Consider the following 47,494-nt stretch of genomic DNA (forward strand, 5'->3'; position numbering starts at 1 on the left):
TAACCCGCCCTTGTATTGTGTTTCTGTGAGGGTTGTTCATGATCAGACGGCCTGCACGGGGAGACTGGATGCCGTACCCGCCCTGGAGCGCTCGAACTCGACGCATAGAGGATGCACCGGCCTTCCTCTAAATCCTCTTGCGAGAAATCGGACACAGCGCGTAGGGCGGGTTAGCGAAGCGTAACCCGCCGACTTTGTGATGTCCCCCGGATGGCGGGTTACGTCTAGCGCCTAACCCGCCCTACCGCCTACCCACCTCGTGGTACACTTTACTAACAATATCCCACGAGAAATTGCCAACATGGGCCGAATCATCGTCGAGACCACCCTCGAAAATGCGCTTGATCCCAGCCATAAAATCCGTTGCGACGCCTTGGTCGATACCGGTGCGGCCTACCTCACGTTACCCCATGCCTGGCGTGATCGGCTCGGAACGCTCACCGAACTCGATACCGTCGAAGTCGAAACAGCCAACCAAAGTATTATCCAAGGACTGATCTGTGGGCCGGTACTCCTGCGAATGGCGCGTTTCCGTCCGGTTCTGACCGAGGTGCTGTTCATTGACATGCAACCCGCAGATGGCGCTTACGAACCGTTGATCGGTTACATTCCTTTGGAACAAGCGCAAGCAGCCGTTGATATGGTCGGTCATCGCCTGATCAAGGTCAGCCGGGTCGATTTGAAATCATTAGCGCGTAGATACTGTTATCGCGGTCAAGCACCATGAAGAGAGGGATTGAAGGGTTGTCCCGATTTGAGGACGCCGAAGACGACGTGAACGAGCTTGCGCATCCTGGCGCCGATGATGACCATGGGAGGCTTGCCGACAGCAGCGCGTAGGGCGGGTTAGCGAAGCGTAACCCGCCTTTCGAGACATCACCCGCCTTCACCATTCCCGCCCCGCCGACTTTGTGAATTTCCCCCGAAAGGCGGGTTACGGGCTGACGCCCTAACCCGCCCTACGTTTATACGTTTTGCCTTTTGATGGGGCGGCGAATGCGGCAAACTCTCTTTCATGCCTCACTACATCCGTGCCTATGTACCCGGTGGTTCGTATTTTTTCACGGTCGCCCTCTTGGAACGTCACCGCTGTCTGCTGACGGAACACGTTGACGCCTTGCGCGCCGCCTTTATTTCCGTGTGGCGTCAACGACCGTTCCACATCAACGCTATCGTTGTCCTCCCCGATCATCTGCATTGCCTGTGGACGTTGCCGCCGGACGATGCGGATTACTCCACGCGATGGCGGTTAATCAAAACGTCGTTTGCCCGAACTCTCGCGCCGGGGGAACGGTTATCGGATCGGCGGCAAAAAAAAGGTGAACGGGGGATTTGGCAACGGCGGTTCTGGGAACACACGATTCGCGATCAACGGGATTTCAACATTCACTGCGACTACATCCATTACAACCCGGTCAAACACGGGTACGTCGCCCGTGTGGCAGATTGGCCCCATTCGAGCTTTCAGCGCTTCGTGGAAAATGGAACGTATCCGCTGGATTGGGCGGGCGATCCCGAAACCATTGCAGCGACCGGCTTCGGGGAATAAGGTCGGGCAACGCTCCGCTTATGCCTGACCTAACCCTGAATTTGATGATGCGCTACCGCCGCTCGACCACGCCCGGCGCGACCTATTTCTTCACGGTCGTGACCTATCAGCCCCTTCCATCCGCTGAACCCTCATCTTGCCATCGGTACTCATGACACAACGGGAAAAATTACCAACGATGATCCGCCAAAATCCCAAGGCGGTGCGCTTCGATGATGCTTGTAAAGTCGCTGGTTGGCTGGGCTTCATTCACAATGGTGGACAAGGTTCCCATCGGGTGTTCAAACGTCTCGGTGAACCCATGCAATTGAATTTCCAAAACTGCAACGGTGTTATTCCGCCCTATCAGGCGCGTCAACTGATTGCGATGCTAGATAAATATGGAGAGTAATGCGATGCAACCTTATTTAGTGGAAATTTTCTGGAGTCCCGAAGACGAAGGTTATATCGCTACGGTTCCCGATTTACCCGGTTGTTGCGCTTGGGGCGCCACGGAATTTGAGGCATTACGAGAAACACAAGACGCTATTGCTGCCTGGATTGAAGCCTGCCGCAAATCAGGCGAACCGGTGCCGATCCCTGTTACGAAGACCCGGCAAGCGGCGTAGCGGGTAGCCCGCGTAGCCCGCCTTTTGAAAAATCATCCGCTGGTTCGCTGATCTCCCCCCAAGGCGGGTTACGGGCTACGTTTTTATCTCTCGATTGGGCGGCGAGTGAGATTCGCCCGAATCAGTATTTAGGAGCAAGACCGGCTTGTTTGCAAAGTTCGTTCGCCGTGATGCGATCAAACTGCCGGTGGCGCTTAATGGGAATCGCCTTCTGACCATCGGTGTAAATGGAGTGATTAGCCCCTTCGCGGAGTAGGCGGAATCCGTTGGATTCAAGGTATTTCACCAGATAACGCCGGCTCACTGACAAGATCGATCTCCACGGGAAGTTGCTCAATCAAAGCATTGTGAGAAGGGATTTCTTTGCCGAGATCACGATAGGCCAAGACCATCTCGTAGAGCGCATTACGCAGCATCGCCCGGCATTCATCGAGATCAGCGCCCTCGGTGACTACCTCCGGCCATTCGACGAGTTGACCCATATAACCCTCTTCAAGCCGGATGTATTTAGCAGTGTAGCTACAGAGCATGTCATTTACCTCGCACGATACCTAAGATTGTGAACATAGCCGCTCAGTGGCTGAAGCGCAACGTCAATTACCCCGCCCTAAAGCCCGTAGCCCGTAGGGCGGGTTAGCGAAGCGTAACCCGCCGATTCCGTGGAACTGGGTTACGGGCTGACGCCCTAACCCGTCCTACCCATTGTTTCCGTATTTAGAGGGTTCTTATGCGCATTCCTCATGCAGAACAGGCGACGGTTGATATTCGCAAGCTGCGCGACTACTGCATGAACCCCCTGCACCCCCAAAGCAAACACAAGCCGGGTAGCCGGGTAGGGTATGCATTGCGTACCTTTTCCTGATGCGGGGAATGCGGGTACGCGGTGCGTACCCTACGGCTGCTGCTACTTTTCCGGGGGCGTGAACGCTGGCGGGTACGCGGCGTGTATCTCCCCTTACCACCTACCAAACTTCTATTTTGTATTGATAATGTTAATACGCTTTGCTAAGCTTTTTGTATGGATATTGAATTCATGCGACACGGCATTCGTTTTGTTGCCAACTTTGACAAGGCGTGAAACAACCTGCGTAAGCATGACGTGTCCTTTGAGCAAGCGGCGGAAGCCTTCTTCGACCCGTTCCTGAAAATCATTGATGCTAGCCAGCGAGATGAGACTCGCGACGCAATGATCGGTCGCGACGACATCGGACGTCTTCTGTTCGTCGTGCATCTGCTGTTTGAAGACGACGGCATCCGCTTGATTTCCGCCCGCAGAGCGACCCGTGAGGAGCGTCGGTTCTATGAAAATGAATGATCTAAAACAACGGCTGCGCAAAGACCGTCCGATGATCACTGTCACCCTGCGTATGCCGGAAGACGTGATCGACGACCTCAAGCGCATTGCGCCCCTGCTGGGCTACTCTGGCTATCAGCCTCTGATCCGCGCTTATATCGGCCAAGGATTGCGTGCCGATCTGGCGCGTTTAGAAGACGCTCCTATCAACCGTCTGTTGGAAAGCTTGAAAGCACAAGGCGTATCCGAGGAAACACTGACCAGAGCCTTGACGAGCTTGTCGCCGGGTTAGCTAGGCTAGGGCGGATTAGCGCGTATCTACCCATTGTTTCCGTATTTAGAGGGTTCTTATGTGCATTCCTCATGCAGAACAGGCGACGGTTGATATTCGCAAGCTGCGCGACTACTGCATGAACCCCCTGCACCCCGAAGGCAAACACAAGGCGCGATTGTTCGTGGCCGCGCTCGGCATGACCGAAGCCGATGCCGAACCACTGCGCGACGCCCTGCTGCAAGTAGTCCAATCCCACGACGCGACACTCGGACGGCGCGATGCCTATGGACAACGTTATCAAATCGATTTTGCATTCGACTGGCATGGCCGGCAGGCCATCTTGCGCAGCGGATGGATCGTTGAACACGGATCGGTTATTCCCCGTCTAAACACCTGTTATCCTCGCTGAGAGAGGCCCAATGATGAGCGACGCCCTTCATCTGCTGGACGTAGTCGCGCTGACCGCCAGCCTTCCGGAATATGGCCTGCATCGCGGCCAAGTCGGCACCGTGGTTGACATCTTGGCCAATGGACAAGCCTTCGAGGTCGAATTCTGTGACCGTGAAGGACGTACTTACGAATCCGTTGGATTGCGCCCGGATCAACTGATGGTTCTGCACTTTGAGCCTGCATCGCCCCCCGCCAAACCGGCGATGGAACCGGCATAAGACGTAGCCGGGTAGGGTACGTATTGCGTACCTTTTCCTGATGCGAGGAATGTGGGTACGCGGTGCGTACCCTACGGGGAAATATGGCCGGGTAGGTGGGCACCGCCCACCTTCATCGCGCATTCGACGCCACCGAAATGACGGGCCTTGACCGCCCCATAGGGTGGTGTTGTCCGCTGGGGCTATAATCCGTTTCATGAAACTGCCCGATCTCGAACACGCCTTCGTCCGACCGGAAAAAATCACCCGATACTTATTGTCCGAAGAGCATCCGGTCGGACGGCACAAGGCCAAGTTCTTTTCGAGATTCGGGTTTTCCCTGCCATTATGGCGATACCTTGAAACCGCATTGTTGAACCACGCGATACAACACGATGTGGCCCAAGTGGAGACGACGCCGTTCGGAACTTCCTACATGATCGATGGACCATTGCTGGCGCCGGATGGACGCGCCCCTCAAGTGCGAACCGTGTGGTTCATGGAAACCGGACAAACCACGCCATACTTCGTGACGGCCTATCCTGTAAAGAGGGCGAGATGATCAACGAACTCGACTGCATTGTCTTAACGACGGATATTCCCGAATATGGGCTGGCGGCGGGCGACATTGGAGCCATCGTGATGGTTCACGAGGCCGGACTGGGCTTTGAAGTCGAATTTGTGGCCTTGGATGGAGAAACTCTGGCGGTAGCCAGCCTGTCATCCGCGCAGATCAGGCCCGTCGCACACCGCGAAATCGCCCACGCCCGTTCGGTTCCCGCATAGCCGGGTAGGGTACGCATGGCGTACCGTTTCCTGATGCGAGGATTGCGGGTACGCGGTGCGTACCCTACGCTGGAAATTATGAATGATGGTCGGGTACGCGGTGCGCACCCTACGGGGAAATATGGCGGATTACCGGCGGTGCTATCGCCACCGTTACCGGCGACGGGGCGTCTGGCAACGGCGATTTTGGGAACATGCGATTCGCGATCAACGGGATTTCGACGTTCATTGTGACTACATCCACTACAACCCCGGTAAAACAGACTGCCCGTTTTCACTCATTTATCCTTGCCCGCTGCTTACCGCTGGCGGAATCCCCTCTACCCCGTTGCGCAAAAACGCCTCGAACATCAGCACGGTCCAGGTCGGCGCACTGTAATCGCGCCGCCCGGATTCGTGGGCTTCGACCAAGTGCCGCAAATAGGTCGCATTGAACAGGCCGGTATCCGCCAGCCGCTGGCCCAACAGCGCTTCCCGCACCCGCTGTTTTAACGGCCCCCGGAACCAGCGGATCAGCGGCACGGCGAAACCCATCTTCGGGCGATACATGATTTCACCCGGCAGGTGCGGCTCCAGCGCCTTCTTGAGCAGATATTTGCTCTCCCCGCCGCCAATTTTCAGCGAGGACGGCAGCGTCGCCAGCCATTCCACCAGCGGATGATCCATCAGCGGTTCGCGCACTTCCAGCGAATGCGCCATGCTGGCGCGATCCACCTTGGTATTGATATCGCCGACCAGATAGGTTTTCAGATCAAGGTACTGGATCAGCGCCAGCGGATCATCGGTATCGGCGCGGGCGGCATGACGGCGGAAGAGTTCCAGCGCATCGTAGCCGCCCAGTTGCGCCTTAAAACCCTCGGAAAATAATTGACTCCGCATCTCACCGCGCAGAATGGAAACCGAATGGAAGTAGGCTTCCACCGCATCCCGCGCCAGCGCCTGAAAGGTAGTCTTGGCGCGGAACATGCGCGGCGCCCAATCGGCCTTGGGATAAAGCCGTCCGAGCATACCGAACAGGGGCCGACGAACTCCCATCGGCAGCAGGGATCGCAACTTTTCCTCCATCAGATGCAACTGGTAGCGGCGATAACCGCCAAAAGTCTCATCGCCACCATCCCCGGATAACGCCACCGTTACCTGCTTGCGCGCCAGTTGACACACCCGATAGGTCGGGATCGCCGAACTATCGGCATACGGCTCGTCATAGAGCCAGGCGAGGGTATCGATCAGATCGAAATCATCACTCTCGACCGTTTCGACAAAATGCCGGGTGTGGTAACGGTCGGCCACCTGCTGGGCAAATTGGGCTTCATTAAACGCCGGGTCGGCAAAAGCGATAGAACAGGTGTTCACCGGCTCGCTGGACAATCCGGCCATCATCGCCACCACCGCGCTCGAATCCACCCCGCCCGACAGGAACGCCCCCAGCGGCACTTCCGAAATCATTCGCAGCCGCACCGATTCGCGCAATCGGGCCAGCAGTTCCTCAGCGGCTTCCGGGATGGTCAAGCGCTGATCCAGGGTAAAGCGCAGCTCCCAGTATTGATGCGGTTCGGGCACCGGCTCACCGCGCCGAACGATCAAGGTATGAGCCGGCGGCAGCTTTTTCGCAGCGGTAAAAATGGTGCGCGGCTCCGCTACATAGCCCAGCGCAAAGTATTCTTCGACCGCACACGGATCGATGTTACGGGCCAACCCTGGATGCGCCAGCAGCGCTTTCAGTTCCGAACCGAAGATCAACTGTCCATCGGGCAACAGCGCATAGAACAGCGGTTTGACCCCCAAGCGGTCGCGGGCGAGGAACAAGGTTTCGCGGTTGCGATCCCACAGAGCGAAGGCGAACATGCCCCGAAAACGCTCGACGCAGGCCGCGCCCCACGCTTCCCAGGCATGGACGATCACTTCGGTATCGCTACGGGTGTGGAAGACGTGCCCCAGCGCTTCGAGTTCGGGTACGAGTTCCTGGAAGTTATAAATCTCGCCGTTGAAGACCACGACCACGGAGCCGTCTTCGTTGAACAAAGGCTGTTGGCCGGTGGAGAGATCAATGATCGACAACCGCCGGTGGCCGAGGCCGACGCCGGGTTCAAGGTGCAATCCGCCCTCGTCCGGTCCCCGGTGATGCTGGGACTCGTTCATACGATGCAGGAGATCGCGGTTAACCTCGCGCCGACTGCGGGTGTCGAAAATGCCGGTGATGCCACACATCGGGTAACCCCCTCACTCCTAAATTCCGAAATGCAGGGCGGGTTCGCAACCCGCCTCTACCGAGAACGCCCCTTGAGTACCGCATCGTAAACTGCCCGATAAGCGGTCACCATCGCCTCCAGACTAAACCGCACCTCAACCTCCCGCCGACCCGCTGCGCCATGTGCCTGCATCCGATCCGGATCATTCACGTAACTACGAATCGCCGCCGCCAGCGCTACTGGATCGTTGGCTGGAACCCACTGCCCGGTCTCACCCTCAGCCACCAGTTCCGCATTACCGCCCACCTCGGTTGCTACCACCGGCAACCCGCAGGCCATCGCTTCCAGAATGGTGTTGGAAATACCTTCAGCCCGCGACGGCAGCACAAATAGATCCAGGCTGCGCAACAACTCCGGCACCTCATCCCGCGAGCCGGCCAGCCAGACCTGATCCTGAACATGGGCTTCAGCCAGCAGGCGCTCGATCTCGGCACGCAGCGAACCGTCGCCCACGATCACCAGGCGCAGCCGGTCGCCGGCCTTGGGAACCGTCCGCATCAAGTGGATGAAAGCGCGCACCAGATTCGGCTGATCCTTCACGGTTTCCAGCCGCCCGACCGTACCGATGACCAGTGCGTCCGGCGGCGCAAAATCCGCAGGTAACGACGACCGGTCGTTGCCAGGATGAAAACGCTCCGCATCTACACCATTGCAAATCTGGGTGATTCGGGCATCCGCCACCCCGACCTGTACCCGCAGATAGGCCGCCAGCTCACCGGACAGGGCAATGTAATGACTGACCAACGGATCGCACAGCCGGCGTAACCATCGCCGCCGGGAGGGTTCAGCGCCCGCCCGCGCATCCCAGCCGTGTTCGCCATGCATCCGCGCCCGAACCCCGGCCAATAGTGCTGGCCCCTGCATCTCCAGCGTCGCCAAGCCACGGGTATGGACGATGGCAGGACGCAACCGGCGCAACAACGACCAGCAGCGCCCATACAACCCCCAGTCATGACCGGTGCGCTTATGCAGCGGGTAAACCTCGACTTCCGGTTGCTGGATGCGGCGGCGAAACTCTGGGTTGAAATCGGTCAGGCAGATTATGGCGTGGCGGTAGCGTTCCGGCGGCATCTGATTGATCAAGTTGACCAAGCCGTTTTCCAAACCGCCGTAGTCCAGCCGGTGAATGATGTGCGCCACCAAGGGCGGTGGACTGGTCGCCGCCATCACTTGCCACCACTCGGTTGCAGCAGGGTTGCCGCAATATCCGGCCACATCTGGGTCAGAAAGTCCCGCAGCAATGGCTCTACCTCATCGGGCTGTACCTCATAGTCAGCGGCCACCGCTATTATCGCCGAACCCCGCTGTGCGCCGCTCAGCCGATCCCACGCTTCCCATAGTTTGGCGACATACGGCGAAACCACCAGCCGTCCGCCTTCCCAATAGGCGCTCCACACCAGCCGCCGCCGTTGCCCATCGGTCAACAAGGTGGCTTGCAGCGGCCATTCATCTTTCCCTAACTGCGCCTTGAGCTGTCCCCCGCCGACGTAGCGCCAACGCTTGCCGTCGTACAGGCTGTTTTGGCTGCTGACCAGCTTGGCGTCCGGGCGCTGTTGCCGGTAATAGGCGATGTAGAGATGCACGATCCGGCCATCCCGCAGATAGTGGCTCCGCACTACCGCGTCGGCGCCACTAAACTTCGGCTCCCAGTCTCCGGTATCGGCTTCCGGCCCCTGCCACGGGGTAACCGCAGCCGGCGCTGGCAGCGTCACCGACACCACCCCCCTCTCGGCGCGATTAATCCAATCAGCCCACAGCGGGCCGACCGCTGCCGCTAGAACGACTACCACCGTCCAGAGGGCATAACGCTGGGCATATCCTCCCGTTGAAGGAACAGGTACGGGTGGTTGATTCAGCGGCAACAGCGCCAGGGTCGGCGCGTCGTCAACCGGTTCGCGCCAGAACGAACCGATCCAGAACATCAGCAGCACGACCAGACCGAAGAACAACCAGCCATAAATGAGATGGTCAATGCCAGTGGCGTATTTCATATCACTGAGATGAGCGATCATCACGATGCCATAGGCGCGAATGCCGTTGGCGACAACCGGCATCGCCACTGACAGGGCGATAAACGCCAGCCGCCGCCAGAGACTGCGATAGCTTAAATAGGCGTACAGAAATCCCAACGCCACTGACGCAATCAGATAGCGCAGCCCGCTACACGCCTCGGCGACCTCGAAACTGCCGCTGGGAACCACCAGGTGCAACCCTTCCCACCACACCGGAATCCCGGTCAGGCGCAGACCTGCGACCGTGAACCAGGCAGTGACCTGCTGCAAGGGCGGGATCAACGCTTCCCCAACCGGCACTGCAAACCACAGATAGGCCAGAGGAAATGCAATCGCCCAAGTCACCCCTCCACCCAATAGCGTGTAAACAACGGTTTGCATCATCCCCGCCAGCGCGAAATGCTGCACCACGCTCACTTCAGCGGCATCCGCCACCAACCAGCCTAAACTGAGCGACAACAGCAACGCCAACCCGACAGGTGCAACCTGCGGCTCCAGCGCCGCTAATTCCCGTCGCCGCGTCCCGATCATGTACAGGATGATCGGGATCACCAACATCCCGTGAGCGTAGGTCTCGAAGTTCCACCAGATCGTCGCTATGCCCACTACGGTTGGCCAATACAAGGCAATGATCGCGAGCAGCGCGATAATCAGCGCCGGTAATGCCACCCGCCACGCGGGCATCCTCCTCACCCCCGTCTCGGCAGAGAAAGGAGATTCCTGATCGGCGCTCAAGGGGCGTCTCCTTCCAGCAGCGGTAAAATCCGGCTTAGATTGTGATCCCAGTGGTAATGCCGCAGTACCCAATTCCGCCCCGCCCGCCCGCGTTGTTCCCGCTGCGCCGGATCGGCCAGCAACGCCAAAACGCGCTGCGTCAAGGTCGCCGGATCATTCGTCACGCTCTCCGGCAACTCCGGGCAGGGCACGATCCCTTCCATCGCTGCTGGGGTCGCTAATATCGGTTGCGCCATCGCCATGGCTTCCAGCACCTTATTCTGCACTCCACGGGCAATACGAAGGGGTGCTACCGCCAGATGGGCATGAGCGAGCCAGGGCCGCACATCGGGAACCGTTCCAGTCACCCGCACTCCGGGCAACGCCGCCAGGTGCTGCACCTCGGCGGTAGGACGCGCACCTACGATATAAAACCGGCTATCGGGAACGATGCGGAGGATTTCGGGAAATACACTGCGGGCAAACCAGCCCACCGCATCCACATTAGCCCAGTAATCCATCGCCCCGGTGAACACCAGCACCTGCTCATCGGCCGGATAGGGGTTCGGATAGTCGCGGTCCGGGTTGAAGTAATCCATGTCCACGCCATTGGCAATGGCAGTCACTCGCGCCGGCAAAACCTCTGGCGCTAATCGGCGAAACAAGGCCGCTTCCTGGTCCGTCACGAACACGCTGGCCGCGAACTCCATCGCCACCGTTCGCTCGTAAGCCAGCAGAACGCGGCCTTCACGGCGATACACCCAGCTCAGCGGCCACGGTTTGCCGTCGGCGTACTGCGCCCACTTGGCGGAATCCACATCCACGAAATCCATCACCCGCCGCACCCGTGGGTAGCGCGGCCCGCGCAGGTATTGCGCCATCGCTGAGGAAAACAGCAGCGCCCGCTCGATCTTCTGCTCGGCCACTACCCGATCCACCCACGATTGCAGGCCGGCATGGCGGTAATACGGCAAGGTCAACGGTTCACCGGTCGCCAGCCCGCGCAGACTGCACAGTTTGGCCCAGCGTGGATCGAGCGCTACGCAATGAACCTCGGCGCAAAACCGGCGCACCGCGTCCAGATGACGCCAATCGTCTGGATCATCGACGAATGCGCCCAGCCAAATCCGGTAATGCTGCGACAGGTAGCGCAGCAGATTAAAGGAACGAACCTTGTCGCCCTTGTTGGGTGGAAACGGGATGCGATGGACCAGAAACAGCAAATCCTGCATGGCGAGGCCCCTAGCCCAGGCTTCTGGACAGCAACGGGCCGATCCAGCGGCTGACCGGCAACGGCAACCGTTTCCACGCTTCGATGAACAGCCGGTATTTCGGGTTAAGCGGATTGATGTCGGGCAGTTCCGTTGCCGTTACCAACTGGAATTCGTAGTGCAACGGCTCCGGGGTGAAGCCCCAGTTCTTTTTGAAGCTGTAAGAGCCGGTGCCAATTTTGCTGCGGCCATAATCGAACACCCGCACTCCGCGTTCGCACGCTCGCCGCATCACTTCCCAGTACATGAAATCGTTGCCCTTGAGATCGCGAGCCAGCGCGGTGCCACCGCCGTAATAGGGCAACACCTGGTCGCGGAAATAGAAACTCATCACGCTGGCGACGGTTTGGCGGTGGTGGGTCACGGTCAGCACCTCGCAATCCGCCCCAAATACTGCCTTGAGGGTCTGGAAATAGCGGCGCGAAAACACCGGCGTACCCAAATTGCGCACACTCTCGGAATAGGCCACATACAGCCGGTCTACTCCTTCATCGATCTCACCTTGCAAACCCGCTTCAATGCCCTTGCGCACCATGGCCCGCTGCTTACGCGGGATGGCTTTGAGATTGACCTCCGGGTCGGGGTCGATGGCCTTGCGGAAGTTAACGTACAAGTCGCGCTTGGCCGGCCAGTCGGGATGACGCGGCTGGGAGTGCCGCAGTTCCAGCGCATCCACCCGCAGCGACCGCGCCAGATCTATCGCCGCCTGCTCCAGGATCACGCGGGCCGCCTCGTCGCCCACCGCTCCGCCCAATACGCAGAACGGGGTGGAAATTAGCGCATTGCCGAACAGGCGGCTGCGAATATGACCCAGCGGCAGCACCCCCTGAATCACGCCATCGGCTTCGGCATAGAGAAAATGGGCATTGTGCCCGAAGGCAAGACGCAGCACTTCCGCCCAGCCGGCACGATGGAAAAAGGTTGCTTCCGGGCAGGCTGTTACGAAGGCATCCCAGCGTGCCGTATCGGCTGCGTCCAGTCGGCGAATCTGCATCTGCAAAGCGGCACTCATGCCGCCCCGCCCTCGGTCAGAAACACTCGATCCATGCGATCCCAGCGGAAATCGCGCAGCAGCGCTTGCAGGCGCCGTTCCATTCGGCTCAGATTCAGATAATGTCGCAACCGGGTTTTGAAATTGATGCCGGGCTGGCGCGGTTGATCGGGGTCAATCTCCCAGGGATGGAAGTAGAAAATGCCGGATTGCTGGTCAGCCTGATTGACCCGCCGCAGCGCCCAGCGTGACAGCGCGTAAGGCCACAACCGGAAAAAGCCGCCACCGCCGCAGGGCAAGGTCTGCCCAAACACGATCACCGTGGTAATCGGCACCTCCCACAGCGTCGGCGCGTTGACCGGGCGAAAGGCGAAGCGCGGCGCTTCCGGCATTCCGTAGAGGTCGTGGCGGATCGGATAGATGCTGGAGCTGTAGCGATAACCGGCCTGTTCCAGTTCCGCCAGCGCCCACAAGTTACTGGCGCCGATGGAATAGCTGGCAGCCCGATACCCTTGCACTGCCACTCCACCCAAGTCCTCCAGCAACGCTTTGGTGCGAGTAACATCCTCCCGGAACTGCGCCGGGGTCTGTTGAGTGACGCGGATGTGAGCGTAGCCGTGGCTGGCCAGCTCATGGCCTTCGGCCACGATGCGCTGAATCAGCGCGGGATGCCGCTCTGCCACCCAGCCCAAGGTAAAAAAGGTGGCCTTAACCCCCTGCGCGGCGAATAGATCGAGAATGCGGTGGGTATTGCGTTCGACTCGCTGCGGCAACTGATCCCAGCGCTCGCGGGGAATGTACGACTCGAACGCCGAAACCTGGAAGTAATCCTCTACATCCACCGTCATAGCGTTGACCGGGCCGGCGACCATAGCATTGGCGGTCATGACGTTCATCCCGCCGATCCCAGTTCATTTACCAACACCGCCGTGATGCGTTCGGCGGCATGTCCATCCCAGCACTCTGGAATACGTCCGGCCTTGCCGCCGCCGGTCAACACCTCCCGCGCCGCCGCCAGAATGCGCTCAGGATCGATCCCGACTACGGTATTGGTACCCTCGGTCACTGTGATCGGGCGCTCGGTATTTTCGCGCAAGGTCAAACAGGGGACGCCCAACGCGGTGGTTTCTTCCTGAATGCCGCCGGAATCAGTCAACACCAGCCGCGCCCGTTGCATCAGCCCCAGCATTTCCAGATAACCCAAGGGGGGTAGACAACAGCAGCGAGGACTATCCAGCAGCGCGCTCAACCCCGCTTTTTCAATCATCCCACGAGTGCGCGGGTGTACCGGAAACACCAGCGGCACTTCAGTGCTGAGTTCGCTCAACGCGGTCAGCAGACCCGCCAAGGCCACGGGATCATCCACATTCGACGGCCGGTGCAAAGTCAGTACCCCATAACCGCAGGACTCATTGAGGAATTCCGCCGCATGGGGCACGGTGGCCAAGGTTTGTGCGGGCGGCGTCGCTCGCGGCAAACTGGCCCGCAGGGTATCGATCATCACGTTGCCGACGAAATGCACTCGCGCTGATTCAATGCCCTCCCGCGTCAGATGAGCCAGCGCCGCCCGTTCGGTGATAAACAGCAGGTCCGAGATTTGGTCGGTCAGTACCCGATTGATTTCCTCGGGCATGGTTCGGTCATAACTGCGCAACCCGGCCTCGACATGAATCACCCGGATGCCCTTCTTGGCGGCGACCAAGGCACAAGCAATCGTGGAATTGACATCCCCTACCACCAGCACCGCCGCCGGTTGCTCGGCATCCACCACCGGCTCGAAGCGCTTCATGATCTCGGCGGTCTGCACCGCATGGCTGGCCGAACCCACCTCCAGATCCACATCCGGGGTCGGAATGCCCAGTTGCTGGAAAAACTGCTGGTTCATTGCCACATCGTAGTGCTGGCCGGTATGCACCAGCCGCGCGGCCAATGGCACCGATGGCTGGCGCAGCGCCGCCATGATGGGCGCGATCTTCATAAAGTTGGGGCGGGCACCTACTACGCAGAGAATTTTGGGAAACATCAATTCATCCGTCCTTTACCCAATCAAATAGGGATTGATCCGTTGGAATAGTGTGGCACCGGCTTCCCGCCTATGAACGAAACACGGGCTGGAAGCCGGTGCCACGTTTCCGCAACTCAAACAGGATGGCTATAAACTCGCTTTCAACCGGAGGTCCCAACGCCCTGAGCGTTCAAGGTAACGGTGGTGGCTCAGTCGCGACCTCATCAGACAGGGTGTCGTCCATCCGCCGATCCAGATCAACCAGTTGTCGCCGGAGCGTCTGGATCGCCGGCTCCAATTGCAAGATGCGCCGCTCCAAGCGTTCCATTTGAATATCCTGCCATTCTGGATATTTCAACACCGTATCCATCGCGCTTTCCAACTCAGTCAGCCGCTGCTCCATGGCATGACTCACCCGCAACATGGAGCGGCCACCGCGCGCAGTTCGCCCGCTACCCGCTACCGGACGATCATCCTGGGTCAATTCCTGGCCCACCGCATCCACCGCGTCGGCGGAAAACTCGCGCAACTCCTCCAGAAATCCATACAGCAGCAATCGGTCGCAAAACACATTCACCCGGCGCGGAATCCCTTCGGTGTACCGATAGATGGCGGTGTAGGCCTCATCACTGAAGCGCAATTCGTCGCGCTGCCAGCCGACGATCTGCAAGCGGTGTTCGATGTAATCGCGGGTTTCGCCATCGCTCAGTGGGGTCAGGTGGCAGGAGGCGATCACCCGTTGCCGTAACTGCTCCATGTCCGGATCTTGCAGGGTGATGCGAAACTCATCCTGCCCCAACAGAAAACTTTGCAGCAACGGCGCTTCGGCGATCTGGAAATTCGACAGCATCCGCAGTTCTTCCAGCGACTGGAGCGGCAGATTCTGCGCCTCATCCACCACCAGCAACACCCGCCGTCCCTGCTGGGCCTGTTCGCGCAGAAAATCTTCAAAGCGTCTCAGCAGCACCGCCTTGCCCACATCCTCGTAAGGCAGGCCGAACGCGGCGACTACACTGCGCAACATTTCATCAGCTTCCAACTGCGTGGTCACCAACTGGGCGGCCACTACATGATGCGACGGGTTGGCTTTGATTTCGTCGAACAGGCTCTTGACCAATGTGGTCTTGCCGGTGCCGATGCCACCGGTGATCACGATGAAGCCTTCACCCTGGCTGACGCCGTAGCGCAGATAAGCCAGTGCCCGGCTATGCGCCCGGCTACCGAAGAAAAACCGTGGATCGGGACTGAGCTGAAAGGGTTTGGCCGTGAAGCCATAGTAGCGGGTGTACATGCGTAGGTTCAGAACTTCATGCTGAGACGGGCGTTGAGCCGGTTTTCACGGAATCCCTGATCCGAAGGATCCGCGTCGTTCTGGTAGTAGCGATAACTGATCAGTCCACCCAGATCCGGACTGAACACCCGTGCCAACCCAAGAACCGACACCCAGTAGTCGTTCTGCTGGTCATCGCCCAAGTCATCGCGTTCCCAACCTGTTCCGAGAAACGAGGCGGTGCGCGGTGCGAATCGCCAAGTCCAGAGTGCGCCGAGGCCATAGCTATCCTCGTTGTTCAGGTTGGCGCCTTGGAATTCGCGGCTTTCACTGAAGGCATTGAAACCCAGCGCGTTACGACCGCGCTGATACGTCACGCCCGTAGTAAAAAACTTGCGCAGAAAAGACTGATTGGTCAGTCCCAAAGAACCATTGGGGAGGATGATTTGACCTTGACCATCCAAAGCGATGGGCTGGCCGTCCGGTCCTAGTCCAGTCAGGCTGTTGCCGAGCAATTCCTGAACCGTGGTCACTTCCTGGGTGTAACTGGCCGACCACACGCTGTAGCGGGTTTTATAACTCAATGAACCGTTCCAGTAGACGCCGGGACTGGTGCCGACTCCCTGGTAACTGCGGCTGACCTGCAACGCCGTGCGCGGCGAAGGATTCCATTGCACAGCGATCTCGTTGAAATTCAATCCATACAGACCGGTGAGGGAATAAAAGCGGCTGGGCGTCCAGGTTGCGCCCAACCCCCAGTGAGCCCCATTTTGGTTATCTGTATAGCCGGTATTGTTGTCATAGCCACCCTGCGCCAATAACTTCCAAGCATCGCTTAATTTATAACTCAACTGACCGGATACACTCTCCTGCTGAGTGTTCCCGCCTCCCAGATTACTATTTCCGCCCTCCTGGACATTACTGCTCTGCTGTCCATCCTGTTGCTGGTAGGAATAGGCGAGGTTCCAGCCGAGTCGGCTAAACCGGCGGCCGCTATCGAGATTAAAGGTGACCGCCTGGGTCTGGCTGTTGAATTCACTTTGCCCGTAGCCGGTGTCGTTATAGCGGTACCGCAGCAATGCTTTCGCCCAGTCGCCAAAATTCCGGCGCCAGGAAGGGCTGATACCAAAATTGGCTGCGGTGGTCTGATCGTTACCGGTCAAGGCGATATTGCCGAAAATGCCGACTGGATTGAACAGATCTGCGGCGCCCGGCAACACCCCCAAATTAAAGTTAATCAGCCCAAGGGCACCCCCCGATGTGCCGCCTCCACCCAATCCCAAATTACCCGCATCCACCCGACCACCCGATGTGACCGGCACTTGCGAGATCGAACCGTAAGCATCCACGAACAAGTGATCCTGATACAGTTCTGCGGTTCCGAACGCCAAGAGGTTATTGTTGATCTTGCTGGCATCAGTATTGTTGGCGTACAGCAACCCCTGTGCGGTGTAATCCAGCCGCAAGTCCAGCCGTCCACCCTGTTTGCGGATGGAAACCCCCGGATCAACCTGTAAAACCAGATCCCCCTCGGCCTCGTCCGCCGGCGCCAGGCGGATATTGTCGGAGTAGGTCGTGCCCACACTCAATCGCGGGGTAATCCGCCACTCTTGCAGCAATTCACCCGCATCCTGCGCCCCGCAGGGCGAACTCAGCAGCAACCCGGATGCCAGCGAGCCTGCCAACACCACTCGCCAGAGCAAGGGTCGCACCGCTTCACACTGCACCAGGTTCACCCGCAGCACCCCACTCGTCCGCCAAAAAATCGGTTGTTTTCACCGCGACTCAGTGTCCGCATCGCTGCCATACCCGTAGCCATACCCATAGCTATAGTAATCTGAGCCGAGCGTGCCACGCGCCTTGTTCAGTACGAACCCCACGATCTGATTGGGATTCAGCAAAGCCAAAGCTTCCTTGACATGGGATTGTTGGGTACGCCCGGCACTGACCACCATGATAACTTGTCCCATCAGGCTGGCTAACACGCTGGCTTCGGTCGTCGCCAGCAGCGGTGGCGAATCGAAGATAATGATGCGGTCGGGATAGCGACTGCTCATCTCCGTCGCCAGTTTGAGCATGTTCTCGCTGGCGAGCAATTCGGTGGACAGATGATGCTTGCTGCCGGCGGGTAAAATCGTCAGTGAGGGCACGTTGGTGTCCAGCAGTACATCGGCCAGATCCAACTGGTCATCGATCAGAAAATCCACCAGACCGAGCGCAGCCTCGAATCCCAAGACCCGCGCCACTGAAGGCTTGACCACGTCAGCATCCACCAGCAGCACGGTTCGATCCCGCTCGGCGGCAATGCTCAGAGCCAGATTACAGGCCGTAAACGTCTTGCCCTCACCCGGCCGGGCGCTGGTCACCATGATCAAATTGGCATGTTCGACCGTTGAGGCGCCCTTGCCATCGATATTCATCAGCAAAGGCCGCTTGACATGACGATATTCCTCCTTGATCCGGCTACGCCGGGTATCGGGCACCAGCATTCCCGCAGCACTGATCCATTCCATATTGAGCGTCACTGAACGCTGGGTTCGCTTAGGCGCGACTGGCGCGGCGACCGGAGCCACTGCGGCGCGACCGATAGCCCGTTCGATGGCATTCTCCTCGATCTTGGGGACAACCACCGGTGGCGCGCTGGGGGCGTGCGACCGACCTAGCATGGCTTTCTCGATACTATCCATTCGTCATGCTCCAAAATCGCACTAGAACGGCCATTGGAGGCCGACCGTTTCCACCACCAGCAACCCGGCGTATGCCACCAGCAACATCCCGCCCAACGAAGCATAAGCGACGACCAGCAATCGCTCGCGTCGCACATCAGCCATTGACAATACCGCGCTCACGCTGCCGAACACGGGAACATTGGTGAGTTGCATCAGACTGCGCCGGGTGTCGAAGGTCGGCCACAACTGCGAAATCAGAAAAGCCAGCGCCACGCCAACCGCCAACCCCGCGCCCAGCACCATGGACATCAACAGCGGACGGTTGGGACCGGACGGTTGCAGTGGCACTCGCGGCGGATCGATGATCTTGAAGCGGACATCCTGGCTGGTCTGTTCGATCTGTTGCGACATCTTGGCCGACTCGCGCCGAGTCAACAGATCCTCGAATTTCCTGCGGTTGACTGCGTAATCACGATTCAGTCCCGCCAGATCGGCTTCGATCTGTGGAACGGTGTCGACCTGTCCCTGCAATTCCTTGACGCGCCGGTCGAAAGCGGCCACCCGGGCCTGTAGCGAAGCGATATTGGCTTCCTCCTGGCCCAAGGCGATTTTCAGTTGCTGATACACCGGATTGGCATCCACCCCCTGCGGGCCGAAACTGCTGGTATTGTTATCGCTAGAGCTAGCCGTACTGGCCGCGCTGGCCGCGTATTGCGCCAGTTCTTCATCCCGTTGCTTCTTGAGATCGAGCATAGTCTGCTTGATGATGATGACGTCGGGATGTTTCTCGGTGTACTTAATCAGAAGTTCATCCAGCATTTTCTCCAGATTCTGGATCCGGGTATCAATCGGCAGGGCGGTTGCTGCTTTCCTAGGGTCAGAGCCGGGTTGCGGCCCGATACCGAAGGTGGGTTCCTCACCCCCGATCTGCTGGAGCAGTGAGTTGCGACGGTTCTCGGCCTGGGTCAATTCCAGTCGGGCCGCTTCCAGCTCCGTAGTGGCCTGTTGCATGCGGCTGAAATAGCTCTGCCCTTCCGCGCCCATCAGTGCGACATTCTTGCGCTTGAATTCCTTGACCCGGTCTTCCGCCTCCGCCAGTCGATCCTCGTATTCAGCGATCTGCTTGTCCAAAAACCGCTGAGCCGTATCTGTGTCCAGCCGGGTATCGCCCAGCAGATTTTCCGCAAATACCGTCACTACTGCCTGCACCACCTTCTTGGCCAGTTCTGGATTGCGATCCTGGTAGGCGACGCTGTATAGATTCTCCCGGCCAGATGCCCCAAGCCTAATTTTTTTCTGCAACCCATTGAGCTTTTGATCCAGCGCATCGGGATCCTTGGCCTGAATATCCAGATCGGTCAGCCGGGCGATCTTTTCCAGGTTCGGACGGCTCAGTAAAGTACGGGTCACCAGCCCAATTTGGGCATCCGGGTTAACATTCACCGCCAGCCCCTGCAACAATGGCCGCAGGACGGACTGGGTATCTACGAACACGCGCGCCGAGGCCTCGTACTGATCCGGGAGTTTGTGGACCACCACCCACCCGATCAGACAGACCAGCCAGGCACAGCCCAAGGCATACCAGCGATTACGCCAGATGCCCCGCAGGTAGCCCAGCAATTGTTCGATAATCTCGTTCATGCTCGCGACCTCCGCGCCGATCCGGCGCGCCCGTTCAGAACCAAGACTCCGGAACGATCAGGATATCGCCCGGCAACATATCCACGTTGGCGGTAATGTCGCCGTCATTCAGCAGGTCGTTCACCCGCACTTCATACTCTTTCTGCTTATCGTCTACGACCCGCACCACCTTGGTCTTATTGCCATCAGCAAATTGAGTCAAACCGCCGACTACAATCATTACGTCCAGCAGGGTCATCTTTTGTTTGTAAGCAATCGCCTGCGGCTTGGCGGCTTGGCCTACCACGCGAATCTGCTCGCTGTAAGGACCGATGCCACCGGCAACGATTACGGTGACAATCGGCTGACGGATGTAGGTCTCCAGCGCCTTTTCCAAGTCGCGGGCCAGTTGGGTAGGCGTCTTACCGCTGGCCTGCAAATCTTCCACCAGTGGCGTACTGATCTTGCCATCCGGTCGAACCGTGACTCCCTGGGAAACTTCGGGGTTGCGCCAGACAAAAATCTGCACACTGTCGCCCGGTCCAATCAAATAATTATAGGTTTCCGGGGACGTAGTTTGGGAACCATAGCTAGTGGAGGAAGGAAGACTCACCCCTTCTTTTGAGCTGGCGCATGCGCCGAGTACGATAGCGGACAGTACCAACCCACTGATCCGCGCCCCCTGTTGAAATATCCCAAGTTTCTGCATGTCCGTCACAGCCTCACCTGCCATTAACGATAAGCGGTATCACGATTCCGGCACTGTAGTTCCGGCCCAGTCCATCTGGAACTCCAGCCTCGCCGCCACCGGCCGAAAAGCCTTGGCGGCGGGAACCGTGCTGTCTGAATTACAGTCATTATTCACTGTTGTTTTCAAATTATCTTAGCCGGCTACGCATTTCCCGTCCATGGACACGGTACTAAAAATAATGGCTCTATCGGCTCCCTTCATCGCCATCCGTCATCTTAGCAAGCATTATGCCGAGGGTGACCAACAGCGGACTATCTTTGCTGATCTGACTCTGGACATCCATCGGGGCGAATTCGTAGCTCTGCTCGGCCAGTCCGGCTCCGGTAAATCCACACTGCTCAACCTGCTCAGTGGTATTGATCTGCCCGACAGCGGCCAAATCCAGATCGCCGGACGGATGCTGAACACCTTGCACGAGATCGAACGCACCCGTTTTCGCCGCCGTCATATTGGCTTCGTGTTTCAGTTCTTCAATCTGATTTCTACGCTGACGGTTGAAGAAAACCTGCTGCTGCCGCTGGAATTGAACCGGCGGGCGACGCCGGAGCAGCGCGACCTAGCGTTGGAGTTGCTGGATAACGTCGGGCTGGGCAATCGCCGGGCCAGCTTCCCGGAGCGCCTGTCCGGCGGTGAACAACAGCGATTGGCCATCGCCCGGGCGCTGGTTCACGGTCCTTGGCTGCTGTTGGCCGACGAGCCAACCGGCAATCTCGACACCGACACCGGCGAGCGGATTCTGGAGTTGCTGTTGAATCTGCATCGGCAGGCAAAAACGACTATCGTCATGGTCACTCACAGCCAGGAGGTCGCTGCCCGTGCCGACCGAATACTGATTCTGGACGCCGGCCACATCCGGGAGATTGCACGTTGACCCCACTGTTTTGGCGGGCGCTGCTGCGGCATCCCTGGCGGCATCCCTGGCAATTGGGACTGGCGATTCTTGGTATCGCTCTCGGCGTGGCGGTGGTGCTGGCGGTGGATTTAGCCAACGCCAGTGCCCGCCGCAGCTTCGATCTGGCGATGAACCGGATCACCGGCCATGCGACCCATCGCATCGTTGGCGGGGCGCAGGGTGTGCCCGAAACGGTGTATGTGCAATTGCGACTGGAACGCGGCATTCGGCTGGCCGGGCCAGTCGTGACCGGTTATCTACCCCGTGCTGACCTACCGGGACAATTACTGCAAATTCTCGGAGTTGACCCATTCGCGGAGGCGCCCTTTCGCGATCCCGCCGCTAATGCCACGGGCAGTAATGTTGACCTGCGCGCTTTGCTGCTGAATCCCGACGCTGCCCTGCTGCCAAGCGCCTTGGGCGAGCAGGTGATGCTGCGGCGCGGCGAGCAGCGCTTTATCCTAAAACGCGCGGGTACGTTGAACGGGCCGGAACTGGACGGATTGATCATCACCGACCTCAGCACCGCGCAAACCCTGTTGGGAAAAGCGGGCCGCCTCAGTCACATTGATCTGATGTTGCCGGATAACGCCAGCGGCGAACAACTGGCTGAACAACTACGTGCCTGGCTACCGCCGGATCTGCGGCTGGAGCAGCCGGGGATGCGTAATCAGGCCACGGCAGACCTCAGCGCCGCTTTTTCGCTGAATCTGACCGCCATGAGCCTGCTGGCGCTGGTGGTCGGGATGTTTCTCATCTACAACGCCATGACCTTTTCCGTGGTGCAACGCCGCGCGTTGTTGGGAATGCTCAGGGCGTTGGGCGTCAGCCGCCGGGAACTGTTGATCGGGGTATTGGGCGAGGCTTTGCTGCTTGGGCTGGCGGGCGCCCTGCTGGGCGGGATCATGGGACTGTGGATTGGATCAGGGCTGGTGCATCTGGTGACTCGCACCATCAACGACTTGTATTACGTTCTCAGCGTTCGCGAGTTTTTTATCGAACCGTGGTCGCTGGCCAAGGGAGTGGCGCTGGGTCTGCTGGCAACGCTGGCGGCGGCCTGGCTACCCGCACGGGAAGCCGCCAACGCTCCGCCAGGCCGGGTGTTGAGCCGCACCGATCTGGAAAGTCGTTGGCAAGCCGCTTTGCCTCGCTTGATCGGGATCGGACTGGCGCTGCTGGGGGGTGGCGGTCTGATTCTGTGGTTCTCCGATGAACTGGTCTCCGGTTTCGCCGGGCTGTTTCTGCTGATTCTCGGTTGTGCGCTGCTGACGCCGCCGGCCGTAGTCGGCCTGGTTGGACTGATCCAGCCACTGACAGCTCACATGGGATTACTGGCGCGAATGGCCAGCCGGGATGTCGTTCGCCATCTTAGTCGCACCGGCATTGCGGTTGCGGCGCTGATGGTGGCGTTTGCGACCACCGTCGGCGTCGGGGTGATGGTGGACAGCTTCCGGGGCGGCGTCGTGATCTGGATCAACGATTTACTGAACGCTGATTTGTACATCGCGCCACCGGCTATTGAGGGCAGCGGCGACCGTTCGGAGGCGGTCGCTCCGGCGGCGTTGACGGTGTTGCGAAATACGCCGGGAGTGGCAGCGATCTCTACTTATCGAGGCGCAAAAGTTGAGCTTGACGGACGCACCCTCACCTTGATCGCAGCGGAGTTGGCGCCTGCCGCTCAAGCGGGTTATCACTTGATGGATGGTGATTCAGCCACCGCTTGGCAGGCGTTTCAAACCGGTGAGGCGATCCTGATTTCCGAACCGCTGGCGTATCGAAGCCACCTGTCTGCCGGTGATTCGCTGCAATTGCCAACGGATCGCGGAACACAGCGCTTTACCATTGCTGGGGTGTTTCTGGATTACGGCTCGGAACATGGGCGGATTTTGCTGCATCGCTCCGGCTACCAGCGTTATTGGCAGGATCCAGTAGTTGGTTCAGTGGCCGTCTTCGCTGCGCCGGGTGAAAATCTGGCCAGCTTGCGCGAACGCTTGCAGGAACGGCTGGGATCGATCCAACCGCTGCTGATTCGTTCCAACCGCGACATTCAAAGCTTCACCCTGGAAATCTTCGAGCGCACCTTCACTATTACCCGGGTCTTGCGCCTGCTGGCCATTCTGGCGGCGGTGGTCGGGGTGTTGAGCGCGCTGCTGGCGCTGCAATTGGAGCGGGCGCGGGAGTTTGCCGTGTTGCGCGCCATTGGCATGACCACCGCTGAAATTGGCGGACTGGTGTCGTTGCAAACGGGATTTATGGGGGCCGCCGCCGGATTGTTGGCCCTACCGACCGGGCTGCTGCTGGCAGCGGTGCTGATTTTCGTCATCAACCGTCGAGCCTTCGGCTGGAGCCTGCCGTTTCAGGTAGATCCGATGCTGTTGCTGGAAACATTGACGCTGGCGATCATTGCCGCCTTGCTGGCGGGGCTGTATCCGATCTGGCGCATGGCTCGCGCCCGGCCCGCTGACGCACTCAGGACGGAATAGATGAACCGACGCAACCGTTATGGGTGGAGAATCGGACTGCTGGCAATGGCGCTGATCATCGGTGTGACTGGCTACCGTCTGCTGCAACCGTCACCCCAACCGACCGGTGGAATCACCGTTGGCTCGGCCCTGGGCGGAGGTGATAACGTCGGCTATCAGCGGGCTTACCAACCTCGTCCGCTGCAATTCCCCACCGATCACGGGCCACACCCGGAATTTCGTAATGAATGGTGGTACGCCACCGGAAATCTGAGCGACGCTGCGGGCCGACAATTTGGCTATCAGTTGACCCTGTTCCGCATCGCCCTGTCGCCAACCCCGCCAGTAGCGGATTCAGCTTGGCGCACCCATCAGATTTACATGGGGCACTTCGCCCTAACCGATGTCGCTGGCAACCGGCATTATGGATTCGAGCGCTTCAGCCGGGGCGCAGTAGGACTGGCTGGGGCGCAGGCGACGCCGTTCCGAGTCTGGCTGGAAGACTGGGCGCTGACCGGATCGGAATCCGCTATTTTTCCGCTGCGGCTGCACGCTCAAGAGGGTGAAATCACCCTTGATCTGACGCTGAATGTCGCCAAACCGATGGTTTTGCAGGGCGACCGGGGCTTAAGCCAGAAAACCGCTGAACCGGGCAATGCCTCCTATTACTACTCCTACACCCGTCTGCCAACTCAAGGTCTAGTTCGGGTGGGCGATCACTCCTTTGCGGTGAGCGGCGCCAGTTGGCTGGATCGGGAATGGAGCACCAGTGCATTGGGGCCGGATCAGCGTGGTTGGGACTGGTTCGCGCTGCAACTGGACGATGGGAGGGACTTCATGTTCTACCGCTTGCGTCGCAACGACGGCAGTATGGACCCCTTCAGCAGGGGCGTTCTGGTCGAAGCCGGGGGTCAGGCCCGATCACTGCGCTGGGATGAAGTGGAGTTGCAACCGCTGGGTGAATGGGCCAGTCCCAACAGCGGTGATCGCTATCCCGCCGGTTGGCGTTTGCGCGTATCCGCCGAGAAGCTGGATTTAACGATCACCCCAAAAGTAGCTGATCAGGAAATGCGGCTGACGGTGCGCTATTGGGAAGGAGCGGTTGCGGTGACCGGCCATGCGGGCGATCAACCGATGAACGGGCAGGGCTATCTGGAAATGACGCGGTATGAACCGTCTACCGTAATCCGTTGAATCTCCGCGCAATAGGCTATGCAAGGTGAAACTATGAGCATCATCACTCAGACCGAACGAATTCGGGGCGCATTGTGGGGAATGTTCGTCGGTGATGCGCTGGCGATGCCGGTTCATTGGTATTACAACATAGCGGCGCTACAGCGGGATTTCGGCACGATCCGCGACTACCAGGCTCCCAAGGATCACCATCCCAGTTCAATTATGGCGCTGGCCAGTACCGGCAAGGCCGGGCGTGGTTCCCAAGAGGGTGAAGTGGTCGGCAGTGTGATTCTCAAGGGCAAGAAGCATCATTGGGGACCACCCAACCGCCATTATCACCAAGGGATGCGGGCCGGCGACAACACGTTGAACCTGCTGTGTGCGCGGGTATTGATCCGAACGATGAACGCGATGGGTCGCTACGATCCGGCCACTTTTCTGCGCGAATACATCGCTTTCATGACTGTCCCGGACCGCCATGACGACACTTACGCTGAATCCTATCACCGTGACTTTTTTGCCCACTATGCGCGTGGCCTGCCACCGGAACGCTGCGCCGGAGCCGAAGGGCATGACACCGCCTCTATCGGTGGGCTGGTGACGTTGCCGCCGGTGATTTTCGCCGCGCTGCGTGAAGGCGACCGGGCGGCAGCGGACACAGCAGCGCTGATGCAATTACGGCTGACCCATCGCTCCGGCAAGCTGGAGCATTACGCGCTGGCGCTGAGTGAGTTGCTGGTTCGGTTGCTGCAAGACCCGGAAGCGCGGATTGGGCCGCTGGCCTGCGCGGTCGCCGAACGGCTGGGATTTCCAGCAACAGCAGTGGTCGGGCAGATCATCCGCAATCACCAATCCGATCTGGATGTGATCGGTGGCCTGCTCAGCCCCGCCTGCTACATTGATCAATCCTTTCCAGCGGCACTGTATCTGGCGGCGCGCTATCCAGACGACTTTGAGGCCGCGCTGGTCGCCAACACCAATGTCGGCGGCGACAACTGCCACCGGGGCGCGGTATTGGGGGCGATGCTGGGCGCGGCGCTGGGACTTCGGGCTATCCCTGAACGCTGGATTCAGGGGCTTCAGGCGCACGCCGCCTTGGAGGCGGAAATCGAGACCTTCATCGCCGGATTCGCCGGTACGCCTTAGCGTAGGCGCGCCCAACCCAGTTCCGCGCAACATCTGGCAAATTCAGCCGCTGGCACCGGCTTGCTGAAGTGATAGCCCTGCGCCGCGTCGCAGCCCTGCTCGCGCAGAAAGCGCAACTGTTCAAGCGTTTCGACGCCTTCAGCGACTACAGTTAGCCGCAGACTTTTACCCATCTGAATAATGGCGGTGGTAATAGCGGTATCGTCGGGATCGGCGGGGATGTCGCGGACAAAGGACTGGTCGATCTTGAGCCGGTTGATCGGGAAGCGCTTGAGATAGCTCAGGCTGGAATAGCCGATGCCGAAGTCGTCTACCGCGAATTTCACCCCCCGCGTCTGAAGCCGGCGCATGGTTCCGATCATTTTTTCGGTGTCCCGCATCAACAGGCTCTCAGTGATTTCCAGTTCCAGCAGTTCCGGCGCCAAGCCGACCGTTTCCAGCGCCTGGATCACCTGGTCTTCCAGATGGGGTTGCAGCCATTGTTTGGCCGACAGATTGACGGCGATGGGAATCGCCGGCAGTCCGGCATCCTGCCAACAGCGGTTCTGGGTGCAGGCGACGCGCAAAGTCCATTCGCCGATGGCGTTAATCAGCCCGGTTTCTTCGGCCACCGGAATAAATTTGATCGGCGGCACCAGGCCACGCTCAGGGTGTTGCCAGCGGATCAGGGCTTCCGCACCGATCAACCGGCCCGTCGCCAGCTCAAACTGCGGTTGATAATGCAGCACGAATTCATCGGCCTCCAGCGCATGTCGCAACTCGTTGCTCAGCGCGAACCGTTCTGATACCCGGTGGTTCAGTTCGACAGTGAAAAAGGCATAGCTGGCACGACCTGCTTCCTTGGCTTGATACATCGCACTGTCAGCAAACCGAATCAGCGTTGGGGGATCGGTCGCATCCAGCGGGTAAATGCTGACGCCAATGCTGGCGCCAATATGCAGGCGCTGGTCGTTCAGCATGAACGGCTCATGCAGGGCGTGTAGCAGATGATCGGCAACTTGGCCCACGGCGGCAGGATCGATAATGTCTGGCAGCACCAGGATAAATTCGTCGCCCCCCTGCCGGGCCAGCGTATCCTCTTGCCGAATGCAATGCCGCAACCGTTCGGTCACCTGCTGCAACAATTGGTCGCCAACCTCATGGCCCAGTGAATCATTGATGGTCTTGAAATGGTCAAGGTCCAAAAACAAAACGCCGACGTGCTGCCGTTTACGCTGGGCGTGGTGCAGTGCCTGGGCCAAGCGATCCAGCAGCAAGGTGCGATTGGGTAAACCGGTCAGTGGATCATGCGTCGCCATTTGATGAATGCGCGCTTCGGCGCTCTTACGCTGGGCTTCGCGGTCGAACAAATCCAGCGCGAAGGAAATCTCGCCAGCCAGATTGTTGAGCAGGTCGGTGATATCCGCCTCGAAAAAATTCCGCTCTGCTGCATAGGCGCTCAGACAGCCGACCACCCGACCGTTGCGCCGCAATGGGAAGGCAGCGCCGGCATGAATGCCCATTACGCCCGCCACTTGACGCCAACCCTGAGCGTTGGGATCGCTTGGAAAATCATTGTTCACCACCGGTGATCCCTGACGAAAGGCCATCCCGGTCGGCTCCCAAATCTCCGGGATGCTGGGATCATCGAACAAGTGAGTGCTGGCGAGATAGCGCGGATAGTCGGGTACCGCACCGGCATGCGCTGCCGGCTGGAATCCGCCGGTTTCCGAATCAACGAAACCGATGGTTGCTATTTGCATTTGCTCCAGATCGGCCACGATTTGGCAGACCTGCTGGAACAGATCATGAGGTTCGGCATGACGGATAATGGCGGCGCTGATCCGGCTGAGCGCAGCATAACAATGGCTCAGCCGCAGAATTTTCTGTTCGGCCTGTTTCTGCGGCGTCATGTCGCGGACGGCCTCGACCGTAACTTTGTGGCCCTGATAGGTGAAGCGGCGAAGGTAGATATCGGCATGGAACACCGTGCCGTCCTTGCGCCGGTGCAGGTGATCTACTCGCCGCGTTGACGGAGTGCTGAGTAGTTCGACGTGGGTCGCGGCATCAACGGCCAGGTCACGATCCCGCAGCGCCAGCAGTTCTTCCCGACTGTAACCGTACAGTTTGCAAGCCGCCGGATTGACATCAAAGATGCGGCCGTCGCGGCCATCCACCAACAGCAGCGAATCACCGATAGTGGCGAATACGCCACGGTATTTCACTTCGCTGGCCCGTAGTGCGGCTTCCATCTTCTTGCGGCGGGTGATGTCTTCCTTGATAGCGATGAAATGGGTAATGGTGCCTTTTTCATTGCGGATCGGTGCAATCGAGGCGGATTCCCAGTACAGCGTGCCGTCCTTGCGCCGGTTGCGAAACTCACCACGCCATTCCTGGCCGCTGACGAGGGTTCGCCATAGCCGCTGGTATTGTTCCGGCGGGGTCTTACCAGATTTAAGAATGCGCGGATTGGCGCCGATAACCTCGGCGGCGCTATAGCCAGTCACTTGGACAAACTGCGGATTGACGTACTCAATGGCACCAGCGCAGTTGGTGATAATGACCTGGTTGGCGCTGTTTTCAATAGCCCGTGAAAACAGCCGCAACTGGTGTTCCACCTGCCGCCGTTCGGTGATTTCCACGGTAAGCCGTTGTTGTTGCTGGAAAAAATCCCGTACCAGTTGCGCCAGTTGGCCGAATTCGGTATCCCGATCCGACAGTGAGTCGAGCAGGGCGGGATCGTGGCTGCGCAGGCTGCGCGCTAACAGGCGCAGCGGGCGGTTGATCCAGCGCAACAGCGCGACGAACAGGGTAACGAGCGCCAGCAGACCGCTGAGAATGAAGGTCAGGAGCGCGGCGTTCCTGATCAGCGCCACTATGAAGATGGCGATAATCAGCAGCAAGATGCCGAGAATACGAAGCTGGATTTTGCCGATGGGTAGCTTCATGGTGGCGGAGTTCCATGGCTCGATGCAGTAACCCAGCCGGATCGGCGGCGATGGCTGGACCAGGCGTCAGCACTGTACAGCACCAGCGCCAGCCAGATACAGCCGAATGCGGCCAGATGAATGGCGGTGAATGGTTCGCGGTAGACGGCGACCGCCAGCAGGAATTGCAGGGTGGGCGTCAGGTACTGAATCAGGCCAACAGTGGACAGACGCAGCAGACGGGTGGCTTCGAGAAACATCAGCAACGGAGCAACGGTGATCAGGCCAACGGCCAGCAGCAGCAGATCGGTGCTAACGTCCCCCGTGCCAAATGCGCCGGTTCCGCGCACCGCAAGCACCAATAGAAACAGCAGGGCGACCGGCGCCAGCAACGCGGTTTCCACGCCCAAGCCCAGCGCCGCCGGATGACCGGCTTTCTTGCGCAGCATCCCGTAGCTACCGAAACTCAGTGCCAAACTGAGGGCAATCCAGGGCACCAAGCCGTAACCCGCGATGAGAACCAGTACACCCACCGCAGCGAGGGCGACCGCCGCCCACTGGCGGGGATTCAGCCGCTCGTGCAGGAACAGCACACCCAGCACCACATTGACCAGTGGATTGATGTAGTAGCCAAGGCTGGCTTCCAGAATCCGCCCGTGCTGCACCGCCCAGATATACAACAGCCAATTGGTAGAAATCAGCAGCGTCGTTAGCAGGTAGAAGCGCAGGCGGCGCCAGTCGCGGAATTCAGCGCACAAGGCGTGCCACTGACCCTGCGCCAGAATCAGCGCCAGCAGCACCACCACCGACCACAAGATGCGGTGCGCCAGCACTTGCAGGGGAGGAACCTGCCCAAGCAGTTTGAAATAGATCGGGAACAGCCCCCAGATGCCAAAGCAGCCCAGCGCATTTAATACTCCGGTAAGGGAATGATCCACTGATGGATCAGGTGCGGGCGGTAAGGGCAGAGACATGCGCGGTATCCGCTTCAGCCCGGCAGAGTGGCGAAGGCCCGCCAGCCGGCGACCGCTGCCAGCAGCAGGAACAGGACGCCGCTGACCCGGTGTAGCAGAGGCATCGGCAATCGTTGCAATACAGTGCGTCCGGCCAGCACCCCCAACGCCGAAATCGCCGCCAATCCTAGCGTCCCGCCGACCCAGACCGGCAGCGCGTCCTGGGTGCTGGCGAGGCCGGCCACGGCGAGCTGGGTTTTATCCCCCAGTTCCGCCAGGAAAATGAGTACAAAGGTAGACAGCACCACACTTCGACCGCTTTTTTCCTCAACTTCGACTGTTTCCGCATCGGCTTCTCGCCAAGCTCGCCAGCCGAATACGGCGAACAGAACCGCCACGATAGCGGCCGTTGCCCATTCGGGCACCCAGGCGGCAACGGAAGCACCAAACAGAACCGCCAGCAGGTTGAGTACCGCGAATGCCAGCACCGCGCCGATTAACACCGGCGCGGGCGGATGACGAGCGGCCAGAGTCATGCAGACCAGTTGGGTTTTGTCACCCAGTTCGGCTAAAGCAATCAAACCAAATGCAGTGGATGTAGTGATGATAAAAGCGCTCATGACTATCTATGGTAGTTGCTATGGAAAGGTTGCATGATAACCATATTAGTGGCAATTCGGGTGGAGAAAACTATGCGTGGGTTTGGCTGGTTGGTCTTGGTATGCGCATTAGCGGTCGGCGCTACCAGTGCGGTCGCCGACAGCATTCGCTGTGGCGGTTATCTGGTGAACACCGGCGATTCCCAGTCGCGGGTGCTTCAGATCTGTGGCGAACCGCAACGCGCCTGGCAGGACGGTTTCATCGAACAGGTGGTGCGCCGGAATGAGGGCTATGCGGTCAATCCGGCGCCGCTGAATCCCGATGTCCGTCCGCCAGGTTACGAAACCGAGTATCGCCGAGTCATTCCCGTCTACCGTTGGGATTACAGTTTTGGGCCTGGAACCTTCCTGAAAACCCTGATTTTTCACGGCGATGTGCTGGTCAACATCCTTGATGGCCCACGGCAGTAAAGCCGTGTTAGCCGGTTGGTAACGTCAGCCGTTCCAGTACCTCCAGCACCGCACGCGGTTCCAGTTTACCCTTGAAAAACAGCACCGGGCCGGGTACATCCTGAAAATCCTCTGCGCCGACGTTCAGCCGTTCTGATACCGCCACAATCAAATCGGGCATGGCGGCACGGCGCAGCTTGTCCAGCTTGCGGCGCAGATAATCGGGATGCCAGAAGCCCATGATCTCGATATGCGCGATCCGTCCATCGGGATGACGCAGGGCAAAGTCGGGTACGAATACCGTTCCTTTCAAATCCACGATTTCCACTTCCCGCTCCAAAACCCACGGCGTATTGAGTTTTTCCCAGCGGCGGACAAAGTTTTCTTCCAGCAGGCTGTCATAAGCCGGCGGCGCGGCGCCCAGCGGCTTAAGCGGCGATTGTGAGTCGATCTGGTAGCTGAGTTCCTGGCCGTCCCGTTGCAATACCGCCACCATCTCCCAACGGCTGACCCGCAACAGCGCTGGCAGGAACACTGCCATTTGCAAGCCGTACTTGCGAGTTTGCTTGAACAGGCTGGCGGGGCCATCTACGTAAATCTGATAGCCGTCGTCCAAGTGGCCTTCAACCGCGTACATCAGCCCGTGAAACTTGAGATGGCGGAATAGTCGCCGGTATTCACCGGGAACATTGCGGTGGGCGATAAGGCGTAGACACAGCGCCGAGTACAGCAGTCCTTGCGCTTGGGCGAGGTTGTAGCGGTTTACCAGCGCCTCTGGAGTGAAATCCGGCAGCACCGTTAGTAGATGATGCTCCGGCAGGTCGGCATACAGCGCCTCGCGCAGCGTTTCTACCTCCAGTTGATAGCGCGGCGCGACTGCTTCCAGCACTTCCCGCGCCTGAGTTTCACCGTAACCGCCGCGCTCGGCGGCCAAGGTGAACACCTCCCGCCGCAGCGTTTCTGGTTCGAGTTCGCCAGTCGCCAGGGTGAATTCGGCGGCATTCAGCGCCAGATGAGCAAAGCCGCGCACGATGCGGTAATCGGGCGAGTCGCCTTCCAGCGCCCGTAATGCCGCCTGCAACTCGCCTCGAGTGCGATGCTGATGCTCGCAGATCAGGGTCAGAACCTGTTCGGCCCAGACCTGTTGCTCGCGGCGCAGAAAGCGCGGATAAATCTGGGCACCGCGTTTGTGGGAAAAGAGGAGATCGGAGGGTAGCATCGCTTCGGAATTGGCACTGGGAGCGCGTGGATCACACGCAGTCCGTCAGGGTTTGGGTAGGATTTATTGATTCGGCGGATATTCAGGCTCGCCCCACCGGTTATAGAAATAGTCGTAGTTGGCGATATGGTGATGCTGCGAAACCAGGGTTACGAAGTTATGGTGCGACCCAGTCGGTGGCAGTTGGGGTCGGAACAGGCAATGTTGCAAACGACACTGTTGGAGAGTTGGGTTAGTGCGGCGCTGGAAATTGCGCCCGAAGCTGCGGATGAACTGGCGAATTGGCAGTCTCAACGCCGCCGCTGGATTGAATACGGACAATCACGCTTGCAGGTTGGGCATCGGGACTTATGAGCATGGACAGGCACAGCGCCGAGTTAGGGTATGGGTATGCCATGTGTCCACAGTTCATATTCGCTAATATCTATTTCATCATTCCAATAAACTGCGTAGCCACCTTGATCAACCCGGACATTTTTGAAAAACGCCGAGTTTTTTAAGTCAGCAAACATTTCTTTTTCCAGCAAATGAATAACGTAATGTTTCCCATTTAATCTCTACGGGTCTAATTCCCCGCAGCTTGCTGCGTTCTTTGGTAACCCAATACCCCGCAGCTTGCTGCGGGGTCGTTTATCAAACTCTACAACTAACGTATGGCTGTCAATCGCTTGCACAGAAGTAATTTTAGAGCACTCTTTGTGGCAAGTCACCTTCGATAATTTCTAATATCCCTATGTTGAAAAGACCATTGTACTCACCGTACACTGCATGAAAATATAGTGGCAGGTGACTGCCAAAAAAATTGGCAGTTTCAATTCTTCTTGGGATGAGCGGCGATCCAAATTTTGGCGCGTTGTTGAGCTTCTGTTATTTGTTGCTCTGTAAAATGGGTAGTGAGATTATTGATCATTTCAACTACCTTCTCTTGAAATGGAGTACCTTCACTATACACATAAGAAACGTAAACCCACATTAGAGCAATAACACTATCTTTGGTTACACCGGCACATTGCCCATATTTCATACCGAGACCGAATTGAGCAAGAGCATTACCTTGATCAGCGGCTTTGTGAAGCCAATAAACAGCTTGAGCATCGTCTTTGGGTACACCTTGGACATTGGTATATGCCCTACCAAGATTTAGTTGGGCTTCAGCATATCCTTGATCAACAGCTTTGCGATACCAGTAAGCAGCTTGAGTATCATCTTGGGGTATAGCAATCATTTACCAATAGTTCGGACAGTTTTTCTAACTGCTGTTCAAAAAAACCTTCAACCTAGTAAAATGGAGTCTTCCACGACGACATTTTTAACTAAAATTGAAGGTTCCCATGTCTATAGTAGAAACCGTTTTACGGCAGATGTCCAGTGTGTTGAAACCCCAACGTACTTTTCTAGTCATTCTGTTGACAACTCTGATATATTTACCAGGAAAAGCCAACTTTCGTAATCTAAGTCGCTATAGTCATCTGCATGAAAAGACCTACTCCCGTGGGTTCCGCAGGGACTTTGATTTCGTTAAGTTTAATCGATTGAGTTTAGCGGATATTATCGCTAATAATTCTACATGGGTGGTCGCGATTGATTGCACGTTTTGTCCTAAAAGTGGTGAACAAACTTATGGATTAGATCACTTCTACAATAGCCAACAGGGTCGGGCCGAGAACGGTTTAGAACTGTCCACTCTGGCCTTGGTAGATGTCGATTACAACACGGCTTACCCTCTCTCCAGTCGCCAAACTCCACCCCTGGACAACCCCCAAGAAACCCGCGTGGACGACTATTTAAAGCATCTTCAACAGGATTTTTCGGCTTTACCCGCCGGCGTTCGTTATGTATTGGCCGACGGTTACTACAGTAAAATCAAATTTATCAATGGAGTATGCAACCTGGGTCTGCATCTCGTCAGCAAGCTACGCCACGATGCCAATCGGCGTTGGCTCTATCACGGCCCGCAAAAGCCCCGAGGTCGTCCTAAGCAGTACGATGGCAAAGTCCGTTTCCAACTCCAAGAATGGGATCGATTTGAGAAAGCCGGCGAAGTGCACGAAACTCAGGTGTATACGTCCGTCGTCAATAGCACTCATTTTAAACGAAATGTCCGAATTATTTATTTGATGAAACCCATCGGTCAAAAAATCAAAACCGCATTGTTGTATTCGACCGATATCGAGTTGCCAGCGCTGGAAATTTATCGTCTCTACAAGGCCCGATTTCAAATCGAATTCCTGTTCCGGGATGCTAAACAATTTACCGGCTTATTAGATTGTCAAGCACGCAGTCCATCGGCTCTTCATTTTCATTTTAACGCCTCCATGACTGCCTTGAATCTCCTCAAACTGGAGGATCGACAATGAAATCAGGGTACGGATCGACCCGTTATTTCTATTGCCAGTTGGAAGATTCGCAAATTCAATGAACATTTGCTCAAACGCTTTTCTTCCTTCTTAGGTTTGGACTTCAGTTCAATTAAATCCAGTCCCGAGTTCGGCAACCTATGTAACTACGGGGCTATCGCTGCATGAAACTGTCCGAAGTATTGAGGTATAAAAGCTGGGTAAAATCGTATTTGAAGATGCTACGAAATAATTTTGCAATTACCTCAATCAATTAGTTATTTATAAGCCGCCAATTATAATTCTCATTTTTGAGACAATAAACCCCGGTTTCCACAAGAACCCTCGAAGAATCGAAAAATTCATTAGCATCTCGGCGCGAGACACCGGCAGGAGGTTGCAACACCAAATAGGATCAGTGGAACTCCCGCCGCACTCTCAAAATCCGGTCTTGCGCAACACGATCTGCCGGAACCAGCCGCCAGCCAGCGCCGGCAGATCGGACACGACTTCCAGCCCCGGCACTTGCGCTAACACGGCTTCAAACACCACATTGGTTCGGGTCGCCAGCAGCCCCAGCAGCGGACTGATCAACCGCCGCAGCGGCGCGTTCTGTCCAGGCCGCAGAAACTTGTCGAGAATCAGGATTCGCCCGCCGCGCCGCAGCACCCGCGCCGCTTCCGCCAAAACCTGCTCTGGATGAGGTGTCACCGCCAGAATCAGATGCAGCAGCACCACATCAAAGGCGGCGTCGGCATACGGCAGGCAGCGGGCATCGCCTACATCAAGAGTCATCTCTAATCTCAGGGTGGCGGCCTTGCGGCGGGCGCGAGCCAGCATCGCCGGGGTCAGGTCGAGACCGGTGTAACGTGGCCCGGACGGCAGCAACGGCACATCCAATCCGCTGCCGATCCCGACCAGCAACACTTCGGCGTGCGCTTCCTCGCTGAGTAGCGCCAGGCTGCGCCGCCGCGCCGAAGCGGTGAACGGCGCTACCAGGGCATCGTAGATCGGCGCGAACAGGGTGTAGCTGTAGCGCAGCGTCATGCTGGATTCAATGCAGCGTGCGAGGAATGGATAGCACGAACGGCGGGATGTCGGTATCGAAGACTCGACCATCATCGGCCAGCATTTGATAGCTGCCTTTCATGCTGCCGACCGAGGTTTCCAGAATTGCGCCGCTGGTGTACTGAAAGCCTTCACCGGGGCGCAAGTGGGGCTGTTCGCCAACCACGCCTTCGCCGCGCACTTCCTCAATCTTGCCGTTGGCGTCGGTAATAATCCAGTGTCGGCTGAGCAGCTTGGCGGCAATATTGCCCTGGTTCTGAATCAGCACGGTATAGGCGAACACATAGCGGTCACTGTCTGGAGCCGACTGTTCCTCCAGATAAAAGGCTTGCGCAGCGACCTTGATGCTGTAATCGGTTTTTTTCTTCGCCATGGCTGATGTTCCGGGGGGTGGTAGTAGATTCGGTGGGGAATAGATGAACTGTAGAGCAACTCACTGCTCACCGGTAACCGTCGCCCGCAACGCTTGAAGCAACCGCTCGTGAATACCGCCAAAGCCGCCGTTGCTCATGATTAAAACATGAGTCCCTGGTTTGATTTGGGTCTGGACTGCGGCCAGCGTCGCGTCGAGCGAATGGCAAATCTGTTGACGCGAGCCGAGCGCTACCGCCACCACCCCAAGATCCCAGCCGAGATCGGGAGCCTGATACAACACTACGGCATCGGCCAGCTTCAGCGCCGGCGCGAGGCTATCCTTGAAGACGCCCAGTTTCATGGTGTTTGAACGGGGTTCCAGCACCGCAATGATCGGCTGATCACCCACCCGGGCGCGCAGTCCGGCCAGCGTGGTTGCAATCGCAGTAGGATGGTGAGCGAAATCGTCGTACACCACCACGCTATTGACTGCACCGCGCACCTCCAGCCGCCGTTTGACACCCTGAAAATCCGCCAGCGCCGCAATCGCCTGGGCAGGCGCTACCCCGGCATGATGGGCTGCCGCGATGGCGGCGAGGGCGTTATAAACATTGTGCATTCCCAACTGTGTCCATTCCGCCCGACCTTGAAGTTCACCGTGGTAATACAGCTCGAAGGCGCTGCCATCCGGTGCGATGCCCCGCGCTTCCCAGTCGCCGACGCCAAAGGTTTCCACTGGAGTCCAGCAGCCCATTGCCAGCACTGCGGCCAGATTCGCATCCTGCCCATGGGTCACGATCCGCCCCGATCCCGGCACGGTGCGGAGCAGATGATGGAACTGACGCTGAATGGCCGCCACATCCGGGAAAATGTCGGCGTGATCGAATTCCAGATTATTCAAAATCAGGGTGCGCGGACGGTAATGAACGAATTTGGAACGCTTGTCGAAAAATGCGGTGTCGTATTCGTCGGCTTCCACCACGAAGAACGGGCTGCGGCCCAGTCGCGCTGACTGCCCGAAATTGGCCGGAATCCCGCCGATCAGAAAGCCGGGTTCCAACCCCGCGTCTTCCAGAATCCAGGCCAGCATGCTGCTGGTGCTGGTTTTGCCGTGCGTGCCGGCCACCGCCAGCACATGGCGGTCACGCAGCACATAATCTGCCAACCACGCTGGCCCGGAGGTGTAGGGCCGATTGTGATCCAGCAGCGCCTCGATAATCGGTCGGCCCCGACTCATCACATTGCCGACGACAATCATATCCGGCTGAAATTGGTCGAGCTGTTCGGGGGCGTAGCCTTCCCGCAGGGTGATACCGGCTTCCGCCAGTTGCGTACTCATCGGCGGATAGACCCCGGCGTCGCAACCGGAGACGCGATGCCCCGCCGCACGGGCTAATAGGGCAACACCGGCCATGAAGGTGCCGCAAATACCGAGAATGTGAATGTGCATTTTAATCACCGTAGTTCTCGCGGCAGCGCAAACACCACGTTTTCCTCTTGGCCTACGCTTTCGGTCACTGCCGTCGCGCCCAGTTCCCGCAAGCGGGCGATCACCTGTTGCACCAGCACTTCCGGCGCTGAGGCACCGGCGGTCACGCCGATGGCGGTCTGATTCGCCAGCCATGCCGGGTCTATATCCTCGGGGCCGTCAATCAGATAGGCTGGGGTGCCCGCTTTTTCGGCCAATTCGCGCAGCCGGTTGGAATTGGAACTGCTGCGCGATCCGACCACCAGCAGCAGTTCACAGCGGCCTGACAGATTTTTGACCGCATCCTGGCGATTCTGGGTGGCGTAGCAGATGTCATCCTTGCGCGGTCCCTGAACCGCTGGAAATCGCGCGCGCAGGGCGGTGACGATCCGTGCGGTGTCATCCACCGACAGGGTGGTCTGGGTCACGTAGGCCAGTTCTTCGGGATGGCGCACCGGCAACGTCCAGACATCCTCGACGGTTTCCACCAAATACAGGTGTCCGCCCTGGCGCTCGTCGTACTGGCCCATGGTGCCCTCGACCTCTGGATGACCGGCGTGGCCGATCAGGATGACCTCACGCCCGGCGCGAGCGTGACGGCTAACTTCCATGTGGACCTTGGTGACCAGCGGACAGGTGGCGTCGAATACCTTGAGGCCACGTTGCGCCGCCTGTTCCCTGACCATTCGCGCTACCCCGTGGGCGCTGAAGATCAGCGTCGCTCCGTTGGGCACCTCGTTCAGTTCCTCGACGAACACCGCGCCGCGCCCGCGCAGATCGTCTACCACAAACCGGTTATGCACCACCTCATGGCGCACGTAGATGGGCGCTCCGAATAAATCCAGCGCCCGTTCGACAATGCCGATAGCCCGATCTACGCCAGCGCAAAAGCCGCGGGGATTGGCAAGGTGGATTTGTACGCTCATGCAATTCTCCAGAAAAACAGAGGGTTGGATCAGGAACCATCCACCGGATTTTTCAGAGGGTCACTCTTGTTGGACCCCAGGCTATCCAGCACCAGCAGCACTGCGCCAAGGGTAATCGCCGAATCGGCGATATTGAAGGCCGGCCAGTACCAGCGATCATAATAGAGTTGAATGAAGTCAATGACTTGTCCCAGCCAAACCCGGTCAATTAAATTGCCGACTGCCCCGCCTAGAATCAGCGCTAAAGCCACTGCCAGTCGCTGTTCCGCCGGTTTGAGCCGCACTAGCCAGACCAACAGCCCCATGCTGACCATCAGTCCCAGCCCCAGGAAGAACCAACGCTGCCAACCACCGGCATTGGCGAGAAAACTGAAGGCAGCGCCGGTATTGTAGGTCAGCAACAGGTTGAATGACGGCGCCACCGGCAGCGGTTGATGCATCACCAGCAGCCTCTCGGCGAGGTACTTGGTGGCTTGATCCAACCCGATCACCAAGGCGCTGAGCCACCACCATTGTTTGAGCATGAAATCAAGCCGGGGTTACGCGGAAAAAAACGCCCGTTTCCGCGAGTCTGAGATCAATCCGACACGGCGGGAAACGGGCGTGATGTACGTCATTGAAAATTGGTCGGGGCGAGAGGATTTGAACCTCCGACCACCTGCACCCCATGCAGGTGCGCTACCAGGCTGCGCTACGCCCCGGGTTGTAGCAGTTTGGCTGCCACGAAGAAGGGTCATGCTAATTCAATCCGCCGGGCTTGCCAAGCGTTTCCGTCGTGTCGCTACTGCGGTTCACCCTCAAAGTCATCCACCCGCGCCTTGAGTTTCTGGCCGGGCCGAAAGGTGACGACCCTGCGGGCAGTAATTGGGATTTCCTCTCCAGTCTTGGGATTGCGACCCGGCCGCTGATTCTTGTCACGCAGGTCGAAATTACCAAACCCGGACAGCTTGACCTGCCGTCCTCGCTCCAGGGCACTGCGAATTTCCTCGAAGAAAATTTCTACCAGTTCCTTGGCCTCGCGTTTATTGATGCCCAGTTCCTCAAACAGCCGTTCTGCCATGTCCGCTTTTGTCAGTGCCATGCTTCTAAATCCTAAGCGTTGCGCCAAACTGCCCAGACAGTTCAGCAATGATCCCGGATACGGTCGCCTCGACCACACTATCAGTAAGATTGTGCGAGAAATCTTGTAAAATCAATCCCAAAGCCAAACTTTTCTGACCTTCCGCAATTCCTTTGCCGCGATAGACATCGAACAGCCGCACTTCGCGCAAGCGCTCGCCGCCATAATGACGGATGCAATCCTGAATCGCCTGGGCGCTGATCGCTTCCTCCACCACGATAGCAATGTCGCGACGACTGGCCGGAAACTTGGAAATCTCCCGAAACGCCGGTAGTCGCGCCGCCTGCAATCCGCTCAACGACAACTCGAAGACGAAGGCATCGCCTTCCACCTCCAACTCCCGCGCCACCTGTGGATGCAACGCGCCCAACCAGCCGACTGCTACGCCACTGCGTTCGATGCGGGCGCTTTGGCCCGGATGCAGCGCCGGATGAGTGGCGGCAACGAAGGTGAAGGTTTCCGCTTCACCAGTCAGGGCCAGCAGCGCCTCGACATCGGCCTTGAGATCGAAGAAATCCGTCGTCCGGGCCGGTACGCCCCACTGTTCCGAAAAAACGGTGCCAACGACGACCCCGGCAATGTACGGCTCCTGCTGCAATCCATCATCTGTTGGAATGAAGTTCAAACCCTGCTCAAACAGCCGGCCACGCGGCTGCTGGCGTTTCTGATTGTAAATCAGCGCCTTGAACAATCCAGGCCATAAACTGGTGCGCATAACCGCCAGATCGGCAGAAATCGGATTCGCCAGCGCCAGCGGTTTGCGCTCCGGGTCAAGGCGGTGCTGGAACGCCGGATCGACAAAGCTGTAGGTAATGACCTCCTGAAAGCCGCGTTGCACCAGGGTTTCCTTGAACCGCTCCGGCGCGACCTGCCCTTCTGATTGCGGAGGTAAATCCAGTCGAATCAGAGGCCGGTTGCCCGGCAGACGGTGATAGCCGTAAATGCGGATGATTTCTTCAATCAGATCCGCTTCCAGAGCAATATCAAACCGGCTGCTCGGTGGAACCACCAGCCAATGCTCCACTTCCACCGCCACCGCCATGCCCAGGCGGCGCAGGATTTCCTCGACTTCGGACGCCGGAATATCCAGCCCCAGCAGCGTGCGAATCCGCTCCGGGCGCAGGCGAATCGCCGGTTCGGCGGGCAAATGCTCCGGGGAAACCGCCTCGATGATCGGCCCCGGTTGACCACCCGCCATATCCATCAGCAGGCGGGTGGCGCGTTCGGCGGCGCGGCGCTGCAACTGCGAATCCACCCCACGCTCGAAGCGATAGGAGGAATCGGTTTGCAAGCCGTAGCGGCGGGCGCGACCGGCAATACTGGCCGGGGTAAAGAAGGCGCTTTCCAGAAACACGTCGCGGGTAGCCGCAGTGCAGGAGCTGATTTCACCGCCCATGATTCCCGCCAGGGCCAGCGGGCCATTGCCGTCCGCGATCAGTAGCGTGTCCGCATCCGGCTCCACCACCGAACCATTCAGCAGTTCCAGCCGCTCGCCAGGCCGGGCGCAGCGCACTTCAATGCCACCGCTCAACCGACCCAGATCGAAAGCGTGCATCGGCTGGCCGAGTTCCAGCATCACATAATTGGTCACATCCACCAGCGGCCCCAAACTGCGCACTCCGGCACGGCGCAAGCGCTCTTTCATCCACAACGGCGTCGCGGCCGCTGGATTGACGCCGCGAATCACTCGACCCACATAACGCGGACAACCCGCAGGGTCGAGCAAGCTCACTGGAAAGGTCGCGTCCAGCATCGGCGCGACGGCATCGGCTGCAACGGGCCGGAACTCGCAGCGGTTGATCGTCGCCACTTCGCGGGCGATACCTTCCATACCCAGACAGTCACCGCGATTCGGCGTCAGCTCAATCTCGATCAGCGCATCGTCCAGTTGCAGCAACTCACGCACACTTTGACCGGGGCGACTGCCATCCGGCAGCGGCAGTAAACCCTCTGAAGTTTCCGCCAGCCCCAGCTCTGTGGCTGAACACAACATCCCTTGCGATTCAACGCCGCGCAGTTTGGATTTTTTGATGGTAAAACCGCCGGGCAACACCGCGCCGATCAGGGCCGTAGGCGCATACATCCCGACTGCGACATTCGGCGCGCCACAGACAATCTGCAACGGTTCCATGCCCCCTACTTCCACCGTTGCCACCCGCAACCGGTCGGCATCGGGATGTGGCATCAGCCCGATCACGCAACCGACCACCACCTGCTCAAACGCGGGCGCGGCGGCTTCGGTGCGGTCTACCTCCAGACCGGCCATGGTCAGTTGCGCCACCAGTTCGGCGCTGGAAACCGCAGGATTCACCCATTCCCGCAACCATTGTTCGCTGACTTTCATCCCTTGTTTCCTCGATCCGCGTTACTGGAACTGCCGCAAAAAGCGCAGATCATTCTCGAAAAACAGCCGCAAATCATTGACGCCATAGCGCAACATGGTCAGGCGTTCAACGCCCATCCCGAAGGCATAGCCGGTGTAGCGCTCGGAATCAATGCCAACTTTGGCAAAGACCGCTGGATGCACCATGCCGCAGCCCAGCACTTCCAGCCAACCGCTGTGCTTGCACACCCGGCAGCCGCTACCGCCACAGATGACGCACTGAATATCCACCTCGGCCGAGGGTTCGGTAAACGGAAAATAGGACGGGCGGAAACGCACCGCCAAATCGCGCTCGAAGAAGTGGCGCAGGAAATCGTCCAGCACTCCTTTCAGGTCGGCGAAACTTACGGCTTCATCCACCAGCAAACCCTCGACCTGATGAAACATTGGTGAGTGGGTTAGATCCGAATCGCAACGATAAACCCGCCCCGGCGCGATGATCCGCACCGGCGGTGCCTGCTGCTCCAGCACCCGGATTTGCACCGGCGAAGTGTGGGTGCGAAGCAGGGTGTGGGCGTCGAAATAAAAGGTGTCGTGCATCGCCCGCGCCGGGTGATGCGGCGGGATATTGAGGGCCTCGAAGTTGTGGAAATCATCCTCGACCTCCGGCCCTTCGGCGACCGCAAAGCCGATGCCGGTGAAGAACGCCTCAATCCGCGCCAGGGTACGGCTGAGCGGGTGGCGACCGCCCGGTTGCTGACCACGTCCTGGCAGGGTCACGTCAATCGCCTCGCTCGCCAGTCGGGCATTCAGCGCCACTGCTTCCAGCGCGGTCTTGCGCAGGGTGAGCGCAGTTTCCAGCGCTTGCTTGGCCTCATTAATCGCCTGGCCGGCCTCGCGCCGCTGTTCGGGCGGCAACCGGCCCAGCTCCTTGAGGCGTTCGGTAAGCACCCCCTTTTTGCCCAGATAATGCACCCGCCATTGATCCAGCGCGGCGAGATCGTCGGCTCCGGTAATCGTAGTGCGAGCAACTAGGAGGAGTTCGGGCAATGCATCCACGCGAGCGATCTCTCAACACAGTAAACCATCGGGGCCATTGAAAAGGGGAAAGGATCATCGCCTTTCCCCATCAAGAAGCCTACATGCGCCGCAGACCGGAACCCGGCCCTGCGGATGGATTCAGGCGATGCCGAGCGCAACCTTGGCGCGGCTGGCCAGTTCGGCAAACGCCGGCTTGTCGAACACCGCCAAATCAGCCAGCACCTTACGGTCAATTTCGATGGTCGCCAGATTCAGCCCGTTGATCATCCGGCTGTAAGACAGGCCATTCTCGCGGGCGCCGGCATTGATGCGGGCAATCCACAGCGCACGGAATTCGCGCTTCTTCTGACGGCGGTCGCGGTAGGCATATTGGCCGGCTTTGATAACAGCCTGTTTGGCCACCCGGAACACCTTGCTACGGGCACCGTAATAGCCTTTAGCCTGGTTCAGAACTTTCTTGTGACGGGCGTGGGCAGTAACACCACGTTTTACTCGGGGCATGGCTTTTCCTCTAATCCAGCAGCGTCAAGCGTAGGGCAACATCCGGCGCACGGCCGGGGTATCCACCGCCGCTACGGTCATGGTTCCGCGCAACTGGCGCTTCCGCTTGGTGGTCTTCTTGGTCAGGATGTGCCGGTGGTGCGAGTGGGCCGTCTTGAATTTGCCGGACCCGGTGCGGCTAAAGCGCTTGGCCGCGCCGCGATTGGTTTTCATCTTGGGCATTGCATGACTCCGCGATTGCAAAAGGTAAATGAATGGGCTAACCCCGGTGCGTGCCGAAGCTGGGAACTGCCAACCCTCCGAAGGGAGTTAATTCTTCTTGATCGGCGCGATGGTCATCACCATCTGCCGCCCTTCCATTCTGGGTCGCTGTTCCACCGTGCCGTAGGGCGCAAGATCGGCTTCAACGCGCTTGAGGAGGTTCATCCCCAAATCTTGGTGCGCCATTTCGCGGCCCCGAAACCGCAGCGTCACCTTGGCTTTGTCGCCTTCGGTCAGGAAACGGATCAGGTTGCGTAGTTTGACCTGATAGTCTCCTTCGTCCGTACCTGGACGAAATTTCACTTCCTTAACCTGAATCTGTTTCTGCTTCTTCCTGGCTTCCTGCTGCTTCTTAGCCTGATCGAAGCGGAACTTGCCATAGTCCATGATGCGGCAAACCGGCGGTTTGGCGTTCGGGGAGATTTCCACCAAGTCCAGTTCAGCATCCTCAGCCATCTGTCGGGCTTGCACCAAGGGCACAACCCCGGCCTGCTCACCCTCTTGATCGATGAGGCGTACTTCACGCCCGGTGATCTCGTCATTGAGCCGGAGTTCATTATTCGCGGCGATGTTGCTGTCCTCCAGTGATTATTCGGTTCGCCCGCGCCGGACGATGTCGGTTTGCAGGAGATCCACAACCGCAGTCAGGCTCATGCTGCCCAAGTCCTTGCCGGTGCAGGTGCGCACAGCGACCGTTTCTGTTGCCATCTCCCGATCACCCACTACCAGCAGGTACGGAATGCGCTGTAGCGTGTGTTCACGAATTTTAAAGCCGATCTTCTCGTTTCTCAAGTCAGCAGCTACGCGGAAACCTTGTTGCATAAGGTTTTTTTCGATCTGGGCTGCATAAGCCGCCTGATGATCAGTGATGTCGAGCACCACTGCCTGCACTGGCGCCAGCCAAACCGGCAACGCCCCGGCGTAATGCTCGATAAGGATACCGATGAAACGCTCCAGCGAACCGAGAATGGCCCGATGGAGCATAACCGGTACTCGCTTGCTGCCATCCTCGGCAATGTAATGGGCGTCCAGCCGACCGGGCATCGAAAAATCCACCTGGATAGTGCCGCACTGCCACAGTCGATCCAGACAGTCGCGCAGCACGAATTCGATCTTCGGCCCGTAAAATGCGCCCTCGCCCGGTTTCAACCGCCACGGCAAACCGGTGCGGTTCAGCGCCAGTTCCAGCGCGCTCTCAGCCTTGCTCCAGACGTCGTTGCTGCCGACCCGCTGCTCGGGCCGGGTCGCCAACGCCAATTGCACTTCACTGAATCCGAAATCGCCGTAAACCCGGAACAGCAGATCCATGAACGCCGATACTTCGGGCTGAATCTGATCTTCAGTGCAGAAGATATGCGCGTCGTCCTGGACGAAGTTGCGCACCCGCATCAGCCCGTGCAGGGTGCCGGACGGTTCGTTGCGATGACAGGATCCAAACTCGGCCAGTCGCAGCGGCAAATCGCGGTAGCTCTTCAGTCCCTGGTTATAAACCTGAATGTGGCAGGGGCAGTTCATCGGCTTGATCGCGTAATCGCGGTTTTCCGATGCGGTGGTGAACATGTCGGCGCGAAACTTTTCCCAGTGCCCGGAGCGTTCCCACAGACTGCGATCCACGATCTGCGGGGTATGAATTTCCTGATAGCCGTGTTCGCGCAGCAGTTGGCGGATGTAATTCTGGATTTCGACGTAGACGCGCCAACCGTGGTCGTGCCAGAACACCATGCCGGGCGCTTCCTCCTGAACATGGAACAGGTTGAGCGCCTTGCCGATACGACGATGATCGCGCTTTTCCGCTTCCTCCAGCCGGTGCAGATAGGCTTTCAACGCCTTTTGATCCTGCCAGGCGGTGCCATAGATCCGTTGCAACATTTCGTTGCGGGAGTCGCCGCGCCAGTAGGCCCCGGCTACTTTCATCAGCTTGAACGCCTTGATTCGACCGGTAGACGGCACATGCGGGCCACGGCAGAGATCGATGAAATCAGCCTGTCGGTATAGCGAAATATCCTGATCCGCCGGAATGTCGGCAATGATTTGCGCCTTGTACTCCTCGCCCATATTGCGAAAGAAGGTGACGGCTTCATCGCGGGGCATGACCGAACGGGTCACTGGAAGGTCCTGCGCCGCCAGTTCTTCCATCCGCGCCTGGATGCGTTCCAGATCATCCGGAGTAAAAGAACGTTCAAAGGCGAAGTCGTAATAAAAGCCGTTATCGATGACCGGGCCGATGGTGACCTGGGCGGTGGGATAGAGTTGCTTGACCGCGTGCGCCAGCAAGTGAGCGCTGGAATGGCGGATGATCTCCAGCCCTTCCGGGTCGCGCTCGGTGATGATCGCCAGCTTTGCATCCTGCACGATGAGATGCGAGGTGTCGCGCACCTGGCCGTCTACTTTGCCGGCCAAAGCCGCTTTGGCCAAGCCTGGACCGATTGCGGCGGCGACTTCGTATATGCTGACTGGCTCGTCAAAAACGCGCGGGCTGCCATCAGGAAGCGTGATTACCGGCATTGCTGCAACTCTCTTAATCCACTAACGGTTTCGCTGAGTAAAATAGTAAAGGGCGCTCCTAAAACCCTTCTTTTGGAAGGAAGGCGCGCCCTTTGTACAAACTGAACCGGCTTTGCAACTCACAAAAGTTTGGTAGGCGCGATTGGACTCGAACCAACGACCCCCACCATGTCAAGGTGGTGCTCTAACCAACTGAGCTACGCGCCTAAGCGATAGGGGCGAAAGGTTAACCAAAGGGCGGCAGCTTGGCAAGAGGGATACGGCTTATTTTCGGTCTGAACCCAGGACTGGCAAATTGCGACAGCAGATATGATCTGAAACGGCCAGAATTTTATCGTTGTCGCCATGCCTGGGTGCGCTGGTGCAGCCAGCGGCTCAAAACCGCATGCAGCAACCGCATAACCCCAGCGGTCAACACGATCAGCATGGCCATTGCTGCCGCCGGCGCAGTATCGCCAGCATCATCCATGTTGAGTACCGCTACCGAGGCTAGCGTAGTGTTTGGCGAATAAAGGAAAACGACAGCGGATACCGTGGTCATGGCGTTGATGAAGAAGTAGATTCCAATGTCCAAAATTGCCGGCAGGCACATCGGCGTCGTAACTCGCCAGAAAGTGCGGTAGAACGGGGTTTTGAGCGAGGCCGACACCGACTCAAATTCTGGATCAAGCTGCTTAAGCGCGGTCAGCGCGGTGAGGTGGCTGACGGTGTAGAAATGCGCAATCGTGGACAGCACCAAAATCGCCATGCTGCCGTACAGAACATTCAGCGGGTTGCCCGGCGCGTTGAAAAAGAAAATATAGGCCAGCCCCAGCACCATCCCCGGTACCGCCATGGGGATCAGCGCCAGTAGATGGGTGGCCGTGCGCAGCGGTTTCGCCACCCGGGCCTTCTCCACCAGATAGGCCCCGGCAAAAACGATGATGCTGCCAAAGATCGCTGTGTACAGCGCCAAGCGGATCGAGTTGCCATAGGACGCCCAACTGCCGCCATCGGCGTTGCTGAAGTCATAGTGACTCATACCATTTCTCTATAGATTTAATTATAATTTTGATGCCAACTTACGATAGGGTATTGA

The 47,494-nt window shown here is 58.4% G+C and carries 50 protein-coding genes, 2 tRNA genes and 4 pseudogenes; 19 read left to right on the forward strand and 37 right to left on the reverse strand.

The window, feature by feature from the left end:
* Positions 1-301: 301 nt before the first annotated feature.
* Positions 302-727 carry a hypothetical protein gene (locus tag BN874_RS17165; RefSeq protein WP_034435511.1) on the forward strand — a complete coding sequence of 142 codons (426 nt, stop codon included), beginning with the start codon at positions 302-304 and terminating at the stop codon, positions 725-727.
* Here the strand turns inward: BN874_RS17165 and BN874_RS25855 are convergent.
* Positions 715-834: pseudogene (locus tag BN874_RS25855) on the reverse strand (IS110 family transposase); the annotation flags it as partial. The gene BN874_RS17165 and the pseudogene BN874_RS25855 sit on opposite strands and share 13 nt — an antisense overlap.
* Positions 835-1,015: 181 nt before the next feature.
* Between BN874_RS25855 and BN874_RS17170 the strand changes: the two are divergent.
* The 3 genes from BN874_RS17170 (at position 1,016) to BN874_RS17180 (ending at position 2,157) form a co-directional block, all read left to right on the forward strand.
* The gene (locus tag BN874_RS17170) at positions 1,016-1,549 is read left to right on the forward strand and encodes an REP-associated tyrosine transposase (protein ID WP_034435512.1); all 534 of its coding nucleotides are present in this window, start codon (positions 1,016-1,018) and stop codon (positions 1,547-1,549) included.
* A gap of 136 nt (positions 1,550-1,685) precedes the next feature.
* Complete coding sequence (locus tag BN874_RS17175) at positions 1,686-1,940, forward strand: type II toxin-antitoxin system HicA family toxin (protein WP_230314479.1); 255 nt, start codon at positions 1,686-1,688, stop codon at positions 1,938-1,940.
* A gap of 4 nt (positions 1,941-1,944) precedes the next feature.
* Positions 1,945-2,157 (forward strand): type II toxin-antitoxin system HicB family antitoxin, encoded by a 213-nt coding sequence (locus BN874_RS17180; protein ID WP_034435514.1) that lies wholly within the window; start codon positions 1,945-1,947, stop codon positions 2,155-2,157.
* A gap of 121 nt (positions 2,158-2,278) precedes the next feature.
* On the opposite strand, the gene BN874_RS25860 is transcribed toward BN874_RS17180, so the two are convergent.
* Positions 2,279-2,467 (reverse strand): type II toxin-antitoxin system HicA family toxin, encoded by a 189-nt coding sequence (locus BN874_RS25860; protein WP_081756484.1) that lies wholly within the window; start codon positions 2,465-2,467, stop codon positions 2,279-2,281.
* Positions 2,430-2,639, reverse strand: coding sequence for a type II toxin-antitoxin system HicB family antitoxin (locus BN874_RS17185; protein WP_320411481.1), 210 nt, complete (start codon positions 2,637-2,639; stop codon positions 2,430-2,432). Before BN874_RS17185 ends, BN874_RS25860 begins: the two co-directional genes overlap by 38 nt.
* 245 nt (positions 2,640-2,884) lie before the next feature.
* Between BN874_RS17185 and BN874_RS26100 the strand changes: the two genes are divergently transcribed.
* From BN874_RS26100 to BN874_RS26515, 8 genes and pseudogenes are all read left to right on the forward strand, one after another.
* Positions 2,885-3,019 (forward strand): hypothetical protein, encoded by a 135-nt coding sequence (locus BN874_RS26100; RefSeq protein ID WP_268258841.1) that lies wholly within the window; start codon positions 2,885-2,887, stop codon positions 3,017-3,019.
* Between the two features lie 237 nt (positions 3,020-3,256).
* Complete coding sequence (locus BN874_RS17190) at positions 3,257-3,472, forward strand: BrnT family toxin (RefSeq protein ID WP_420886145.1); 216 nt, start codon at positions 3,257-3,259, stop codon at positions 3,470-3,472.
* A complete protein-coding gene (locus BN874_RS17195) occupies positions 3,459-3,743 on the forward strand; it encodes a hypothetical protein (protein ID WP_034435516.1) in 285 nt (94 codons plus the stop codon). Before BN874_RS17190 ends, BN874_RS17195 begins: the two co-directional genes overlap by 14 nt.
* Before the next feature lie 58 nt (positions 3,744-3,801).
* Positions 3,802-4,134, forward strand: a complete 333-nt coding sequence (locus BN874_RS17200) for a DUF6883 domain-containing protein (protein WP_034435517.1) — start codon at positions 3,802-3,804, stop codon at positions 4,132-4,134.
* Positions 4,135-4,144: 10 nt separating this feature from the next.
* Positions 4,145-4,393 (forward strand): DUF4926 domain-containing protein, encoded by a 249-nt coding sequence (locus BN874_RS17205; RefSeq protein ID WP_034435519.1) that lies wholly within the window; start codon positions 4,145-4,147, stop codon positions 4,391-4,393.
* A gap of 196 nt (positions 4,394-4,589) precedes the next feature.
* On the forward strand, positions 4,590-4,934 hold the full coding sequence (locus tag BN874_RS17210) for a DUF6883 domain-containing protein (protein WP_034435550.1): 345 nt from the start codon (positions 4,590-4,592) through the stop codon (positions 4,932-4,934).
* On the forward strand, positions 4,931-5,158 hold the full coding sequence (locus BN874_RS17215) for a DUF4926 domain-containing protein (protein WP_034435520.1): 228 nt from the start codon (positions 4,931-4,933) through the stop codon (positions 5,156-5,158). Before BN874_RS17210 ends, BN874_RS17215 begins: the two co-directional genes overlap by 4 nt.
* A gap of 157 nt (positions 5,159-5,315) precedes the next feature.
* Positions 5,316-5,537, forward strand: a pseudogene (locus tag BN874_RS26515) (hypothetical protein); the annotation flags it as partial.
* Here the strand turns inward: BN874_RS26515 and BN874_RS17220 are convergent.
* The 12 genes from BN874_RS17220 to BN874_RS17275 form a co-directional block, all read right to left on the reverse strand.
* A complete protein-coding gene (locus tag BN874_RS17220; RefSeq protein ID WP_034435521.1) occupies positions 5,441-7,366 on the reverse strand; it encodes an XrtA/PEP-CTERM system amidotransferase in 1,926 nt (641 codons plus the stop codon). The pseudogene BN874_RS26515 and the gene BN874_RS17220 sit on opposite strands and share 97 nt — an antisense overlap.
* 56 nt (positions 7,367-7,422) lie before the next feature.
* Positions 7,423-8,574: a TIGR03088 family PEP-CTERM/XrtA system glycosyltransferase gene (locus tag BN874_RS17225; protein ID WP_034435522.1), complete on the reverse strand. Its 1,152-nt coding sequence runs from the start codon at positions 8,572-8,574 to the stop codon at positions 7,423-7,425.
* Positions 8,574-10,154 (reverse strand): exosortase A, encoded by a 1,581-nt coding sequence (gene xrtA / locus BN874_RS17230; RefSeq protein ID WP_154725002.1) that lies wholly within the window; start codon positions 10,152-10,154, stop codon positions 8,574-8,576. Before xrtA ends, BN874_RS17225 begins: the two co-directional genes overlap by 1 nt.
* Positions 10,151-11,365, reverse strand: a complete 1,215-nt coding sequence (locus BN874_RS17235; RefSeq protein ID WP_034435524.1) for a TIGR03087 family PEP-CTERM/XrtA system glycosyltransferase — start codon at positions 11,363-11,365, stop codon at positions 10,151-10,153. Before BN874_RS17235 ends, xrtA begins: the two co-directional genes overlap by 4 nt.
* 10 nt (positions 11,366-11,375) lie before the next feature.
* A complete protein-coding gene (locus tag BN874_RS17240; RefSeq protein ID WP_034435525.1) occupies positions 11,376-12,416 on the reverse strand; it encodes a FemAB family XrtA/PEP-CTERM system-associated protein in 1,041 nt (346 codons plus the stop codon).
* Positions 12,413-13,282, reverse strand: a complete 870-nt coding sequence (locus BN874_RS17245; protein ID WP_230314480.1) for an XrtA system polysaccharide deacetylase — start codon at positions 13,280-13,282, stop codon at positions 12,413-12,415. Before BN874_RS17245 ends, BN874_RS17240 begins: the two co-directional genes overlap by 4 nt.
* A 5-nt stretch (positions 13,283-13,287) precedes the next feature.
* Complete coding sequence (gene wecB, locus BN874_RS17250; RefSeq protein ID WP_034435526.1) at positions 13,288-14,418, reverse strand: non-hydrolyzing UDP-N-acetylglucosamine 2-epimerase; 1,131 nt, start codon at positions 14,416-14,418, stop codon at positions 13,288-13,290.
* A 172-nt stretch (positions 14,419-14,590) separates the two neighbouring features.
* Entirely contained in the window at positions 14,591-15,691 is a 1,101-nt protein-coding gene (locus tag BN874_RS17255; protein WP_081756485.1) for an XrtA/PEP-CTERM system-associated ATPase, read from the reverse strand.
* Between the two features lie 8 nt (positions 15,692-15,699).
* Entirely contained in the window at positions 15,700-17,415 is a 1,716-nt protein-coding gene (locus BN874_RS17260) for a TIGR03016 family PEP-CTERM system-associated outer membrane protein (protein ID WP_034435527.1), read from the reverse strand.
* 30 nt (positions 17,416-17,445) lie between these two features.
* Positions 17,446-18,357, reverse strand: a complete 912-nt coding sequence (locus BN874_RS17265; RefSeq protein WP_081756486.1) for an XrtA-associated tyrosine autokinase — start codon at positions 18,355-18,357, stop codon at positions 17,446-17,448.
* A gap of 21 nt (positions 18,358-18,378) precedes the next feature.
* On the reverse strand, positions 18,379-19,980 hold the full coding sequence (locus BN874_RS17270) for an XrtA system polysaccharide chain length determinant (protein WP_034435528.1): 1,602 nt from the start codon (positions 19,978-19,980) through the stop codon (positions 18,379-18,381).
* Positions 19,981-20,014: 34 nt separating this feature from the next.
* A complete protein-coding gene (locus tag BN874_RS17275; RefSeq protein ID WP_034435529.1) occupies positions 20,015-20,668 on the reverse strand; it encodes an XrtA/PEP-CTERM system exopolysaccharide export protein in 654 nt (217 codons plus the stop codon).
* Positions 20,669-20,888: 220 nt separating this feature from the next.
* On the opposite strand from BN874_RS17275, the gene BN874_RS17280 reads away from it, so the two are divergent.
* The 4 genes from BN874_RS17280 to BN874_RS17295 are packed head-to-tail and all read left to right on the forward strand — an operon-like array spanning position 20,889 to position 26,386.
* On the forward strand, positions 20,889-21,581 hold the full coding sequence (locus BN874_RS17280) for an ABC transporter ATP-binding protein (protein WP_034435530.1): 693 nt from the start codon (positions 20,889-20,891) through the stop codon (positions 21,579-21,581).
* Positions 21,578-24,085, forward strand: coding sequence for an ABC transporter permease (locus tag BN874_RS17285; RefSeq protein WP_034435531.1), 2,508 nt, complete (start codon positions 21,578-21,580; stop codon positions 24,083-24,085). Before BN874_RS17280 ends, BN874_RS17285 begins: the two co-directional genes overlap by 4 nt.
* The gene (locus BN874_RS17290; protein WP_034435532.1) at positions 24,086-25,258 is read left to right on the forward strand and encodes a lipocalin-like domain-containing protein; all 1,173 of its coding nucleotides are present in this window, start codon (positions 24,086-24,088) and stop codon (positions 25,256-25,258) included. It begins immediately after the preceding gene.
* A gap of 33 nt (positions 25,259-25,291) precedes the next feature.
* Positions 25,292-26,386, forward strand: a complete 1,095-nt coding sequence (locus tag BN874_RS17295) for an ADP-ribosylglycohydrolase family protein (RefSeq protein WP_034435533.1) — start codon at positions 25,292-25,294, stop codon at positions 26,384-26,386.
* Here BN874_RS17295 and BN874_RS22850 read toward each other — a convergent pair.
* The 3 genes from BN874_RS22850 to BN874_RS17310 are packed head-to-tail and all read right to left on the reverse strand — an operon-like array spanning position 26,383 to position 30,865.
* Positions 26,383-29,313 (reverse strand): sensor domain-containing protein, encoded by a 2,931-nt coding sequence (locus BN874_RS22850; RefSeq protein ID WP_051497987.1) that lies wholly within the window; start codon positions 29,311-29,313, stop codon positions 26,383-26,385. The two genes, BN874_RS17295 and BN874_RS22850, sit on opposite strands and share 4 nt — an antisense overlap.
* A complete protein-coding gene (gene rarD / locus BN874_RS17305) occupies positions 29,310-30,266 on the reverse strand; it encodes an EamA family transporter RarD (protein WP_051497988.1) in 957 nt (318 codons plus the stop codon). The genes BN874_RS22850 and rarD overlap by 4 nt, the downstream gene beginning before the upstream one ends.
* Before the next feature lie 14 nt (positions 30,267-30,280).
* The gene (locus BN874_RS17310) at positions 30,281-30,865 is read right to left on the reverse strand and encodes a TMEM165/GDT1 family protein (protein WP_034435534.1); all 585 of its coding nucleotides are present in this window, start codon (positions 30,863-30,865) and stop codon (positions 30,281-30,283) included.
* A 33-nt stretch (positions 30,866-30,898) separates the two neighbouring features.
* On the opposite strand from BN874_RS17310, the gene BN874_RS17315 reads away from it, so the two are divergent.
* Entirely contained in the window at positions 30,899-31,315 is a 417-nt protein-coding gene (locus BN874_RS17315) for a DUF2845 domain-containing protein (RefSeq protein WP_081756488.1), read from the forward strand.
* A 7-nt stretch (positions 31,316-31,322) separates the two neighbouring features.
* Here the strand turns inward: BN874_RS17315 and BN874_RS17320 are convergent, their stop codons facing one another.
* Complete coding sequence (locus tag BN874_RS17320; protein ID WP_034435536.1) at positions 31,323-32,513, reverse strand: DUF790 family protein; 1,191 nt, start codon at positions 32,511-32,513, stop codon at positions 31,323-31,325.
* A 132-nt stretch (positions 32,514-32,645) separates the two neighbouring features.
* On the opposite strand from BN874_RS17320, the gene BN874_RS17325 reads away from it, so the two are divergent.
* Positions 32,646-32,867 (forward strand): hypothetical protein, encoded by a 222-nt coding sequence (locus BN874_RS17325; RefSeq protein ID WP_034435537.1) that lies wholly within the window; start codon positions 32,646-32,648, stop codon positions 32,865-32,867.
* 23 nt (positions 32,868-32,890) lie between these two features.
* Here BN874_RS17325 and BN874_RS23890 read toward each other — a convergent pair whose 3' ends face one another.
* From BN874_RS23890 to BN874_RS22855, 3 genes and pseudogenes are all read right to left on the reverse strand, one after another.
* Positions 32,891-33,025 (reverse strand): DUF2442 domain-containing protein, encoded by a 135-nt coding sequence (locus tag BN874_RS23890; RefSeq protein ID WP_081756489.1) that lies wholly within the window; start codon positions 33,023-33,025, stop codon positions 32,891-32,893.
* Positions 33,026-33,206: 181 nt separating this feature from the next.
* Positions 33,207-33,341 (reverse strand): annotated as a pseudogene (locus tag BN874_RS25870) (DUF4160 domain-containing protein); the annotation flags it as partial.
* Positions 33,325-33,738, reverse strand: coding sequence for a tetratricopeptide repeat protein (locus tag BN874_RS22855; protein ID WP_051497989.1), 414 nt, complete (start codon positions 33,736-33,738; stop codon positions 33,325-33,327). The pseudogene BN874_RS25870 and the gene BN874_RS22855, both read right to left, overlap by 17 nt.
* A 106-nt stretch (positions 33,739-33,844) precedes the next feature.
* Here BN874_RS22855 and BN874_RS17335 point away from each other — a divergent pair, with 106 nt between their 5' ends.
* On the forward strand, positions 33,845-34,870 hold the full coding sequence (locus BN874_RS17335; protein ID WP_081756490.1) for a transposase: 1,026 nt from the start codon (positions 33,845-33,847) through the stop codon (positions 34,868-34,870).
* Positions 34,871-35,287: 417 nt separating this feature from the next.
* On the opposite strand, the gene BN874_RS17340 is transcribed toward BN874_RS17335, so the two are convergent.
* From BN874_RS17340 to BN874_RS17410, 15 genes and pseudogenes are all read right to left on the reverse strand, one after another.
* The gene (locus BN874_RS17340) at positions 35,288-35,896 is read right to left on the reverse strand and encodes a class I SAM-dependent methyltransferase (RefSeq protein ID WP_034435538.1); all 609 of its coding nucleotides are present in this window, start codon (positions 35,894-35,896) and stop codon (positions 35,288-35,290) included.
* Positions 35,897-35,903: 7 nt separating this feature from the next.
* On the reverse strand, positions 35,904-36,290 hold the full coding sequence (apaG, locus tag BN874_RS17345) for a Co2+/Mg2+ efflux facilitator ApaG/CorD (protein ID WP_034435539.1): 387 nt from the start codon (positions 36,288-36,290) through the stop codon (positions 35,904-35,906).
* Positions 36,291-36,350: 60 nt separating this feature from the next.
* Positions 36,351-37,721, reverse strand: coding sequence for a UDP-N-acetylmuramate:L-alanyl-gamma-D-glutamyl-meso-diaminopimelate ligase (gene mpl / locus BN874_RS17350; protein ID WP_034435557.1), 1,371 nt, complete (start codon positions 37,719-37,721; stop codon positions 36,351-36,353).
* Between the two features lie 5 nt (positions 37,722-37,726).
* Positions 37,727-38,665, reverse strand: a complete 939-nt coding sequence (ispH, locus tag BN874_RS17355) for a 4-hydroxy-3-methylbut-2-enyl diphosphate reductase (protein WP_034435540.1) — start codon at positions 38,663-38,665, stop codon at positions 37,727-37,729.
* 29 nt (positions 38,666-38,694) lie between these two features.
* Complete coding sequence (gene lspA / locus BN874_RS17360; protein ID WP_034435541.1) at positions 38,695-39,189, reverse strand: signal peptidase II; 495 nt, start codon at positions 39,187-39,189, stop codon at positions 38,695-38,697.
* 100 nt (positions 39,190-39,289) lie between these two features.
* Positions 39,290-39,366, reverse strand: a tRNA-Pro gene (locus BN874_RS17365).
* A gap of 80 nt (positions 39,367-39,446) precedes the next feature.
* Positions 39,447-39,746 (reverse strand): integration host factor subunit alpha, encoded by a 300-nt coding sequence (gene ihfA, locus BN874_RS17370; protein ID WP_034435542.1) that lies wholly within the window; start codon positions 39,744-39,746, stop codon positions 39,447-39,449.
* A 4-nt stretch (positions 39,747-39,750) separates the two neighbouring features.
* The gene (gene pheT, locus BN874_RS17375) at positions 39,751-42,129 is read right to left on the reverse strand and encodes a phenylalanine--tRNA ligase subunit beta (RefSeq protein ID WP_034435543.1); all 2,379 of its coding nucleotides are present in this window, start codon (positions 42,127-42,129) and stop codon (positions 39,751-39,753) included.
* A 21-nt stretch (positions 42,130-42,150) separates the two neighbouring features.
* Positions 42,151-43,167 carry a phenylalanine--tRNA ligase subunit alpha gene (gene pheS, locus BN874_RS17380; RefSeq protein WP_034435544.1) on the reverse strand — a complete coding sequence of 339 codons (1,017 nt, stop codon included), beginning with the start codon at positions 43,165-43,167 and terminating at the stop codon, positions 42,151-42,153.
* A gap of 120 nt (positions 43,168-43,287) precedes the next feature.
* Entirely contained in the window at positions 43,288-43,650 is a 363-nt protein-coding gene (gene rplT, locus BN874_RS17385; protein ID WP_034435545.1) for a 50S ribosomal protein L20, read from the reverse strand.
* Positions 43,651-43,674: 24 nt separating this feature from the next.
* Positions 43,675-43,872 (reverse strand): 50S ribosomal protein L35, encoded by a 198-nt coding sequence (gene rpmI, locus BN874_RS17390; RefSeq protein ID WP_034435546.1) that lies wholly within the window; start codon positions 43,870-43,872, stop codon positions 43,675-43,677.
* Positions 43,873-43,959: 87 nt separating this feature from the next.
* The gene (gene infC, locus BN874_RS17395) at positions 43,960-44,481 is read right to left on the reverse strand and encodes a translation initiation factor IF-3 (RefSeq protein ID WP_081756491.1); all 522 of its coding nucleotides are present in this window, start codon (positions 44,479-44,481) and stop codon (positions 43,960-43,962) included.
* Between the two features lie 18 nt (positions 44,482-44,499).
* Positions 44,500-46,416 (reverse strand): threonine--tRNA ligase, encoded by a 1,917-nt coding sequence (thrS, locus tag BN874_RS17400; protein WP_034435548.1) that lies wholly within the window; start codon positions 46,414-46,416, stop codon positions 44,500-44,502.
* A 130-nt stretch (positions 46,417-46,546) separates the two neighbouring features.
* Positions 46,547-46,623, reverse strand: a tRNA-Val gene (locus tag BN874_RS17405).
* 124 nt (positions 46,624-46,747) lie between these two features.
* Positions 46,748-47,437 (reverse strand): annotated as a pseudogene (locus BN874_RS17410) (ABC transporter permease subunit); the annotation flags it as partial.
* Positions 47,438-47,494: the final 57 nt, after the last annotated feature.

This window comes from Candidatus Contendobacter odensis Run_B_J11, from assembly GCF_000531125.1.
GTDB lineage: Bacteria > Pseudomonadota > Gammaproteobacteria > Competibacterales > Competibacteraceae > Contendibacter > Contendibacter odensensis.

What these genes read in the sequence shown, in the direction of transcription:
- BN874_RS17320 (WP_034435536.1), bottom strand. Translation starts at nt 32,513, where the DNA reads ATGCTACCCTCCGATCTCCTCTTTTCCCACAAACGCGGTGCCCAGATT.
- BN874_RS17275 (WP_034435529.1), bottom strand. Translation starts at nt 20,668, where the DNA reads ATGCAGAAACTTGGGATATTTCAACAGGGGGCGCGGATCAGTGGGTTG.
- rplT (WP_034435545.1), bottom strand. Translation starts at nt 43,650, where the DNA reads ATGCCCCGAGTAAAACGTGGTGTTACTGCCCACGCCCGTCACAAGAAA.
- BN874_RS17215 (WP_034435520.1), top strand. Translation starts at nt 4,931, where the DNA reads ATGATCAACGAACTCGACTGCATTGTCTTAACGACGGATATTCCCGAA.
- BN874_RS17180 (WP_034435514.1), top strand. Translation starts at nt 1,945, where the DNA reads ATGCAACCTTATTTAGTGGAAATTTTCTGGAGTCCCGAAGACGAAGGT.
- BN874_RS17270 (WP_034435528.1), bottom strand. Translation starts at nt 19,980, where the DNA reads ATGAACGAGATTATCGAACAATTGCTGGGCTACCTGCGGGGCATCTGG.
- BN874_RS23890 (WP_081756489.1), bottom strand. Translation starts at nt 33,025, where the DNA reads ATGTTTGCTGACTTAAAAAACTCGGCGTTTTTCAAAAATGTCCGGGTT.
- lspA (WP_034435541.1), bottom strand. Translation starts at nt 39,189, where the DNA reads ATGCTCAAACAATGGTGGTGGCTCAGCGCCTTGGTGATCGGGTTGGAT.
- BN874_RS17315 (WP_081756488.1), top strand. Translation starts at nt 30,899, where the DNA reads ATGATAACCATATTAGTGGCAATTCGGGTGGAGAAAACTATGCGTGGG.
- ispH (WP_034435540.1), bottom strand. Translation starts at nt 38,665, where the DNA reads ATGAGCGTACAAATCCACCTTGCCAATCCCCGCGGCTTTTGCGCTGGC.
- BN874_RS17310 (WP_034435534.1), bottom strand. Translation starts at nt 30,865, where the DNA reads ATGAGCGCTTTTATCATCACTACATCCACTGCATTTGGTTTGATTGCT.
- BN874_RS22850 (WP_051497987.1), bottom strand. Translation starts at nt 29,313, where the DNA reads ATGAAGCTACCCATCGGCAAAATCCAGCTTCGTATTCTCGGCATCTTG.
- ihfA (WP_034435542.1), bottom strand. Translation starts at nt 39,746, where the DNA reads ATGGCACTGACAAAAGCGGACATGGCAGAACGGCTGTTTGAGGAACTG.
- BN874_RS17220 (WP_034435521.1), bottom strand. Translation starts at nt 7,366, where the DNA reads ATGTGTGGCATCACCGGCATTTTCGACACCCGCAGTCGGCGCGAGGTT.
- BN874_RS22855 (WP_051497989.1), bottom strand. Translation starts at nt 33,738, where the DNA reads ATGATTGCTATACCCCAAGATGATACTCAAGCTGCTTACTGGTATCGC.
- BN874_RS17225 (WP_034435522.1), bottom strand. Translation starts at nt 8,574, where the DNA reads ATGGCGGCGACCAGTCCACCGCCCTTGGTGGCGCACATCATTCACCGG.
- BN874_RS17340 (WP_034435538.1), bottom strand. Translation starts at nt 35,896, where the DNA reads ATGACGCTGCGCTACAGCTACACCCTGTTCGCGCCGATCTACGATGCC.
- wecB (WP_034435526.1), bottom strand. Translation starts at nt 14,418, where the DNA reads ATGTTTCCCAAAATTCTCTGCGTAGTAGGTGCCCGCCCCAACTTTATG.
- BN874_RS17325 (WP_034435537.1), top strand. Translation starts at nt 32,646, where the DNA reads ATGCTGCGAAACCAGGGTTACGAAGTTATGGTGCGACCCAGTCGGTGG.
- BN874_RS17165 (WP_034435511.1), top strand. Translation starts at nt 302, where the DNA reads ATGGGCCGAATCATCGTCGAGACCACCCTCGAAAATGCGCTTGATCCC.
- BN874_RS17255 (WP_081756485.1), bottom strand. Translation starts at nt 15,691, where the DNA reads ATGTACACCCGCTACTATGGCTTCACGGCCAAACCCTTTCAGCTCAGT.
- BN874_RS17195 (WP_034435516.1), top strand. Translation starts at nt 3,459, where the DNA reads ATGAAAATGAATGATCTAAAACAACGGCTGCGCAAAGACCGTCCGATG.
- BN874_RS26100 (WP_268258841.1), top strand. Translation starts at nt 2,885, where the DNA reads ATGCGCATTCCTCATGCAGAACAGGCGACGGTTGATATTCGCAAGCTG.
- BN874_RS17240 (WP_034435525.1), bottom strand. Translation starts at nt 12,416, where the DNA reads ATGAGTGCCGCTTTGCAGATGCAGATTCGCCGACTGGACGCAGCCGAT.
- BN874_RS17200 (WP_034435517.1), top strand. Translation starts at nt 3,802, where the DNA reads ATGTGCATTCCTCATGCAGAACAGGCGACGGTTGATATTCGCAAGCTG.
- BN874_RS17290 (WP_034435532.1), top strand. Translation starts at nt 24,086, where the DNA reads ATGAACCGACGCAACCGTTATGGGTGGAGAATCGGACTGCTGGCAATG.
- BN874_RS17265 (WP_081756486.1), bottom strand. Translation starts at nt 18,357, where the DNA reads ATGGATAGTATCGAGAAAGCCATGCTAGGTCGGTCGCACGCCCCCAGC.
- rpmI (WP_034435546.1), bottom strand. Translation starts at nt 43,872, where the DNA reads ATGCCCAAGATGAAAACCAATCGCGGCGCGGCCAAGCGCTTTAGCCGC.
- BN874_RS17185 (WP_320411481.1), bottom strand. Translation starts at nt 2,639, where the DNA reads ATGGGTCAACTCGTCGAATGGCCGGAGGTAGTCACCGAGGGCGCTGAT.
- BN874_RS17170 (WP_034435512.1), top strand. Translation starts at nt 1,016, where the DNA reads ATGCCTCACTACATCCGTGCCTATGTACCCGGTGGTTCGTATTTTTTC.
- pheT (WP_034435543.1), bottom strand. Translation starts at nt 42,129, where the DNA reads ATGAAAGTCAGCGAACAATGGTTGCGGGAATGGGTGAATCCTGCGGTT.
- BN874_RS17210 (WP_034435550.1), top strand. Translation starts at nt 4,590, where the DNA reads ATGAAACTGCCCGATCTCGAACACGCCTTCGTCCGACCGGAAAAAATC.
- BN874_RS17295 (WP_034435533.1), top strand. Translation starts at nt 25,292, where the DNA reads ATGAGCATCATCACTCAGACCGAACGAATTCGGGGCGCATTGTGGGGA.
- BN874_RS17245 (WP_230314480.1), bottom strand. Translation starts at nt 13,282, where the DNA reads ATGACCGCCAATGCTATGGTCGCCGGCCCGGTCAACGCTATGACGGTG.
- BN874_RS17335 (WP_081756490.1), top strand. Translation starts at nt 33,845, where the DNA reads ATGTCTATAGTAGAAACCGTTTTACGGCAGATGTCCAGTGTGTTGAAA.
- BN874_RS17205 (WP_034435519.1), top strand. Translation starts at nt 4,145, where the DNA reads ATGATGAGCGACGCCCTTCATCTGCTGGACGTAGTCGCGCTGACCGCC.
- thrS (WP_034435548.1), bottom strand. Translation starts at nt 46,416, where the DNA reads ATGCCGGTAATCACGCTTCCTGATGGCAGCCCGCGCGTTTTTGACGAG.
- mpl (WP_034435557.1), bottom strand. Translation starts at nt 37,721, where the DNA reads ATGCACATTCACATTCTCGGTATTTGCGGCACCTTCATGGCCGGTGTT.
- BN874_RS17235 (WP_034435524.1), bottom strand. Translation starts at nt 11,365, where the DNA reads ATGCAGGATTTGCTGTTTCTGGTCCATCGCATCCCGTTTCCACCCAAC.
- apaG (WP_034435539.1), bottom strand. Translation starts at nt 36,290, where the DNA reads ATGGCGAAGAAAAAAACCGATTACAGCATCAAGGTCGCTGCGCAAGCC.
- rarD (WP_051497988.1), bottom strand. Translation starts at nt 30,266, where the DNA reads ATGTCTCTGCCCTTACCGCCCGCACCTGATCCATCAGTGGATCATTCC.
- BN874_RS17280 (WP_034435530.1), top strand. Translation starts at nt 20,889, where the DNA reads ATGGCTCTATCGGCTCCCTTCATCGCCATCCGTCATCTTAGCAAGCAT.